Genomic DNA, 57,671 nt, shown 5'->3' on the forward strand with positions numbered 1-57,671 from the left:
AGGGAATGGCGAAGGCTACTTTAAATCCGGCTGCTGATGAAACTCCGGATGCTTTAGCACCAGAAGTAGATGCCGGTTTCTTTAAAAAAGTCTTTGCTGTGAAAAAAGCAGCCGTTAAAAATGTATTGCTGGATCAGCACATTATCCGCGGAATTGGCAATGCTTATGCGGACGAGATTTTATGGGAAGCTGGGATTTCACCTTTTTCTCCAGCGCATAAGATTCCTGATGAAAAGCTGAAAGATCTATCCAAAGCGGTGAGACATGTACTGGAAAATGCAGTGAAACAGATTTCAAAAACCCATCCAGACATTATCAGTGGTGAAGTGAGAGATTTCCTGAAAATCCATACCACAAAGAAGATGCATAGTCCATCGGGCATGCCTATTCTGATTGTAAAAGCAGGAGCAAGGAAGACCTATTATACCGAGGAGCAAGAGGTTTTTAATTAATTTGACCGGTCTGAGCAGTTCATTCACCGTTAAAATTTGATTAAAACGAGACTGCTGATAAATTATTCCTCCAAAAATTTATAACTTCATCAGCTCAATAAACCAATGGCTATTGATTGGGGTTGAAGGAATAAATTTTAAAAATGAAAGAACAAATCAGTACTGATCAAAAGAGTCCTCCGGGAATATTCAGCCTGTTAAAACCCTATAGGGCAATGGTCATCATGCTCATTCTATTTGCTTTGTTCAGCAATGGATTGAATTTATGGCTTCCCCGGATGATTGGTCATGGAATCGATGCTTATAATAGTGGAAATTTCTCCTATAAAGCCATTATCATAGAATTTACGGTAGTCGCGCTGATTATTTTTGTATTCAGCTACCTGCAGGGAATTGTACAGACTTTCGCTTCGGAGCGTGTAGCACGCGATCTGAGAACCAGGATTACCAGGAAAATCTCAGAGCAGAGTTTTGTATTTATTGAGAAAACCAATCCTTCGAAATTATTGACTAACCTGACTTCAGATGTGGATTCAGTGAAGTTGTTTATTTCTCAGGCTATTGTTTCTATAGTCTCTTCTATCTTTATTATTATCGGTGCTACTATTTTGCTGTTAAGTATTAACTGGAGACTGGGTTTAACCACAATCTGTATTATTCCTATTATTGGTGGTGCATATTATATTGTATTAGGTAAGGTAAAAGTACTATTTAAGAAGAGCAGAGAAGTTATTGACTGGTTAAACAAAGTCATTAATGAGAGTATTCTTGGCGCTGCACTGATCCGTGTCATCAATTCTCAGCAGCTGGAATATGAGAAGTTTTTTAATGCCAGTACACAGGCAAAGAATATTGGTATTTCTATTTTGCGGTTATTCGCGTGGCTGATTCCGATCATTGTTTTTACAGCAAACATGGCTGGATTAACTATTCTTGCGCTGGGTGGGCATTATGTGATTAAGGGAAGTATGACCATCGGGGATTTTGCTGCTTTCAACAGTTATCTTGCTTTATTGATCTTCCCGATCCTGGTAATTGGCTTTATGAGCAACGTTATTGCGCAGGCTACAGCATCTTTTGGAAGAATCAGTCAAGTGCTGAATGCAGAAGATCCTGCAGAAACAGGTACGTTAAAAACGAGTCTGACCGGAGCAATTGATGTACAAGCTGTAAGCATTATGTATGGGGAAAAATGTTCACTGAAGGACATTTCTTTTAAAGTGGAACCGGGTTCAAAGATTGCGATTATCGGGCCTACTGCTGCGGGGAAATCTCAATTGCTTTACCTGCTGACAGGGCTTATTCATGCGAGTTCAGGAAAAGTATTGTATGACGGTAAACCTATTGAAGGATATCAGTCTGAAGCTTTTCATGCCCAGGTGGGATTTGTATTTCAGGATAGTATTATGTTTAACATGAGTATCCGTGAAAATATTGCTTTTAGTGATCTGGTTACTGATGCGTCTCTGGAAAAATCTATAGCAACTGCAGAGTTGAAAGACTTTATAGATGCCATGCCCGAAGGTTTGAATACTAAAGTGTCGGAGCGGGGATTGAGTCTTTCAGGCGGGCAGAAACAGCGGATCATGTTAGCCCGGGCACTAGCTTTAAATCCGAAAATATTATTGCTTGATGATTTTACGGCAAGGGTTGATCCGCAGACGGAGCAAAAAATACTGGCCAATATTACTGCAAATTATCCAGGGCTTACTTTGATTTCGGTAACGCAGAAAATTGCAGCCGTGCAGCATTATGAGAAGATTATTCTGCTGATGCAGGGCGAACTGCTGGCTGAAGGAACGCATGAGGAGCTGATGCAAAAAAGCCCGGAATATATACAGATTCTTAATTCTCAACAAAGTACTTCCAACTATGAACTATAATTTGAACAGCCTGCCAGATGGGGCAGCAAAAAGTTCTACCTGGTCGGGGGTAAAAAGCTTGTTAAAGCTGGTAGAGCAAGAGAGAAAGACATTGATCATTGCATTAGGCGCGGTGCTGCTGAATGCTTCTTTGAACTTATTAGGCCCTTTTTTAATCGGGCATACCATTGATAAATATATCCTGACTAAACAGTATCATGGTGTACTGGTGTTCTCGGGCATCCTGCTAGCAATGTACATTACTGCTTTTGTGAGCAGTTATTTTCAGACGAAGTTAATGGGAGGATTAGGGCAACGTATTATCTTTGAACTTCGGAATGCTATCTTTAATAAAATCCAGCAGCTCCCGCTTGCTTTTTTTAATGAAAATAAAGCAGGTGATTTGATTTCCAGGGTCAATAATGATACGGATAAACTGAGCCAGTTCTTCTCACAAGCATTAATGCAGTTTATCAGTAATATTGTGATCATGATTGGAGCGGGAATTTTCCTGCTGATCATTAATATCGAATTGGGACTGGCGGCCTTGGTGCCGGCTGCTTTTATTTTGATTTTCACCAAATTAATCTCTCCATGGATTAAGAAAAAAAACGCATTAAACCTGAAAAGTACGGGTGCGATGAGTGCCGAAATTCAGGAGAGTCTGAATAATTTTAAGGTGATCATCGCCTTTAACAGACGGGATTATTTTAGAAAGCGGTTTGATCTGGCTAACCAGAAAAATTATAAAACTGCAATTGGTGCGGGGCTGGCTAATAATATTTTTCTCCCCGTATTTGGATTGTTTTCATCAATTGCACAATTGACGGTATTGTCTTTTGGTATTTACCTGATTACACAAGGGAATTTTACGATAGGTTTATTGGTGAGTTACCTGTCTTATGCAACTAACTTTTACAATCCGTTGCGTCAGCTGGCGGCTTTATGGACGAGTTTCCAGTTAGCTTTAGCGGGCTGGGACAGGATCAGTCAGATTTTATCGCTCAACAATAACCTGGTGACCATTTCATATGATGATACAGAGAACCCGACAAATGCAGTTCTTGAATTCAGAAACGTGCACTTTGGTTACCCTGGTGGTTATGAGATTTTACACAATATAAGCTTTGCAATGGAGCGCGGTAAAACCTATGCCTTAGTAGGGCCAACAGGTGGTGGTAAAACCACAACGGCGTCATTAATGGCCCGATTGTATGATCCATTGGAAGGTACAATCCTGTTAGGTGGAAAAGATATCCGTACTTACAGCGCAGAAGAGCGTGCGGAAAAAATTGGTTTTATCTTGCAGGAGCCTTTCTTGTTTACAGGAACGGTACGTGAAAATATTCTCTATAGCAATCCACGTTATCATAAATTCAGCAATGAACAGTTTTTGAATGTACTGAAAGAGGCGAAATTAGAAGGGTTACTGGCTACCTTTGATGAGGGGCTGGATACGGCAATCCTATCGGGTGGGAATAGTCTGAGTATCGGACAAAAGCAACTGATTGCTTTTATGCGGGCAGTTTTACGTAAACCTGAATTGTTGATTCTGGATGAGGCTACTGCTAATATTGATACGATAACTGAACAGTTGCTTGGGCAGATTTTAGCTAACTTGCCAAAAGAAACTACTTTAGTAGTGATTGCACACCGGTTAAATACAATTGAAAATGCAGATGAGATCTTTTTCATCAATTCGGGAGAAGTTACCAGGGCCGGTTCTTTTAAAGAAGCTGTAGACAGATTGATGCACGGGAAAAGATTGAGTTAATTCCCTTATTAAATAATTAGATATGGCAGTTACTAAATATGATCAGGAAGATATCTTACCTATCGTTATTCACATATTGAGTTTTTCTACGATGAAATTTGCGGAATATGGATATCGCTCTATTGTAGAAAATGAGGTTACGCCCTTAAAAGGGCTGGATGAAAGTGATGTGACACCGGTCATGTATTTTGAACTGCTGGAGGCTTCGGATGATGATATATCAATAGCTATCCGCGATTGTATAGCACATATTGATGCCGCAGTTGATACTTTCTGTTTGTTACATGGAATAGATCTGGATGAATTGTATTCAGATGAGCGCATCCATGAGCTGGCTTGTATGCTTTATTACGAACTGTGCGATTATGCGGAAGGGGTAATTGACAATGATTTGGAAGAAGCGATCACAGAATTACCTTTTGCAACTGCCAATGCTTTTTTCTTTTTATGCAAACTGATTATAGAGGAAGAAGTTGACCACGATTTTCTGATGGAAGATGGTTTATATGGAAAAGGGGCACAGGATCTTGAATTTATGGATACTTCTAATCCTGATGTGGCTATTCTGCACGACCTGGTTCTGGAAATTAAAAAAATGAACCTGGAAATCTCAGAAATTTATTCCGGCAGGGCTAATTAAACAAAAGCTTTGTTTTGATGTTCTATAAGAGCATAAATAAATTTTCATGAATAAACTAGTTTTAATCCGGCATGGGCAAAGTGAATGGAACCTTGAAAACAGGTTTACTGGCTGGGAAGATGTCGATTTAAGTGAGCAGGGCAGGGACGAGGCTTTGCAGGCCGGTAAATTACTGGCCAAGGCGGGTTTTACTTTTGATATTGCCTACACTTCTGTCCTGAAAAGAGCAATCAAAACTTTACATATCGTATTGGAAGCTATGGATTCACTCTGGATTCCGGAAATCAAAGCATGGCAGTTGAACGAACGGTACTATGGTGCGCTTCAAGGCCTTAATAAAGCTGATACTATAACTAAGTATAGCGCAGCACAAGTGTTGACCTGGAGAAGGAGCTTTACGGTTCCACCACCAGCGCTCACCGCCGAAGATATCCGCTCGCCTTTTAAAGATCTGCGTTACGCAGGTATAGACCCTTCACTTTTACCTTTAACTGAAAGTCTGGAAACAATGATGAAAAGGGTTATCCCTTATTATCAGAATGAAATCTCACCAGCACTTAAAAGTGGGAAACATATTTTGATTGCAGCACATGGTAATACTTTGAGGGGACTGGTCAAATATCTTGATCAGCTTTCGGATGAGGATATTATCAATTATGAAGTGCCTACGGGGATTCCGCTGGTTTACGAAATGGATGATAGTTTTGTTCCTTTACGGAAGTATTTTCTCAGGCCAGAAGAGGTGTCAGAAAATATTCAGGATTACTGAAGGAGCTATTTTAGCTCCTTTTTACAGTTTGCAGGTGCATAAGTAAATCTACCCTGTGAAAAGTCTATAGGGATATCCTTTCTGAAATAGATTCTACCCAGTACGCCTTCCATCTTTCCAATGCCCATCAATAATTTGTTGTCTTTTTTCAGAAAGGCAAGCGGGTTTTTATAACCTGTAGGTTTCTTTCCGATTTTAAAGGAATAAATAACGAATAAGGTATCACCTTTAAATGCGCCCTCAAACTCCCCGCGATTGTTATCTTTTTTATAATAGTTAACTACCAGATCTCCACTTACCCTTCCCTTGCTAAAAGATTTAATTTCCATTTTAGAGGTGTCTCTGCCATCTACAGCCATATAACAGTTTGTGTCAATTGGTTTCTCTGGGTTTATACCGTTATCCTGACGGCAACTGTATAGTATTGTTGAGGCCAGAGCTATACAAATTAGGATAGGATTTTTCATAAGCGCTATTATTAAATATATAGATAGGATGCGCTGATAGAGGTAATTCCATAATTGTGTTGCTACTTGTTTTGTTTTTTCAGCCATTCATCTACTTTACGCTGTAATAGTGTATCTGTTTTATTGTACATCATTGCTTTGGCATAAGCAGGGCTGAGCTGTTCCGGTAAGTTGATCCAGTAAAGTTCCGGATGTTTTTTCTGCTGATACTTCGCTTCCGTCTCATCCGTAAACATGATGTCTGCGTTCTGATTTAACAGGGCTTTAAAAACCTGCTGGTTGTCTGGAATAACCTTTATTATTGCATTTTGTATGGCCTTTCTGGCAAATATTTCATTTGTCCCTCCTATATTTTCAATGATCCTGACACCGGGTTGATCTATCGCATTAAAATTTATGAATTTTGAACGGTCTGCTAAACGGAAAACAGCCACCTTACGGTCCATGAGCAGCGGGACAGAGAAGTTAAATAGTTTTGCTCTTGTTGCATTCACGGATATTCCGCCTGCTGCAATATCAAATTTTTTGTCCAGCAGGTCAGCACTCAGATCTTTCCAGGTAGTTTTAACAAAAACTACCTTTTTCTTTAAATGTTTCCCTAAACGTAAAGCCAGCTCAATATCTTCTCCATGAAATTGATGGGTGAGGGTGTCATAACTGGTTAATGGAGGGTAATCACCTGTTGATCCAACCCGGAGTGTTGAACTGGTTGTTGTCGTGGCATCTGGATTGGCTGCCGTTCTGGGGCTGCAGGCAAAGGCCAGCATCAGGATTAAACCACAGGAAAGATAGTGACGGATCTCAAATTTCATCCTGTTAATATCAGTAATTTATCCTGAAAAAGAAATGGTTAAAAAAGAAGCCGGCCGGCTTCTTTTTTAACCATATTTATAAACTAGTTTACTCCACCTTTACGCGTAGGTTTTACAACTGGAGGCCAGGTGCCCGGTTCGCCAGTTCTGGGATTAACTGGTAATACAACTCTGTCTCTTGATGTTTTTTCCGGATCTTCACTAGCCATATAAGCCAGGATTGCAGTCAGCGTCGCATTATTACGTACATCATCAAATACAATTTTATCATAAGTATCTCTGTTAGTATGCCAGGTATAAGTTCCATACGACCAGCTGTTAGAACTTAAGGAGAATGCAGGCGCACCAGCAGCAACAAATGATGCAAAATCAGAGCCACCACCACCCGGCGCACCAGGGAAATTGGTTGTGATATGTTTTTTGATACTTTCCGGTACGTTTGTTAACCATCGGCCCAGGTAGTCATAAGAATTCAGGAAACCTTGTCCTGCAAGATTAACGACTCTTCCAGTACCATTGTCCTGGTTAAATACCACCTGGATATTTTTTACAATTTCCGGATGATCTTCTACAAAAGCTCTGGAACCATTTAAGCCTTGCTCTTCGCTGCCCCAATGTCCAATTAAAATGGTTCTTTTAGGATTAGGGTACATTTTTTTCAAAATCCTTGCGGCTTCCATCATGGTAATTGTTCCTGTACCGTTGTCAGTCGCACCAGTTCCGCCATCCCATGAATCGAAATGCGCAGATAAAATCACATATTCATCAGGTTTCTCTGTGCCTTTAATTTCGGCAATTGTATTGAAAGTTGGAACCACACCTTGTTCTTTGGATTCTACATGAACACTGATTTTAGGTTTGTTTCCAGACTCGGTTAATCTGTATAATAATCCGTAGTCTTCTAAAGAGATATCTACGGTAGGAATTAACTTTGTATTGGCTCCGAATATTTTATTTGAACCAAAGCCATTTGACCAGTTACAGGTTACTACACCAAGTGCCCCTGCCTTTTCAAATGCAGCCGGCAGAGTTTTCAGGGTTAAACCTGTTTTTTTTACGTTAGCCTGCCATGCGGTAGTTTGTGCAGCTCTGCTAGTCTTCATTTTCTCAAAAGACTCGGGAGTCGCAAACTCTGCCCAGTTATAATCAGGTCTGCCTGTAGGCTGGTTCACAGAAAACAGGACGAATTTTCCTTTAACTGTTGGCAACCAGTTTTTGAAAGCGATTGAATCTGCCAGCATTGGAAACACTACTGTTTCTGCAACTACAGATTTTCCTTTAGTACCCGGACTCCAGGCTAACTGCATCCCTTCTAATGATTTTACGCGGGGATAAACCATATCAATATGAGATATTCCTCTTTCCCATCCGCGCCATTCTCCCCATTTCTCATTTTTTGCTTTGATTCCCCAGCCTGCATATTTAGTTACTGCCCAGTCATTGGCTTGTTTCATTTGCGGAGAACCTACTAAACGCGGGCCCACTACATCCATCAATTCATGTGCAAGGTTTTCTAACTGTGAGTTTTCAGTAGCTTCTTTTACAATATTGTCAATAACCTGGTTTTTTGTTTGTGCATAGCCGATATTTCCCGTGAGCAGCAGGGAAATAACAAGAGCTTTTGTGCTATGCTTTAGATAAGAGTGTTTTTGGATAGCTTTCATTAATTTAGGGTTGATAAATAAATCTAAATTAAAGGTAGCCATAAAAGGTTTTATCCTCCGGATGGTAACAAGATTGTGTCTTGTATAAAGCTGATTGCTGATGAGATTATTTTTTGCTGATCAGGGCTATTTATTGCTGATCAGGCTCAAATTCAAGAGAAACGGAATTCATGCAAAATCTCTGATGTGTTGGCGCAGGACCGTCATTGAAAATATGTCCAAGGTGAGAATCGCAACGGCCACAGGTCACTTCAACTCTGCGCATGCCATAGCTGATATCCTCTTTATAAATTACGCTGCTGGGTTTAATGGTTTCAAAGAAACTCGGCCATCCACAGCTGCTGGCAAATTTAGCATCAGATTTAAATAACACATTTCCGCAAACTGCACAATAATAAGTACCGATTTCTTCGCTATCCCAATACTTTCCTGCAAATGCACGTTCAGTACCTTGCGCTCTTGCAACATGGTATAAATCGGCAGGCAGTATCTTTTTCCATTCCGTATTGGAAACCTCTAATTTGGTGTCGTTCGTTCTGGAATAGTATGGATTGTTTATTGGATTCGTGTTCATAGGATAAAGATAAGCAATACAATTAAAAAAAACAGGCTGCAAAAACTACCCGAAAGTAATCTTTGCAGCTGTCTGAACAACCTAATTCCAACCACCGCCTAATGCGCGGTATAAATTGACCACTGCATGTAATTTCTGACTCTGATCATTGATGCCTCTGAGTTCTGCAGTCAGCAGATTCTGTTCAGCAGTCAGTACATCTGTATAATTTGTATTTTTACTATAATTCAGCAGTTCCTTATTAAAGGATACAGCTTTTGTTAAAGCGGTTAATTGTTTTTGCCGCTTACCGGCTTTTTGTATAGCAGACTGGTACACAGCTAATGCATCAGACACCTCCTGGCTGGCTTTTAAAAGAGACAGCTGAAAATTGTAAAGCGCCTGATTTTGCTGAGATTGTGCTGTTGTTAACTTCGCCTTATTAATACCTCTGTTGAAAAGAGGTTGGGTAAGACCACCAGCAATATTCGCAAATAAACCTGCACTGTTAATCCACTCCTTAAGTGTAAGACTGGAAAAACCTCCCGCTGCGGTAATGGTTAAAGCGGGGTAGAAATTGGTTTTCGCAACATTGGTGCGCTCAAATGCAGCTCTGAAAACATACTCTGCCTGTTGCACATCAGGTCTGTTAGCTAATAACTGTGCAGGAATGCCAGGTTTTAAATCATAATCCAGTTTTTGTTGTTGCAATGATGTTCTTTCAATTTTCCCGGGTGTTCTGGCCAGCAAAACACTTAAAGCATGTTCAGTTTCTTTGATTTTTTGCTCAATATCAGGAATAGCCAGATCTGCCTCATAATAATTGGCTTCACTTTGCACAACTGCGACTCCATTTAATACAGAGCTTTCAAAAAGAAGTTGAATGGCTTCTGCATCAGCCTTTCTGTTTAAGGCCGTTTTTTGTGTCACAGCCAGCTGTTCATCCAGCGTTAGCAAATCATAATAGTAGTTGGCAATGTTGGCTATCAGTTGCGTCTGTACTGCTCTTTTAGCCGCATCGGAAGCCAGGAGTTCTGCTAATGATGCCTTTTTTACACTGCTTAATTTACCCCACACATCAATTTCCCAGGCAGTTGTAATACCGAAATCATACTGCGTAGAATTATCGAATATTCCAAAGCTTTGCGGATAGGCAAGCTTGGATTGCTTCACCGAAACATTGGTATTAATCTCAGGCAAAAAAGCAGCTTTACTCATTCTTAAGTTTGCCTTTGCTTCGTTGATCCGCTCAATCGCGATCTTCAAATCAAAATTCGCTTGTAAACCTTGTAAAATTAAATGGTTTAACACAGTATCAGTGAAAATGGCTGACCACTTTAAAGCGGCCATATTTGTCGTATCTGAAAGGCCTGCATCGCGGTAAGCCGGCGCAGTAGAAATTGCGGGTTTGCTATAAGGCCTGGTTACCTTACAAGAACTCCATAAGCCCGAAACGATTACTAAAGGAATCAGGAAAGAGTGATATATTTTTTTCATCTATTTATCTGTTTTTACTTTTGTCAGCTGAATCCGACAGGATTAAATGATTTCTGGAAGAGGTGAAGGCTCATGTTTAGGTGGATGTACACCTGATATTTTTTCGTGTAAAGCCTGGAAAAGAATAAATAATACAGGGATTACAAAGACGCCAAACAGGGTGCCGATCAGCATTCCGCCAACAGCAGCTGTTCCGATTGATTTATTACTCAATGCACCTGCACCGGTGGCCAGCATTAATGGAATCAGTCCGAAAATGAAAGCGAACGAGGTCATTAAGATGGGCCTCAACCTTGCTTTTGCACCATAGATTGCCGATTGAGTAATACTTCTGCCACTTAATCTGTGCATTAACGCAAATTCAACAATCAGAATCGCATTTTTAGCCAGTAATCCGATCAGCATGATTAAACTGATCTGCAAAAAGATATTGTTATCTATCCCGAAGATTTTAGCAAAGATAAATGCACCTGCTAATCCAATTGGTAAGGATAATAATACGGCCATTGGCAGGATATAACTCTTATACTGTGCACTCAACAGAAAATAGATAAAGATTAGACACAGGGCAAAGATTAAAGTCGTCTGGCTGCCGCTGGAAAGTTCTTCTTTAGTCAGCCCGGAAAATTCATGTGAATAACCCCGGCCTAAAGTCTGTTCAGCAACTTCATTGATTGCCCTGATCGCATCCCCAGAGCTATAGCCTATTTTGGGTGTCCCGGTTACCGTAGTAGAAGTAAACAGGTTAAAACGGTTGATAAATTCAGGGCCATAAGTCTTTTTAAGCGTTACGAACTCTGTAATAGGTGCCATAACGCCTTTATCTGTTCTAACAAACACCTTATTGATATCCGCTTCTTTACCTCTGGAGCCGGGGTGAGACTGCATCATTACCCGGTATTGCTTGCCAAATTTGTTGAAATCTGAAGCATATAATCCGCCGTAATATCCTTGAAGCGTATTCAATACGGTCTTTACATTAACGCCGGCATCTTTACATTTAGCTACATTTACATTCACTTCCAATTCAGGGAAGCCAATGTTAAATGGTGTTGCTGCGTACATGATTTCCGGACGCTGATTCAGCGCATTCATGAACTTCCCAATGTTTTCTGAGAAACTTGCATAACTACCACCAGTTTTGTCCTGAAGCTGAACTTCAAAACCATTGTTATTTCCGAAGCCCTGTAAAGTTGGTGCAGCAAAGAAAATGACCTTAGCCCCTTTAATATGGCCTGTTTTTGCAAATAGCTGATTGACAATACTGGTCACATCCTGGTTTTTGTCCTTCCTTTCTTTCCATGGTTTCAGGCGGATAAACAGGGCACCGTATGAGCCGCCAAATCCATTGATTAAGTCCATTCCGGCCAACCTGGAAGAAAGTTCTACTTCTGGTATGGACCGGGCTATACTATCTACCAGATTGGTGATTTCTTCTGTACGTTGTAAGGTAGAAGCAGGAGGCAGGATCACATCTCCATAAATCGCTCCACTGTCTTCATTCGGTACAAACCCGGTAGGGGTGGTTTTGATCAGGAAATAAAATATTCCCGCAAATACTGCAATTCCAGCTATAGATATCCATTTTCTACGGATCAAAAAGCGGACTCCTCCAATATATTTATTGGTTACCGTTTCAAATGCAGTATTAAAGCCAGCATAGAATTTAGGTAAGAATCCAGTTGGACGCGTATGCGCTTCAGGCCCATGTGGTTTTAGAAATATAGCACATAAAGCTGGACTCAGTGTTAAAGCATTTACCGCCGAGATGACAATAGCGACTGCAAGTGTTAATCCGAATTGCTTGTAAAAGACTCCCGCAGAACCTGTAATAAAAGTTACGGGCAAAAATACGGCCGACATAATCAGGGTGATCGAAATAATGGCACCACTGATTTCACTCATCGCATGCATCGTCGCCTTTTTGGCTGATTTTGCACCTTGATCTAGTTTCGCATGTACCGCCTCAACAACTACAATCGCATCATCGACCACAATTCCAATGGCCAGTACTAAAGCGAATAAAGTAAGCAAGTTGATTGTAAAACCAAAAAGCTTCAGGAAAAAGAATGTTCCGATAATCGCTACCGGTACTGCTATGGCAGGAATTAAAGTTGATCTTAAATCCTGAAGGAAAATAAAGACGACAATAAAAACCAGGATAAATGCTTCTGCTAAAGTGGAAACCACTTTTTCAATTGACGCATTCAGAAAATCATTGGCATTAGAGAAAGGATGATAAGTTACACCTGGAGGGAAGTCTTTCGAAGCCTCCTTTAAGATATTTTCACAAGCAATAATCAACTCCCTGGCATTTGCACCAGAAGTCTGGCTAATTGCACCACCCGAAGAAACTTTTCCTTGCGTCATCAGAGAAGTGGTATAATCCTGTGCACCGAATTCTATGTCTGCCACATCCTTAAGACGTAATAAACCGCCTTGTTTAGCACTGCGGAGAATAATATCTTCAAACTGTTTGACCTCTTCCAGACGGCCGGTATACTTTAAGGTATATTGAACAGACTGATTACTGTTTTCTCCCAATTTACCGGGGGCAGCTTCAATGTTCTGTTCTTTGAGCGCTGCTACAATATCATCAGGGATTAAACCCTGATTCGCCATCGCTTCGGGTTTCAACCAGATTCTCATAGAATATTCCTGCATACCGTAAATTTGTGTACTTCCCACGCCATTTACCCGTTTCATTTGAGGCATAATGTTTATTCTCAGGTAGTTGTCCAGGAATTTCTGATCATAAGCAGGGTTACTGCTGTAAAGTAAAAAACTATAGGCCTGACTGCTCAGCTCTTTACTGGTCGTGATCCCGGCTTTAATTACCTCCTCAGGTAATAAACTGGTCGCTTTAGTGACCCTGTTTTGTACGTTGATAGCTGCCTGATCAGGGTCTGTTCCCTGTTTAAAGAAGATGGTGATTGTAGCACTTCCGTTATTACTTGCCGTAGAGGTCATGTAAGTCATGTGCTCTACCCCGTTAATCTGCTCCTCCAGTGGAATAATGACGCTTTTCATCACCACATTGGCATTGGCGCCCTGATAAGCAGCCGTTACAGAAACTGTGGGCGGGGCGATATCAGGATATTGGGAGATCGGTAAGGAGGTTAGTCCCAATATTCCCAGGATGACTATAATAATCGATATGACCGTAGACAATACCGGGTTTTCAATAAATTTCTTTAACATGTTTATGCTTATTTCGAGGTTGAAGGATTGGGTTTAATTTTCATACCGTCTTTTAAATTACCCAGGCCCCCGGTAACAATTTGGTCGCCTGCTGCCAGTCCTTTGGTAACCACGTAGTCTTTATCCGTAACAGCTTCCATAATATCAATTGCCGTATGGTGGACGATGTTTTTCTGGTCAACTTTAAAGACAAAGTATTTTCCCTGTAATTCGAAAGTGGTAGACTTAGGTACCATAATTGCGTCGCTCAGCTGAGTTGGGATTCTGATGATCGCACTCGCACCACTCCATAATTTAGCTGCTGGGTTTGGGAATACTGCCTTGAAATTTGCAGCCCCTGTTGAGGCGTTCAGTACGCCACTTAGTGTTTCAATTTTACCTTTTGTAGTATACATTTCACCATCCTGCATCATGAGCGATACCTGGGGCATATGCTTGAATTTCTCATTGACTTTTTGACCGTCATATTGATTTAAGAATGCACCCAATTGCTGCTGACTTAGTGAAAAGTAAGCGTAGATTTGTTTGGTATTGGCAATGGTAGTTAGTGCAGTTTCAGAAGTACTGCTCACTAAACTGCCTATTTTATAAGGTAAACTTCCCACCACTCCATTAATCGGGCTTACAATATTTGTATAAGCAAGCTTGGACTTGGCAGCAGATAGATCGGCTCTTGCCTGATTGAGTTCCGCTTTTTTTACCTGTTCTACATTTTTGGCAGAAGTGAGCTCAAAGGAGTTTACAATTTTCTTCTCTACCAGTACATTTGTTCTTTCTGTTTGAATGCTGGCAGTTTCCAGGTTAGCTACAGCGGCAAGAACTGCTGCATTTTTATTATTCATTTCCTGTTGGAAGCTGTTGGCATCTATTTTAAATAAAGGTTGCCCTTTACTCACCATTGTACCTTCCGAAACATATACCTGTTCTATATATCCATCTACTTTGGAACGGATTTCTACGGTTTGTTCGCCTTGCAGTGTGGTCGGATACTCTGCAAAAAGATCTGTCTTTTGAGGCGTAATTGATAAAACGGGGAATTCTTGTATATTTTCCTGCTGCTGCGGGCTTTTAGAATTTCCGCAGGAAGATAAAATCAGGCAAGCTGAAAGGCAGGAGTAAATTAGTGTTGTTTTCATTATGGGTGGGTCTATAAGTTTTTTTTCTTTTTATAAATCATGATAGGAGAGCCAGCTTCTCCCCACATCAGGCTTTGTACTTGTTCCATCAGGTAACCTGTTGCGCAGACGTAGACTTCCGGAGGAACTATTGTACTGGCTTTGAGTACTACTTTCTGGTCATTAAATAAGCTATAGTCTATTTTTTTTACTCTTTCCATCCAGATCAGCTCTGTATGATCTTGTTGATTAGCAAAATAAACCAGGTCTGTAAAAGGCTTGAGCAACGAGGTGATATATACATAAGCCCAATAAGGAACAATCGCATCATTTGAACAATAAAGAATCACTTCTTTTCCAGTAAACTGACTCCAGTTTATCTGGATCATATCCACTCTGAATACTTTTTCCTTTAATAAATATCCCTGGAATAAATAAGGGACAAGGTCAAAAACTATGTATTCCTGTTTGAGCGGTTTGTAATTAATCAGATCGAGCGTGACAATACCGCTCATTTCTACTTTATTAATAATTTCTTCCATTTTTTTGTTGTTGAGTTGGCAGCTTCATTTTATTTTGGACATAAGAATCCCTGCCCGCTTAAAATCATTTTTTAAGGAGTGAAGGATAAACAGGCTGATCATAGCCTTTTATTACTTAATCGTGTTTTTAAGAAGGATCAGTTGCAGCGCGGCAACTGATCAGGAAGCCTTTCGCATGAGTACGTTCCAATACGGAACAAGAAAGACTGGCTGTTTTTCCGGAGAAGACATCGCTATAATTGTGCGTAATTTTAAAGACATAACTATGATTTAAAATATGAATAAGTTCAGCAAAGTTAGTACTTTTGTGAATAAAACAACCAAACACTTGTTTTATTAATTTATGATGACAAACAGATTCCTGATGCTGCTTAAAACCCGCGGTGCCTTAACAGCTTCCGTAATTGCGCAAGAACTTGGTATGACAAAGGAGGGCGCGAGGTTACAATTATTAAAGTATACGGAGGAAGGATTAATTGAAGCTAAGAACGAATCCAGTGGGGTAGGCAGGCCTAAACAATTTTTTAGTTTAACCGCCGCCGGGAATGCTAAATTTCCCGATACACATGCTGAACTTACCGTAAAGCTGATCAATACGATCAGGAATACTTTAGGGGATAATGCCTTGCAGAGTATAATGGATGCTAATGAGCAGACAGGCAGAGATAAGTATATGATGGAATTAGCTCCTTTTGATGAGCTGGAAGGAAGGATTGCGAAGCTAACAGAAATCAGAAGCCGGGAGGGATATATGGCTGAATACAGTAAGGATGAAGATGGTTATTTATTCATTGAAAATCATTGTCCTATCTGTGCTGCAGCAACTTCCTGCCAGGGATTTTGCTCTGGAGAGCTCAATGTATTCCGGTTCGTACTAGGAGAAAAAGTGGATATTAACCGGTTAGATCATATCGTTTCCGGAGATCGGAGATGTTCTTACCGGATTGCACTTAAGTAGCCTGAGATTTATCAGGCATCTATCGCATCATAGACAATGACCTTCTCCCATAAGTGGCTGCAATTTTTAATGAATTCCAGGTGTATCGGATGCGTCTGGTAAACCGCTTGTCCAGCCAGATCTTTAAAGAAAATCAGTTCAGATACAGCCCAGCTGTTATCTACTACCTCACGTTTCTCTGTACTGGCTACAATACCTACTTTAAGGTGATTTACTGTTTCGATGGCTGAAAGTGTTTTTACCCCAGCAACCAACTGGTCACGATCTGCTTTTGAATCTGGATTTTTCAACCAGAAGAAAACATGATGCACTACCGGAAATTCTTCTTTATTTTTCATTTCGTTATGATTTGAAGAGATCACAGGCATTGCCGTTGCTGCGGTTCCCGCAACAAGAACTGCGGCTGTCCCGATAAATTTTCTTCTGTTTGATTTGTTCATTACTTATTATTTAAGTTTACCTCCACTAAGATAGGAAAATGGTCTGAAGGATACTTGCCTTGGTAAGAATCAGTTAAAATCCCCCATCTATTTGCCTTAAAATCTTTCGTTACAAATACATGGTCTATAATTTCAGCACCATCCAGATGTTTGCCGAATTCATTGAAAGAAGGATTGTTTACATAAGGATATTTAACCTGACCATAAGTGTCATTCAGGTAACCAGATTTGGCTAAGGTTAAATACCATTCACTGTCTTGTCCGCCATTTAAATCACCTGTAAACACAGCAGGTTCATTCCCTGCGATTTCTTTCATTTTACGGACGATCAGCTTACTGCTTTCTACCCTTGCAATTTTTCCCTGATGGTCAAAATGTGCGTTGAAATAATAGAATTTGCTGCCAGTTTTTATATCCTGCAATTCAACCCACGTACAAATCCGGTTACAACAAGTAGCGTCCCAGCCTAAACCCGGTTGATCAGGATTTTCTGACAGCCAGAAGTCTCCCTTTTTTAAAAGCTTGAATTTATCTTTTTTGTAGAAAATCGAAGAATGCTCACCACCGTCTTTTCCATCATCTCTTCCACGGCCATAATGTGCATATTCTGGTAAAGCATTATTGATATCGTCCAGTTGGTTTTTAAATCCTTCTTGAATCCCGAAAACATCGAATTGATGGAAACGAAGAAGGTTTGCGACAATTGGAGCTCTTTGTACCCATAAATTGCCGATGTCTCCTTTATTGTCATTACGCAGGTTATAAGTTCCGATAATGAGTTTTTGTGCAAAAAGCTGTGTGCTTAAAAATAAAAGGAAAAGTGCTGTAATACTGGTTTTTCTAATCATAATCTAAATAAATCTGACTAATATAATGATAGTTTTACTAACTGAGGATTGTAAAGACATTTCGCAGCATTATATGTTTTTATCTTAATATAAACTTTATACAGGGCAGTTAATTTTACCGCACACCGATATAAACGTTTTTATGAAGACATGCTCTCTGTTGATCAAAACGCTGCTGTTATACCTGTTTTTTTTCTCCATTACTGGTTGCCGGAAATCGGAAGATAAACCAGACTATCCTGCCGGCAGTCAGGAAAGAATCAACTCCTGGGTACTGGATAGTATGAAAGTATATTATTACTGGAATAGCGGTTTACCCGGAAAACCTGATCTGAATAACGATCCTCAGGCTTTTTTCAAAGGTTTGCGAAATGGTGCTGACCGTTTCTCTGCGCTGGTAAATCCGGATCTTCCGGAAAGCTATCCACCATCTTTAGTACATACTTTAGGATTTGACTGGATTACCTTGCAGACCGGGGATGGACAGTTGCAAACGGTAATCAGCCTGGTCGTTCCCGGTTCCAGAGGTGCAGAGAAAGGATTAACTCGTGGAGATATTGTTAAAACGATTAATGGAACAATACCATCCGCAACTAATATCGCGGCACTAACCACCACGAGTATTCTACAGCAAAGCGCAGAACTCGAATTGGCTGGGAAAACCGGAACAATTAAAATCTCCAGGTTAATCAATTCCGAAGATCCGGTATATACTTATAAGACATTTGAATCTGGTGGTCAAACTTATGGCTACCTGTTTTTAAATTCTTTTGAAGAAAGTGCTTTAGCACAATTGAAAAAGGCTTTTACTTATTTTAAGCAGGAGCAAGTCCGGGAGTTAATTGTTGACCTTCGTTATAATCCCGGAGGTAGTGTACCTGTCGCGGCTACCTTAGCAGCGCTGATCTCTTCCAATGCTACTGAGGGAGCCACTTTCGTAGAATATCGGGGAAATTCAAATGCAGGTTCAAGAAAAAGTAGTTTTGGAGCAGAACTGAATAAGGTTCAAACCGTCCAGAAAGTCAGTTTTTCCGGGCTTTCCAATTATCGTCTGAACCTCAGCAGAGTTTATGTATTGACAGGTGGTCATACTGCGTCTGCGGCCGAACTGCTGATCAATTCGCTAAGGCCTTATCTGACTGTTATTCAATCCGGGCAGCAAACCTTGGGTAAGGATATGGCCAGTTTTGTAATTAGAGACTATAGAAATCCGCAGCTAGTTCCGAAATGGGAAATCTATCCTATGATTTTTAAATTATACAACGCAACCGGAAAAGGGGATTACAGCAACGGGTTAATACCAGATCAAACCGCTGATGAATTGTCAGTACTTCCTTTGAAACCTTTTGGTGATATTTCGGATCCGCTGATCCAGAGTTGTCTTCAAAAAAGTTTTGTCAGTACAGGTCAGGTTAAAACTGAAGCTATCAGTGAAAAACCTAAAATTCTTTTTGATTCCAGGATTTCAGTGGATTTGAAATCAAATTTGACTATCCTCAGGCCAAATTAATAATTGTTTCATTTAAGTTAACATTTAATTAATCCGTAGTTTATATACTACATCATTCTGAAACTTAAATTTGTAAGGTATGACAGTATTAACAAAAGGTATTATTCAGGATTTCATTAATGGTGATGAATATGCTTTTACCCACGTTTATAAGCTGTATTATAAAGATATCAGGGCTTACTGTTTTCAACATACACGTGCTGCTGAACTCGCAGACGAGCTAACCAGCGATGTTTTTCTGCGTCTTTGGGAAGCAAGGGCAAATCTTGACCCTGATCGGGAGCTGAAGCCCTATCTATTTACGATTACTAAAAATGTAACTTTTACCTGGTTAAAGCGTACACTATCCGATCAGAAGATGAAGCTGGCGTTTCGTGGAAGGCACCTGTCTGCCCAGGAAGAGGCAAGTCAGCATGTTGCAATTACTGCGGCTATGGATCTGGCTTTGCTCCGCAAAATTATGGGACGTATTCCTGCTAAGCGCAGACAGACCTTCGAATTATGTAAAATTGACGGATTTACTTATGCTGAGGCGGCTAATATGTTGTCTGTGAGCAAAGAAACTATTAAAGAGCACATGAGTTTAGCGAAGAGAGATCTGAATAAACTTGCGGATGCAGCTGATTACCTTTACCTGTTTTTACCCCTTCTTTTTTCTCTGGATAATTTATTTTAATTCCATCCCCCCTAAAGGGATCGCCCGATAGTATATAGTAGTATGAAGTCGAGCGAGAAAAAGAATCTATACCGTAGGTTTCTTGAAAAGGAATTGAATGCAGCAGAGCTGGATGAGTTTTTCCTGTTAGTAGAAAATGGAGAATTTGATTCGGACTACCTGGATGTGATGCCGATGGTTGAAGGCCATGGTATAGAAATTCCGGTAGCTGCTGAAGAAGATCAGATAATTGCTTCACCAGTTAAAATAAAACCTGTATTCAAGCTTTTTATCAAATTAGCTGTTGCAGCATCCTTAGTACTTGTTTCTGCCTTAGCCTATCTGTCTCATCGTCAGGCAGAAAACCTGAAGCAGCAAGCTTTGTTTACAACCGTCATTGTTCCTGTAGGATCGGTTAAAATTATTACCCTGACAGATCATTCTGTGGTTACCCTGAACTCAGGTTCTGTATTTAAATATCCGGCGGCATTTGCTTCAAATAACCGTAAAGTATTCTTGATTAAAGGAAAAGGTTTTTTTGAGATTGCTAAAGATAAGCACAGACCTTTTACTGTGTATTCGGCAAAATTATCAACTACAGCTTTAGGGACTTCTTTCACTGTAGAAAACTATAAAAAATATCAGCTGGAAAAAATACGCTTATATACAGGTAAGGTTGAAATTGGCAGTCATGAAAAAGGCTTTACAGCTTTAAGGCTGACCCCGGGGCAGCAGTACAGCCAGGTTGGCGATGCAGGCGAAAAATCAGTATTTGATGCTGATGGTCAAATCAAATCTTACACAGAAGATGGTACATTGGAATTCGACAATACAAGCTTAACAGAGGCTTTAGCACAAGTAGCCTCTTACTATAATACTACGCTGCAATTCGAAAAGCAAGATTTTAAAGGCTTTGCCATTAGCGGAAAGTTTAGAAATGAGCCTGTTAAAGATGTGCTTAAAACACTCTTATTTACTCACCATTTAAAGTTTAAAAAAATCCCTGAGGGGTATGTTATTATGAATTGAGCGCTCGATAAACCAGGTACGTTGTACCAACACAAAAAAGAGCAGTACCGCTGGCGGCAGTACTGCTCTTAATTACCGGTCAGACCGGAAAAAAACAATGATAAATTACGATTCACAGGCGCAATAAACCATTCCAAAAGTATGATTATATATTTACTGTCCAAAAAAAAATATACAGTATATCCATTCCAACCCTTACTACTCTTCAGTTTTTTGATTATTTTCTTATCATTTTATAGTATTTCCAAAGCTCAGGGGCAGAGCGGAACCATTACCCTGATGTATAAAAATTGTACCGCTCAGACCTTATTAAAGGATTTAGATAAGCAATCTTCCTTCACTTTCGTATTCGATCCGGCTCAGATGAGCGAGGTTAAGCTTCAAAATATCAGTTATAATCATTTGCCCTTAAAACTTGTACTGGAAGATCTGGAAAAGAAGACCAATCTTAATTTTTCCATGTTAAACTCGAACATTTCTGTCCGCTTAACTGTAAAACCACCTGTAAAAAAGCCAGAGCCGGGAAAAATAACCGGCACAATCAGCGATGAAAAAGGAGAAACTTTTCCAAGCGCGAGTATCAGAGTTATCGAATTGGGGTCTGGTATGCAGAGTGCAGTTGATGGTACTTATGTGATGTCTCTTCCTCCGGGAACTTATACACTGGAAATCAGCTATATTTCTTATCAGACGCAAAAAATTACTGGGGTACAAATTAAGGCAGGAGCAATAACCAAACTGGATATTTCTATGAAACCTGCTGCAAATGCATTAAAAGAAGTGGTCGTAACTTCAGGTTATCAAAAAGCTTCCACAGCAGGATTATATGCAAGGCAGAAAACTGCTGCGGGGATTACTGATGGGATTTCTGCGGCACAGATTTCTCGTACCCCAGATAATAACGTAGGGGCAATTTTAAAGCGTGTGAGTGGTTTAAATGTAGTTGATAACCGTTACGTAGTGGTGCGTGGATTGAGTGACAGGTATAATCAGGCTCAGATAGATGGGGTGACTCAACCAAGTACGGATATGAGTCAGAAGAACTTTGCTTTTGATGCGATACCGGCAGAAATGGTAAGTAGTATAGTGGTCAATAAAACAGCTACACCAGATCTTTCTTCAGAGTTTGCTGGTGGCCAGGTTACCGTGAATACCCTTGATATTCCGGTTCAGAATTTTACACAGTTCCAGGTAGGGACTGGTTATAACAGCAATACCATTGGTAAGGATTTTATACAGGCAGGAAAACGGGGCGGTGCAGAGTTTCTGGGTTTTATGGGAGATGGACACAAGCTCCCGAATGGATTACGTAGTTGGGTGAATAGTAATCAGGGAGGTGTTCCGGATTATGTGGCAGCACAGAGTAAAGCCTTTGATCCTGAGGGTTTCAGGTTTTATCGCTACGGATTTATACCCAATCAGAATTATCGGTTCTCTTTAGGCCGGACTTATCCTTTGAAAAATGGAGTGACCTTTGGTTTTGTAGGTGGGGCCACTTTACGCAATAGCCAGGAAATTACTGATTATATCAGTACCAGAGCTGGTTTTACAGTGCAGGCAATTGACAGTGCAAAAATTCGTCAAAACGGGAATATTTATCAATATAACTCCACTATAAGCGGACTTCTAAACTTTGGTATCCAGGGAAAAGGTTTTAAGATCAGCCTGAGAAACATGTATTCTCATGTCTATAAAAATGATTATTACACTTATACCAGCAGACAGCCTAATGATGAACGGGATACTTTAGAGAGTCGTAGAATTAAGTTTAATCTTCAGGCTCCTGAAAGTACAACAGTGCTGCAACATAAATTGGAAGGGGAGCATACCCTGGACGATTCAGGTATTAAATTAACCTGGAATGGTTCCTATACCAGTGTAGGGCAGCAACTTAATGATCAGCGTAAATTCACAGCTTTTAATTCGGGAACCATAAACGGCCAGTCTTATTATCAGCGTTACCTGGTGGCCAATCCTTACCAGAATGATGGTAATCCTGATTATCGTTTGTATACCGATACCAAAGAAAAAGATTATAACTGGGGACTGAATCTTTCCAGATCTTTTGATTTTCTGAAAGACAAGACTCTGGTGAAAATCGGGTATAGTGGTTTTTATAAAAAAAGAGATTTATCGAGTGTGATCGCTGAAATTTATAATGATTCGCATGATATTCTGGAGGTTGCTCCTTATGAGTATAGTTTACGTCCGGAAATTCTGGGCACTGGGCCGGGGCAGGTATTTTATAATATCCCTGCGGAATTTGGATCACAATTTAGTGGTACATCAAATTCTCATAGTGCTTATGCGATGTTGGATCAGCGGTTGTTCCAGAAGTTGAGAATAGTTTATGGGGTAAGGTATGAAACTTACAAACTGACCAATTTGCAGCTTAAAAGGAAGAGTGGAGATGAACAGGCCAATAAAGATGACAACACAAATTTTCTTCCTTCAGCAAATATTACCTATAGTTTGACTGAAAATCTGAATTTCAGAGCTTCTTATGCAACTACGATCATCAGACCAGATTTTAGAGAAACTTCTGATTTTAACTCTTATGATCCCCGCAGGGACATCAGAATAAGGGGTGGTGATTTAAAAAGTACAAAAGTGAACAACGCGGATGTCAGGTTTGAATGGTATCCTGCCGCTGGTGAAATTATCTCCTTATCAGGATTCTATAAAAAATTTGATAAGCCAATTGAATTGGTTTTTATTCAGGAAATGGCTGTGGATCAATATGCTTTTCAGAATCAGAAATCGGCCATTAACTATGGGCTGGAACTGGAAGTCAGAAAATCATTGAGCTTTATTGCTGACCGTTCCTGGTTACGTAATCTTTCAGTTTTTGGAAATGGAACCATCATCAGATCAAAAGTAAAAGCTATTCAGTATGGCGGAACTGATAATAAAGAACCCAAAGAGGTTCAGTCAACAAGGCCACTTTTTGGTCAGTCTCCATGGATAGCCAATGTTGGGCTTTCTTATACAAAAGATCAGTATGGTGTTAATGTGGTTTACAACAAATCCGGATATCGTACCAATACCATTAATGACAATCCTCAGTCTGTTGAATTTGAAATGGGACGTGACTTAGTGGATTTGCAGTTGTTTACCCGCCTTTTTAAACAAAAAGGAGAGCTCAAACTGAATATAGCCAACCTGCTGAATTCAAAAACTACTTTTTATAAAAACTGGGAAGGATATACGGGTGGTGGTGAGGGTGGATTTACAGCAATACCAGGAAAATCAGAACGATATAATAAAGATGAGGGAGATTTTATCACCTACCAGGCTAAAAATGGTACGAATGTAAGCATGGCATTTACTTATAGATTTTAAACATCAGATTAACGCTCAGAATAATGAAAAATCTCACAAAACAAGTAGTAATTATTGCGATTGCAATGTCTGCAATTGTTGGCTGTAAAAAAGGGGCAGAAGGAAATTTTGAGCGTCAAACCGGAGCGGGTGGCCCTTTTACCGGAGCGGATTCAGTAATTAGTGGAAATATTTCTGTAAGCAGAACATTGAGTCCTGGGAAAGTTTACAGGTTAAATGGGATAGTTTTTGTGACTAATGGGGCTAAGCTTACTATTAAGTCTGGTTCAATATTAACTGCCGGACAAAAAGTAAATTATAAAATTGATCCGGGCCGGGCAATTGTACATCCTGTTGCCGGACTATTGGTCATTACCAGGGACGCATCGATTGATGCACTGGGAAGGGCAGATCAGCCTATTATATTTACCTCGCCAAAAGAATCTTCCTCACGGCTTCCGGGAGATTTTGGAGGCATAGTTATATTAGGTAATTCAAACATCAACAAAAGTTCTGCTCAGGTAATGGATGGTTTACCACGATATGACGCAGATGGAAATTATCTGGGTGTTGATCTATCTTACGGAGGAACTAACGCTACTGATAATTCAGGTAAGTTAAATTATATCCGTATTGAATATGCTGGCAGTAAATTAGCTTCTGATATAGATGGAGGTGGACTTACACTTGCAGGAGTAGGGGCTGGAACAGAAATCAGTCATGTACAAGTATCTTACAGTGCTAGTGACGCATTTGCTTTTTTGGGAGGAACTTTTAATGCAAATTACCTGCTGGCAATTGGTGCTGAAGATGATGATTTTAGCTTTACAAATGGTTATACTGGAAGTATACAATATGCAATTGGTCTAAAAGATCCTGCTACAGCCCATAGTATCGCCGGAGGAGTTTCTGACTCTAATGGTATTGAATCGGAAAATGATCATTCTGGAACGAATTATAATCCGAAAACAAAACCTCATTTATCAAATTTCACGCTGTTAGGTTATGTAAGCACCAACGCTGGAATTCGTGCGGGAAATCGATGGAGGAGAAATTCTGATCTCTCGGTCACTAATTCAATTATTGCGGGTTATAATAAAGGGATAGAGTTTCATACTGGAACAGAGGTTAGCGCAACAGCGGGTGGATTTACAAATAATAATGTTCACGCTTTTAGCAGTGTATTTAGCCTGACAACGGCTATTTCACTAGCTGGAAGTACAAATTTTACCTCAACTGATGTTAATCCTGATGCATTTGTTGGATTAGGAATCAGAGGAGCCAAAAACTTAAATCCCTTCTATTCAACTGCCATTGCAAGTACCTATAATATTAATAATCTGACTCCACGTATTTTATCAAGTACTATTGGAGCAGTTCTCTCTTCGAACAGAAATGAATGGCTATCTGGATGGATACAATTTGCACCACAGACTTCCATAGATTAAGACCTGTTTAAGCTGTTATATCGTCTTTTTATATATTAACTATTTATTTATATATTTTTCGTAAATATCTTTTAATCAATGAATTATTAATGTAAACTTAACATGAAATATCTTTTATCAAAACACAAGACTATTAACTTTATGATTATAAATAAAAACCCAAAAACCAATTAAAAAAAACGATGAAAAAATTCACAAAACAGGCGTTTGCAATTGTTACAATTGCAGCATTCGCAGTCGCTGGCTGTAAAAAAGGATCTGATGGAAATTTTGACCGTCCAAATGGGGCTGGCGGCCCGTTTACAGGAGCTGATTCTGTAATTGTTGGAAACATTTCTGCAAGCAGAACCTTGAGTCCGGGTAAAGTGTACAAATTAAAAGGTGTAGTTTATGTGACTGGCGGAGCTAAACTAACCATTAAACCAGGTACTGTATTAACTACAGGTGATGCTGTAAATTACAAAGTTGATCCTTCATCTGCGGTAGTAAATGCTATTGCTGGTGTATTGGTAATCACAAAAGGAGCTTCAATTGATGCAGTTGGAACACCTTCACAACCAATCGTTTTCACTTCGCCAAAAGCAAGTGGTTCACGTGTAGCGGGTGATTTCGGAGGTGTAATTGTATTGGGACAATCAACTACAAACAGAACTACTGCTCCTCAAATTGAAGGTTTACCAAAGTATGATGAAAATGGAGTTGCATTAGGTGTTGACATCACTTATGGTGGTTCTATCCCAGCTGATAACTCTGGTAAAATTCAATATGTACGTATTGAATATGCAGGTTACAAATTAGCGATTGACAATGAAATTAATGGTTTGACACTTGGTGGTGTTGGATCAGGTACAACTCTTGACCATATCCAGGTTTCTTATGGTGCTGATGATGCTTTCGAATTTTTCGGAGGTACTGTAAACGCAAAATATCTATTAGCAGTTGGTAATGATGATGATGATTTTGATACTGATTTCGGATTCAAAGGAAATATCCAGTATGCAATTGGTTTAAAAGATCCTAGCTCAACACACAGTACAAGTGGTGGTGTTTCGGATTCTAACGGAATTGAGTCAGATAATGACGGTACAGGTACAACTGCATCTCCAAGAACCAAACCCACTTATTCAAACTTTACTTTATTAGGTTATTCAACTACCAGCAACGGATTACGTGCTGGAAACCGTTGGAGAAGAAATAGTGATTTATTTATCACTAATTCAATCATTGCTGGTTATAATACTGCTGCTGAATTCCAAAGCGGTACTGAAACCAGTGCAACTCCAGGTGGATTCAACAACAATAATGTGCATGCATTTACAACTGTATTCAGTCCTGCAACCGCTACTTCTTTAACTGGAAGTACAAATGCAACTTCTACTGATGCTAATCCGGATGCATTTGTTGCATTAGGTATCAGAGGTACAAGAACTTTAAGTCCTTTCTACACAACTGCTGTAGCAGGATCTTATAACTTCAGTAACCTTACTCCAAGAGTTGCGGGTAGCACAAAAGGTGCTGTACTTACTGCTAACCTTAGCGAGTGGAATTCAGGATGGGTACAATTCTCTCCTCAGACTTCTATAGATTAATCTATTCATTTAAATTCTAAGAAAAAGCAGCGTCCCTTTTATAGGGGGCTGCTTTTTCCTTATTCCGACTCTATGAGAATAATTTTTTACTTTATTTTTTCTGTACTGACCCTCTTTTCTTTTTTATCCTGCTCAAAAGGGGAGCCAGTTAAAGACCTTTTATTTGGTAAGCTGGCACTTGTAGATTTCACGCCGGGCGGGATTACAATTATAGCAGGAGCAAATACTAAATTCTCCGGCCAGGTATATAATGAAAGTTTTGTTTCGGGTGGAAACAGGTTCAGGTTCTATGATAAAGACATTTTATTATTAGATACCTCGTTAATGGTTGAAGCTTATAAAAAACATATTTATTTCATGTTTAAGCCGGGTGCGGATAAGACATTGCGCATTTTTGACGAGACTCTGAATGGTTTTGATAAAGAAACGTTACCGGATACCGGATCTGTTAAAATAAGCATAGCTAATTTTTTTACCGCCTTACCCAATAAGGTGAATGTATATTTAACGACAAATACCTATCAGCCACCTATTTTACAGCCGATACAAGTTGCTGAATTTCCTGGTGTTACTCAGTCGTTTTCGGGTTTTAAAGTAATCATTCCCGGAAAAGATCAGTTGCTGCAACAAGTAGAAGCCTTTACACTGGTCATCAAAGATGTTGCGAGTCAAAATGTGCTTAAAACTATCCCATTTACGCTGCCCCGAAAAGTCAACTCAAAAGAATTAGCCAGTGATGTCTATTTGCTCTATGTAAATGACCAGGGTGGCGTGACTACGCTTATGAGTAAGTAAGCGCCTTAAAAAAGAATCATTTTTTAACACTACTATAAATGAAAAAGTTATTACTGTTTTTATTCGTCTTGTTTTCTATACCAGTATTAGGACAGGGACAACCTGCCCTTGAAATGCTGATTTTTCCGAAATATATTGAAGGGGGAGTAGATAACTATATTCGTACGGGTATCCCCTATGTTTACCGCGCCAAAATAACCGGTTTGAAGCCTGGTAAAACTTACAGGTATGAAAATAATCTTGTAAGTTCACCCCAGGCTACAGATAATGGAGTATCTTATCTTTATTTGCTTACGCCAGATAATGTAATCCCAGATCTTCCCGGATATAACAAAGGTGATTTTCACAGACCAATAATCAGATCAAGCGGATCGAATGGTGGAGGTCCTTTTGTCTCTGACTATGGATCGCTTACTACTGATGCATCAGGATCCTATACAGGATGGTTTATACAAGAAACTGTTAAAACAAATCTTCCACCGGGAAAACAACTGTATTTGAGAATTACTCTTAATGATCCTGATGCGGCAGATCCGACAGCTATAGCTTATAAATTACATTCCTCTGAAACAGAAAAACTAACGATCGTTAGTTTAGACCCTTATGAAACACAACTCAAAGGTACAGCGATCCGAAGTACAAGTGCGACTTCAGCAATTGCGAAAAATATGGTCTTCCTTTATGATAATGTAGAAGGGACTGGCCGCCCTGTTGGTGGAACCTACATTGAAGATGATGGCGTTCAGGCTACAGAAGGAAAAGAAGGTGTACAAAATGGACTTGCACCATTTTATTATAGAAATGTGAACGGAGTATCGGGAAGCTGGGGAGCAATGATATTAAGTAGTGATTTAACAGGTATCCGTCGTATTGAACAGCGCAGCCTGGCAGATGGATCATTAGTAGGTTATAACACTTCTGCGGATGGTTCATGGCCCGATGGCGCTAATCCAGGTGCTTTAGTTTCTACGATTTCGACAGAACTAGGCGCTGGTGAAGATGGAGATCTGTCATTAGTTCTTGATGGAACCAAAGTTACCCTTGCATTGCCAAAAACACCACAAACAGTAGCTTTTACCAATACTTTTCCTGCTACATTCAAAGTAGGAGATGCAGATTTTACCTTATCAGCAAGCAGTACTGCTGGCTTAACTGCTTTCCAATATACGGTTGCTCCGGCAGGAATCCTTCAGCTTACCGGGAGTACTGTTAAAATAATAGGAGGGGGAACAGCTGTAATTACGGTTACTGAACCTGGAAATACAACCTTTGATCCGGGGATAGCGACCAAAACTATTATAGTCACTGCAACTCCACAAACTATCACCGGTTTACCAGCTACATTAGCTGCAGTTTATGGCGATGGAAACATCACCTTATCAGCTACAGGTGGTGCAAGTGGAAACGCAGTCACCTATACCTCAGAAAATACTGCGATTGCTGAGCTTACTTCTACTAATCAGATAATAATCAAAAAATCCGGTACTGTCCTGATTAAAGCCAATCAGGCAGGAGGTGCAAATTACTCCCCAGCTGCCGAGGTTACCAGTACATTAACTATTACAAAAGCAAGCTTAAATGTAACTGCCGAAGATAAAACGAAAACACGGGGAAGTGCAAATCCAGTAGCAACATTTACTTATGGGCCTTTTAAAGGTGCAGATGATGCAACCATGATAACAGGAACTCCAGTATTAACTATCCAGGCAGACGCTACATCGCCAGCAGGAATTTATGATATTCTGGTAGATGCTTCCGGCTTAACCTCCGATAAATACACCTTTAATCCAGTCAAAGGAAAACTAACCATTGAAACTAAGAAAGATCAGTTAATAACGCTGAGTAATCTTCCCGCTACTGCCGCTTACGGAGATCAACCACTTAATTTTCAGGCAACCAGTAATACTGTGAATCCAATAACTTTTACCAGCTCTAATCCGGATATTGCAATAGTTGAAAAAGATGTGGCAGGAGAATGGACTGTGAAAATTATTGGAGCAGGCCAGGTAAACATCACAGCCTTACAAGCCGAAGATGCAGCTTATGGACCTGGGATTGCCAGTCAGGAGCTGAACATCGCAAAAATACCTCTAAAGATAATTGCTGATGATAAATCTAAGCTAACGGGAGAAAAGGACCCTGTATTTACGGCCCGTTACGAAGGATTTGTGAATGCCGATGATGCAAGCAAACTCACAAGTATGCTTACGTTTACCAAACAAGCAGATGGAGCTGGGTTTTTAATTGTTCCGGCAGGCCTGACCTCAGCTAATTATATCATCACTTTTGTAAATGGAAAACTAACAGAAGGAAACGTAGCATTTTCACCGTTAAATAAAATTTATGGTGATGCCCCTTTTGATCCCGGTGCAATCAGTGCTGGGGGTAAACCGGCCTACACCATTGCCAATCCAGCCATTGCAATCGTAAATACAGCGGGCCTGTTAGAAATAAAAGGGACTGGCTCTACAACTATAACCGCAACATTCACCTCTGGTGCCTCTGGAACAACTACACTAAAAGTGGACCAGAAGGCCGTTGTAATTACTCCTGATCCAAAAAGCAAAATATATGCAAAAGAGAATCCGGTGTTATCCGTTAGTTATACCGGCCTAGCTTATGGGGAAAATGAAAGCGTTTTAACAACAATACCACAAATCTCAACCCTGGCCACAATAAATTCTGCTGTGGGTACTTACGCAATTAATGCAAGCGCAGCCGCCGCACCGAATTATAAATTCAGCTATCAGCAAGGAGTCCTGACTATTACCAGGGCCGCTCTTGCAGTGAAAGCCGAAGATAAGTCCAGGTTATATGGACAGGAAAATCCTGTATTTAGCTTAGCTTATACAGGTTTGGCCGCTCAGGATAATATCGGTGACTTAAACTTGAATACAGTTGTGGCCACAACGGCAACAACCTCATCGGCTGTTGCAACCTATCCACTAACACCTTCAGGTCTGACAGCAACTACAAATTATACGGTTAGTTATCAACCAGGTTTATTAACTATCATTCCAGCCCCGCTAAATATTAAGGCCGATGATGCGGAACGGGGAGCGGGACAAGCAAACCCCGTATTTACGTTTACTTATACCGGTTTCGTCAATGGAGATAAAGCGGCTGATTTGACTACAGCTCCTTTAGCAGTAACTACAGCTACAGCAGCATCAGGAAAAGGAATTTATCCAATTACAGTTAGTAATGCTGCTGCTGCCAACTATACTATTACTTATACAGCAGGCCAATTGTTTATCAGAAGTTTACCAACAGTTACTTATGCTGATTTACCTGCTGTAAGTTATGGAGATGCGAACTTTGATCCTGCTGCATTTTCAAATTCAGGCGTCCAACCAGTTTATTCTTCTGATAACCTGAATGTTGCTGTGATTGAAAATGGAAAAGTTAAGATTACAGGTACAGGAGCTTCAAATATTACAGCATCTTTCGCTGCATCGGCTGATTTTGTAGCCACGACAGTCAGTAAACCACTCACTGTTTCGAAAAGAGCACTGATTGTCAGAGTTGACAATAAAACAAGGCTTTATGGACAAGCAAATCCGGTTTTAACAGCTACCTATGATGGTTTCGTAAACGGGGAAACTATAGCAACCGCTATTTCTGCACCAGCTTTACTCACTACAATTGCTAAACCATTATCCCCTTCAGGTACTTATATCATTTCTGGTGCTGGCGCATCTGCCTTAAATTATAATATTAGTTATGAACCAGGTATTTTATCAATTGATAAAGCCGTTCTCAAAGTAACTGCAGATAATAAAACCAGGATCTTTGGAATTGACAACCCAGAATTCACTTTTAAATACAGTGGTTTTTTAAATGCTGAAAATGAAGCTGTTATTCAGAACCCGCCATTAGTATCAACTGAAGCTATAAAAAGTTCGGCTGCAGGTACTTATCCTATTGTCCCTTCTGGCGGTTCAGCAGACAACTATACTTTTAGTTATGTGAATGGAACATTGACTATAAATGCGACCACCAGAACTATTACCATGGATGCGCTCCAGGCAAAAGCAGTAGGAGATGCTGATTTTACACCCGATGTTATCTTAACTAGCGGGGAAACGCCAGTTTTTAGTAGCGCTGATCCAGCAATTGCAACTATCGTTGACAATAAAGTTCATTTGGTCAGTGCTGGAAATGTGATGATCACAGCAACAGCTCCGGTTAATTCAAATTACGGAACTACTCCGGCTGTGAGCCGTTTGTTAGTCGTTAATAAATTGCCGCAGACGATTACTTTCGAAAGTATCCCTGCGTTGCAAATTAATGGTACTTATACCTTAAAGGCTGTGTCAAGCTCTGGCTTACCAGTAACCTATAAAGTAACCAATCCGGATTATGTTTCGTTAACTGGTGGCCAGCTTAAAGGACTGAGGATTGGTAAAACTCAAATAACCGCTATGCAGACAGGAGATAACCGCTATGCAGCTGCTCAAATGATTGTACAAGAGTTGCAAATTACAGATGCGGTTGGGGAGGCAATCAGGGTACATCCTGCACTATCAATTAATGGAGATGGAGTGAATGAATTCCTTTCAATTGATGGAATCAGGGACTTTCCATTGAATAAAGTGACAATTATTAACAGGAACGGCCTTAAAGTATTTGATATAGAGGGATATGACAATGAGCAGCATGTGTTTCTTGGGAAATCAAAATCCGGAGAGAACTTGCCTCAGGGTACCTACTTCTGTCTGATTGAATACCAGTCTGATAGCCATGTGAAGCGTAAAACGGGCTACTTTATCCTTAAATACTAATTCTTAACGGGCCGGGACCACGTTCCGGCCTTATCAAAATATAAAACAGAAATATGAAACTCTTTAAACAGGCACTATTAACCAGTGCGCTCGTCATGGTACTTAGCATAAGCCAGGCTCAGCAATCGACTTCTTTTACTCAATATCATGATAACCAGGTTCCATTCAATTCTGCCTATTCACTATTAGATAAAGCAGCTTCGGTTAATTTGAATAGCAGAAAGCAATGGGCGGGCATAGAAGGGGCTCCTTATACCTTCCAGCTTAATGGAAGCTTACCAATTGACAAGATCAATGGCGCAGCTGGCCTGTCCCTGACTTATGATAAATTTAATATAGAGAAACTGACTGAAGTATCTGCTTTTTTTGCCAAAGCGGTACAGCTCTCAGACCAGAATTTCTTTGCAGCTTCTTTTAATGCAGGATTCAGGAATTATGTTGCAAGTTATACAGAAGTTGATCCGAACGATGTGAGTTTTCGTGACGATATCAGAGAAACCGTTGGAACAGTAGGCTTAGGGATTATGTTGTATAGTCCGGAAAAGTATTACATAGGAGCTTCCTTGCCAAGATTGAGCTTCCGGAGTCTAGGTAACGCATCTGCTGATGAAAAAAGAAATTATAGTAATACTTATTATTTCAGCGGAGCATACCTGTTCAATTTGAATGAAGATGTGAAATTTAAACCCGCTACAATGGTCTCTTACAGCAGGACTTATAATACAGAAGCTGATTTTTCAGCAACTATTTATTTAAAAGATAAATTCGGCTTAGGAGTTAACTATAAGACGACAAGCGAGGTTGCTGGAATTATATCAGTGCTCTTTAATACTAATGTGAAATTGGGATACAGTTATCAAACTGGCTTTGGTGATTCAAACATTGGCAAGATCAGTAAAGGATCTCACGAAATTTCTCTGGGCATCCGCTTTGGTGGTAAAGGGCCATTGCAACCAAAATTGTTATAAATGTGTGTTTTGTGAAATCAATTGTGCAGCCTGCCAAAAGCAGGTTGTACAAGATTTCTATTCTCTGGCTTATTTTTTTATCCAGCCCATCTGGAGCGAAATTAATTCTCTGTTAATTTTGCTAAAACGGTTTTTCAATATTAAAAACATAATATCTGATTATTGCTTCAAACGGAATCTTATCTATTTTAAATAATAAAGATGAAGTTATTTTAAATTTATTTTAATTACTTACAAAACTTATTAAAACATTTTAGTAAGTTTATTGAAGTAATCAAATATATAATGGAAGTAACGGAAAAGCTAGTAAAAAGCACTGAGCTAAAAAGTGAGATTTTAAAACAATTGTATCTTGAAAAGTCGCTTTCTTGTGCTGAAATGAGCGTTTTATTTAATAAAAGCATCCCAATTATAACTAAAACAATAAATGAGTTAATTAATGAGGGCTTTATTATCGAGGTGGGTTATGCACCATCCAGTGGAGGCCGCCGGCCATTAATGTATGCTATAAAACCAGATGCGATGCATATTATGGCTATTGCAATGGACCAGCTCTCTACCAGGATCGCAATTGTTGATTTAAACAATAAGCCAATAGCTGAAATTGAAACAGTAGAACTGATTTTGAATAATAACGCCGTAGCGCTCTCTCAGTTAATTACTTATATAGAGAATCATATCCTGAAGTCCGGAATCAATAAAGAAAGTATGCTGGGAATAGGTATAGGAATGCCGGGTTTTGTCAGTGTAAAAGACGGTAAAAACTACTCTTATCTGGACACAGAAGGCGAAAAATTAACCGCTTATATTACAAATGCTACTGGTTTAACTACTTATATAGATAACGATTCCAGTGTGATTGCCCTTGCTGAGCAAAGGTTCGGAGTTGCCAAATCTCTTAAAGAAGTCATGGTGATTAACCTGGGCTGGGGAATTGGTCTTGGCATGATCGTTAATGGCGATATTTTTAGAGGTTACAGCGGCTTTGCAGGTGAATTCAGTCATATCCCCTTATTTGAAGACGGAGAATTGTGTATCTGTGGTAAACAGGGTTGTCTTGAAGCAGAAGCCTCTATGCTTGTTGTGGTAAAAAAAGCTATTGAAGGTATCAAACAAGGTCGTTTATCTACTTTGAATTCCTTCGTGGATGGCTCATTGAAAGTAATGAGTGATGCGATTTTCGAAGCTGCCAATAATGGGGACCAGTTTGTTATTGAATTGCTTTCGGATGCTGGCTATAAGATTGGTAAAGCACTTTCTATTCTGATTCATATTATGAATCCACAAACTATTGTATTGAGTGGAAGGGGAGCAAAGGCTAGTAAAATAATGATGGCTCCGATGCAGCAGGCTTTAAATAAATACTGCATCCCAAGACTGGCTGCCAATACAGAACTGTTAATCTCCAAACTAGGCTTTGACGGTGAGATCATTGGTGCAGCTGCACTGGTCATGGAGAACTTTGACAATGAACAATTAGTTACGAACACTAAACGACTGACTATGGAGAAAAACACGAAAATTAAGTACTAAGAGTCTGTTGGAATTTAGCTACCAGGATTTTAACAGTCTCCAAACCAAAACGATTAAATCTAAACTTTTAAAAAAACCAAACATGAAAAAATTACTACTCTTCACTTTATTGATGCCAGGCCTGGCAATGGGAGCAAATCTCAGCAACGCAGGCAACTCGGTATTGATTAGCTGGCCTGCGCATAAGGCCAGTTCTATAAATGCGTTAAAAGTAGCAGCGACCATTAAAGGAACAGTAAAAGATGCAAGCGGACTGCCTTTAGTTGGTGTAAGCGTACAGGTTAAAGGCACAAAATTAAGTACTCAAACAGACTCAAATGGTAATTTTGCAATACAAGCCAGTCCTGGCGATGTATTGATTTTCTCTTATATCGGTTTTGCACGTCAGGAAGCTACAGTAGGTTCAGGAATTGTGCAAATCACGCTATTAGAAGATTCAAAACAACTGGGAGAGGTTGTAGTAACCGCCCTGGGTATTAAAAAATCAGAAAAAACGATTACTTATGCTACACAGCAGGTATCCGGATCAGAACTGACCAGGGTAAAAAGTGATAACTTAATGAACTCCCTGAATGGTAAAGTTTCAGGTGTAACCATCTCACCTAGTGCTTCTGGAGTAGGTGGTTCTGCTAAAGTTATTTTAAGGGGTAACAAATCTGCTGGTGGAAACAATCAGCCCTTGTATGTAATTGATGGGGTTCCGATTTCTAACGGTTCAAACGCGAACGGACAACCTAACAATACTTTTGGAAGTAACGTAGGACAAGGTGGTGGCGGAACTACAGCAGTAAGTGCAAGTCAGGATGGTGGTGACGGTATATCTAACCTTAACCCGGAAGATATCGAGACGCTGACTATTTTGAAAGGTGCATCAGCTTCTGCCTTATATGGTAGCCAGGCGCAAAATGGTGTTATCTTAATTACCACTAAAAAAGGAAAAGCCGGGAAAACCCAAATCAGCTTTACTTCTTCTATTACCCTTGACCGTGTAGCTTACAAACCTAAATTTCAGGATAGCTATGGACAGACAACTGGTGGAGCAGATAGTTGGGGCGATAAAATACCATCAGCACAAGATAATGTAAGCTCATTCTTCCAAACAGGTACAAACCTGACCAACTCGATCAGTCTTTCTGGTGGAAACGATGTAGCGCAATCCTATTTCTCTTATGCAAATACTGCAGCAAGAGGGGTAGAACCAACTAATAAATTGGCCCGTCATAACCTTAATTTCCGTGAAACAGCCCGTTTCCTGGATAATAAACTGACAGTTGACGCAAACGTTAACTATATCTCTCAAAAAGTTAACAATAGTCCTGGTTTGGGTTTTTACCTAAATCCTTTAACCGGATTGTATTTATTCCCAAGAGGGAAGGATATCTCTCCCTACAAAAATCAGTTTGAATTACCGGGATCAGTTGAAGGTGTTTCAGTGCCACAACAAAACTGGCCTTTCAACGAAGACGTACAACAAAATCCATGGTGGGTACTTAACCGTAACCTGAATGAAGCTAAACGTAACCGTATCTTATTAAATGCAAGCGCAAAATATGACTTTACCAGTTGGTTAAGCATTCAGGCACGTGGAAATATTGACCGTTATACAGATATTTACGAGCAGGATTTATATGCGACAACCAATGCCGTACTTGCAAAAGAGAACGGACAATTGTTATTAAGCAATCAGACTACAGAACAGAAATACGCAGATTTATTACTGACTTTTTCTATACCATCTAAATCTGATTTTAAAGTGGACGGTGTATTGGGTACAAGTATTACAGATGCTAACGCTTTTGGTACTTTAATTGGCCCTGATGCAAGTAATGGCTATACCAAACCAGGTTTAACCATTCCAAATATCTTTCTTCCTGAAAATATTACAACAGTTGCCGGCGGGCCTCCAATTACAACTTTACCAAATAATCATAACCAGATACAATCGATATTTGCCAATGCGAACATAGGTTATAAAAACTGGGCATTTTTAACCGTTACGGCAAGAAATGACTGGTCATCAAATCTGGCATTTACTCCAAATAACTCTTATTTTTATCCATCAGCAGGTTTGTCTTTCATCCTGAACCAGATGTTCAAATTGCCTGAAGTAATTTCTTATGCGAAATTAAGGGGTACTTTCGCGCAAGTAGGTAATACAGTTCCTAACTATGTAACCCAGCCTTTAACACACTTTAGTACTGGTGGTGGTGTATTGTTAAATTCTGTTGCTCCTTTTCCAGAATTGAAGCCAGAAAAAACAACCTCTTTTGAATTAGGAACAGACTTACGTTTCTTGGGTGACAGACTTAACTTGAGTTTCACTTACTATAAATCTAATACCAAGAACCAATTTATCCGCGTTATTCCTTCTTTTGTCACTACCTTCTCCCAAGGTTATGTGAATGCTGGAAATATTCAGAACTCAGGTATTGAATTTAACTTAGGTTATGATGTTATTAAAAATACAAACCTGACCTGGAATTCATCTTTCAACGGATCGGCCAATAAAAATAAAGTAATTGATGTGGATTCAAAAGATGGCATTAATCAATTTATATTAACACCGAACCGTAATAATACTTATCAGTCAGAATTAAGAACAGGTGGTTCATTTGGCGATATTTATGGTGTTACTTTTAAACGTGATGACCAGAACCGTATTATGATTGGCGCTGATGGTAAACCATTAGTAAACGATGGTTACAACTACATAGGAAATGCAAATCCTAAATTCCAATTGGGATGGAGCAATAGCTTTGATTACAAAAGATTCAGAGTAAGCTTTCTTGTGGACGGTAAATTTGGAGGACAGGTATTATCTCTTACCGAGGCTGTATTTGATAAATATGGTGTTTCACAAGCATCTGGAGATGCAAGAAATCAAGGTGGTGTAAATATCAATGGAGTAGATGCTGTTACAGGCAAACCAATTAATAGTGTTGATCCTAAAACATGGTATACTTCTGTAGGTGGCCGTGATGGTATTACAGAAAATTACATGTACAGCGCAACAGTGGTTCGCCTACGTGAAGCATCTGTAGGTTATACCGTTCCATTTACTAAAGGCGCTGTTAAAAGCTTAAGACTCTCTTTGATTGGAAGAAATCTGTTATACTTCTATAAAAAAGCACCTTTCGATCCTGAAGTTACCATGTCAACAGGTAATGGCTTATCTGGTGTAGACGTATTTAGCCAGCCGGCCACACGTAATTTCGGTTTCAACCTGAATGTTACTTTCTAAAATGTTCACTATTAAAATTAAAAAGATGAAAACTCAATATATGATACGCAATGGTTATAAGTATGCACTGTCTGCTTTTCTTGCACTAACAGTACTCACATTTGCCGGTTGTAAAAAGGATTTTGAAAAATATAACACTGATAATACAGGTATTGGTAGCGGGAAGTTTCAGATTGGACTGGTATATCCAGGAATCCAGGCTTCTGTTTTTGGAGGAGAAGGTGATTACCAGCTGAACCAAAACTTAAACGCCGACTGTTACTCAGGTTACATGATGTCTCCAAATCCTTTCAGGGGAAATATCAGTAACTTAAATTACAGCCTGGTAGACGGATGGAATCAGAATGTTTTTGTAACTTCTTTTACTAATTCTTTATTTGCCATCAATTCGATAGGAAAGGCAGGTACAAGAACTACACTTCCTGATTTCTGGGCAATCGCTTTAATTCTTAAAGTGGAGATCATGAACAGAGTGACTGATAAATTTGGCCCTATTGCTTATACTGCAGCAGGAAAAACTTTAATGGGCACACCTTATGATTCTCAGCAAGCTGTTTACAAGCAATTTTTCCTGGAATTGGATACTGCAGTAACCAACCTGAATACTTATATCAAAGCTAATCCCGCGCAAACTCCATTCAAACAATATGATTTGGTTTATGGTGGTGATTATACAAAATGGTTGAAATTTGCGAATTCATTACGTTTGCGCTTAGCCATGCACATTGTGAAAGTTGATGCTGCAACAGCACAAGCGCAAGCACAAAAAGCTTTAGATCCAGCTAGCGGGGGTGTATTGACCGTGAATGCAGACAATGCTGGTATTTCTGGTGGTGGAACTCATAATCCATTGGAAGTAATTACCACCAGCTGGACTGATATTGCTTTGGGCGCTCCAATAGAGACCTATCTCGTTGGCTACAAAGACCCTCGTTTACCAGTATATGCTACCCCAGCTAAAGATACTCGTTTTGCAGGCCAGTATAAAGGTATCCGTATCGGTTCAATTGTAACGGCTAAACCTGGTTATAATGGTTATTCTTTATTGAATAGCAATACGATAGTGACCAGTAACTCTCCAATGATGATGATGACTGCTGCAGAAGTATGGTTCCTTAAAGCAGAAGCAGCTTTACGTGGATGGACTGGCGCGGGAGATGCACAAACAAATTATACAACCGGTATCCAGACTTCTTTAGCACAATGGAATGTAACTAACAGCACCTATATCAATGATGAGACAAGTTTGCCAACTGCTTATGTTGATCCTGGAAATGCCGCTAACAATTCACCAGCTGTTTCAACAATTACTGTAAAATGGGATGGTGCAGCTGCAAATGAGCAGAAACTGGAACGTATTATCACACAGAAATGGATTGCGATGTTCCCTGAAGGTCAGGAAGCCTGGACAGAATATCGCCGTACAGGTTATCCAAAGCTGTTTCCTGTAGTTACTAATAACAGTAATGGAACGATCGATAGTAAAATCCAGATCCGCAGACTGGCGTTCCCTCAAAATGAATACTCCAGCAATGGTACGGAAATAGCCAAAGCCGTTCAACTGTTGAATGGTCCTGATAATGGTGGAACAAGATTATGGTGGGATGTAAATAAAGCGAATTTCTAAACCTCTGAATTAATAATGCCTCTCCATTTAACGTCTTAAGCATTTGCTTAAGGCGTTTTTTTTTAAAAATTAATTTAAGCAATTTAGCTTATTCAAGTTGGTGGTTTTTTTGTGCGTTTTACACCAGAACCAAATAATATTGCTCAATTTACTGTTGTTTCTGAAAATCGATCTGTAAGTGGTTGAGGGTAAGATAAGTACAACCAGGCAATATTTTGTTATATTTGTTTATCAATTAATAATTTCGGATTAATTTAATGATATATTCAATAATCATGGAGAACAAAGCAGCAGAAAAAGCGGTGAGTAAATTAGTAAAAGAACCTCAGGTAGTTAAAACTATAGTAGATATTCTTTCTAAAGATCTGGAAGCTATAAAGGAACTTTTAAACCGTAAAGATTTGATCCGTAAAGGTTAGTTACTCTGACCTTTTCAAGTTCAACTCTTGTTTTTCTGATTCGCCAGTTTATACCTGTTTCTTTTACCACAGGCAGATCTGATGATATCAATTTTATCTTTCCTGGTTCCACGGCTTAATATATCAGTAATGCGGGAAGGGGTGATCTCCAGTTCGTATTCATTTTTATATTTCTCCGCAATCTCCTTAGTGGTCTTGGGTTCATTTAAAAATCCCGATTGCAGCAATTCGTCCATATACTTTACATAATTAGGAAACTTGTCTTTTAAATAAGCCGGATCTATGTTTCTTGCTGTAATATAGCTTCTGATATTTTCTCTTAGCACATTTTTTGGCGGAATTGGAAAATCAGGGTCTGACAATTGATAATGCTTCACCCCAAAAGTATTACTTAGCGTTTGTTGTGCTAAAATGCCAATATTTACATCCCCTTTTTCAATGGAAGCAATATAAGATTGATACAATTGTGCGAAAGTAGCTAGTGCTTCTTGCGAAATATTAGCCTCTTTCCGGAATGTCCTCACCCGGTTTCCGTATTCTTTTAATGCGCTTTTATCGTTTTCTGCCACGAATGCAAGGTGATAATTATTAATTGTCTTAAATCATATGTAATGTTATTTTTATGTAAAATATATGTTTATATGAATTATAAATTATTGAAATTAAATATTTAAAATATCTAATTGTAAAAATTAGATCGGTAGTGAATAGTCTAACAGACAGAGCTTTAACGTGATTATCATTACACTTATAGACGTAAATATTATAGTTGCATAGGAGATTAAACGGTTTTTTATTACTGTATTTAAATAAAGGGTCTGAAATGTTTAAAATCACACACCAATTATTATGCAGGAGTTAATTGTTCATTCTAACAAATCTATTAAAGAGCCTCCTGATTAACAGGAGCAAAAAGGAAGCGGCAGACCCAAATCAGACAGGTTAATACTCATGTGGCCTGCTGCTTCCACAATAGGAATACTAATCTAAGACATAAGCAGTCTGGTGCTTGATCTCTGTCATCACAAATGAACTTTGAACATGTGCAATGTTTTCGATGGTGGCAAGTTTATTGGATAGGAAATTCTGATAACTATTCATGTCTTTGACCACAACTTTCAGCAGGTAATCAAAATTACCAGCCACATGAAAACACTCCATCACTTCAGGAACTTTAACAATGGCCCGTTCAAACACATTAATCAATGGCTTGGAATGCAGTTGCAAAGAAACATTAATGAATGCGACTATGGTCTTGCCAATCTTTTCTCTGTCCAATAGGGCTACATATTCCTTTACTACACCACTTTGCTCAATTTTTTTGAGTCTTTCGTAAGTAGGCGTAACAGTCAGACCGATCTTACCGGCAATCTGTTTCGTATTGAGACGGGCATCAGCCTGTAAAACCTTTAAAATCTTCTTGTCAATCGCGTCAAATGTTTCCACGGTAGTTTTTTTATACTGAATTAATTAATTTCGAACCTCTCAAAAGGTTTATAAATACTGCAAATATCAATATAATAGTGTTTGTTTTCTAATTTATGCCAAATAATAGTTTTAAAGGATCAGGTTTCCTTAATTTACATATCATTTAAACCAATTGTATTTGTAAAATGGAACAGCATAATTTATCCCCGGAAAATGCAGGGAGACTGAAGGATTTAATGGAAAGATTAACTGCTGATTCGGAGTTAATGCTTGGGTACCCGGTATCGAAAGATTTTAATTATTCTGAACTGGCTAAATTTCTGAATTTTCCAATTAATAACCTTGGAGATCCATTTGTGGCTTCCACCTATAATGTCGGTACACGTGAAATGGAAAGAGAAGTACTGGAATTTTTTGCATTATTATTCAGGGCACCAGTCAACAACTGGTGGGGATATGTGACCAATGGAGGTTCAGAAGGAAATCTTTATGGTTTATATCTGGCCAGAGAAATTCATCCTAAAGGCATGGTTTATTTTTCACAGGCTACACACTATAGTGTGCAGAAAAACCTGCACTTATTAAATATGCCTAATATTGTAATCCGTACTCAGGCAAGCGGCGAGATTGATTACGATGATCTTAGAGATACAATCAAAATGAACAGGCATATGCCTGTGATTATCTTTGCTAATATCGGAACCACGATGACTGAAGCACGGGACGATGTGCGTAAGATCAGAAGTATTTTACAGGATCTCGCTATACAGCATTTTTATATTCATGCAGATGGGGCGCTTTCAGGTAGTTACAGTGCATTTATAGAACCACGTCCAGCATTTGATTTTGTTGATGGTGCGGATAGCATTGCGATTAGCGGACATAAGTTTATTGGCTCTCCGATTCCATGTGGCGTAGTGGTGGTGAAGAAGAACAACCGCGACCGTATTGCCCGTTCAGTATCTTATACAGGAAGTATGGATACCACAATAACCGGTTCCAGAAACGGGCATACCCCTTTGTTTTTATGGTATATGATTAAAAGCCTGGGACTGGAAGGATTTAAGAAAAGGGCCTTACATAGTCTGGAAGTAGCTGCTTACGCAGAAATGAAGTTAAAAGAAATAGGGATCAATGCCTGGAGAAATCCAGATTCTATTACTGTTAATTTACCTGAGCCGGCAGCACAGATAAGGATCAGATGGCAATTGGCTTTAGAAAACGGCTGGTGCCACATCATTTGTATGCCAAATGTAACTCAATATCAGATTGATCAGTTGGTAGAAGAAATAGCAGCAACTAATGTAATGTTATCTGTTTCTTAATCCTGAACAGGATATCATTCAAATCAAAAGGCTTACTGATAAAATCGTTGGCGCTGCATTGCTGAAAAACGGTATCCGCCGAAGCATGTGCGGACATCACGATAATCGGTATGTCTTTCGTTTGCTGCATAGTTCTGATTTCTTTACATAATTCCAGACCATTTCCATCAGGAAGCATTACGTCAAGCAAATATAAATCCGGGATACTATCTTTCATCGCTGCATGAAAGGAAGAAATATCCGGAAAAAGCCGGACTTTATAACCTTCATCTTCTAATATGAACTCTATGATCTGTCTGATATCCTGATCATCTTCTACAACATGTATTTGCTTCATCATTCCTCAATAGGTTTCTAATAGAAATAAGCCCGTTTTCATCCTATAGATTAAAACAAGCTGGCTGATTATACTATTGATAGAACAGATGGCAAACCTTGTACCAAATAATTGTTTTTCTTGAATTAAAAATTAAGGGGGTTGAACTTCCCGGTAAAACCCCCTCAATGAGAGCCGGCATCCACCGGTATGAAATAAATTATCTGCCCAAATATAAAACTGTCTCTGATTCTAAAAAATGACAAGGATCACTATTGAATTAATCGCATCTATGTGGCTTTTTCTTAACTTTGCACTAAGGCGATAGGGGAGACTCTAGTCTTCAGACAAAATCAAGACCATGAAGATAATAACCATTTTAAGCTCCTGTTTGCTGATTACGGCATTCAGCCTGATGAACGTGAACGCTCAACCTGCACGCGAATTGTCAGAATTTCCACTACACGCGCATTTTGTGCGCTCCAATAAACCGATGCTTATTTTTTTGACTGGTGATGGCGGATGGAATAATTTTTCGGAGTCGACCGTAAAGGAGCTGGTTAAAAACGGGTACGCTACACTGGTACTTGATACCCGTAAATATTTCTGGACGCAGAAAACACCCGATCAGTTTGCAAAAGATATGCAGGTGATCCTGTCTGCTTATTTAAAAACATGGAATAAGGAGTCGTTTTCTATGATTGGTTATTCTTTTGGGGCAGATGTTGCCGCTTTTGTCCCTTCCCGTTTACCCGGTAATCTGGCAGAAAAACAAAACTCTTTAGTTTTGCTTTCACCAGGTTTTTCGACCGGGTACGTGGTTAAACTAAAAAACTTACTGAATTTTGGCTCTACCGACAAAGAGAAATATAAAGTAAACCCGGAGTTATTGAAATCAGTGATTCCCGTATGGTGTATTTTCGGTAAGGAGGAAGATAGTGAGTTTTATAAGGCTTTAAAGCAAACAGATAAAATACATAAGGTGACGATTCCTGGCTCTCATCGTTTTGACGATGATATTCCCCAGGTGACCAGGGCGATTATAAAAGGGTTGTAAAAAGAAACGGGGATAAGTCTCCGACTCATCCCCGCTATCTAAATTAACGCTCTCATATATACAGACGCTCATAATGGAGCTTTATTGTATAAAGCCAAAAATAAATCTGTTATTATTTATAAGTCAAATCACAGATGAAACCTTAAATTTAGCTCTTAAATCATATCATTATGAAGTTATATCGCCGTATCTTATTTTTATTTGGTATTTTTTTGCTGAGTCAGTCTATGGTGTTTGCACAGCAAATCACTCCAAAAGCATCAGATAGTGGTCTGAATACATTGCAAATCAACAGAAAGAAGATTGATTCGCTGGACAAAGAATTGATGCGGTTGATCGGAGAAAGGGAAAGTGCGGTCAGAGAGATTGGAATTTATAAAGCCCAGAACAATATTCCGCCCTTACAAGCAGATCGCTTTAAACAGGTATTGGAAAAAAGTATCATTGCTGGGGAAAAAGCAGGTTTATCCGCTACCTTTGTTACTGAAATGATGAATGCCATTCACAAAGAAAGTCTGAGAATTGAAGATGAAATTAAATTAAACTTCCATGGCAAATAATGTAAATATCACTTCCAGCGGCATACAAAAGGTTTTGCGCAATTACAATGAAAAACAAGCGCTGGCTGAGTATATCTGGAATGGTTTTGATGCCAATGCCGACACTGTAGAAATTAACTATACAGCCAACGAACTGGGTTTCATGGATCATCTGGAAATTTATGACAACGGTTATGGGATAAATTTTAAAAACCTGAAAGTTAAGTTTGATCCTTTTTATGAATCAGAGAAGGCGTTGCAGCTGGCTGTGAATCGTAACCGCTCCGTAATGCATGGTAAAAATGGAGTAGGAAGGTTAACTTTCTTTAAATTTGCCAACGATGCCGAGTGGCAAACTACCTTCTTGCATAACGATGCCCTGAAAAGTGGCAGAATTATGATTGGGGTATCTGCTTTGAATAATTATCAGGCTAATTTACTCGATATGCCGTTAAGTGAAAAAACAGGCACCAGAGTATTGTTCTCCAATATCAAGATTTTACAGGAAAATATGGAACAGGAGATTATTCCTTTTCTAAAAGCAGAGTTTTGCTGGTTTCTGGAGCTGAATAAAAAGAGGAACTATGCTATTGTCATCAATGGTGTCCCGCTTGACTATACAGATAATATCCAATACTATGAAGAGGATATCCTGTTGAAGGATGAAAGTACACAGACACTATTTAAGCTGAAGTTTGTACAATGGAAGGAGTCTTTACATAAAGAGCTGTCCAAAGTCTATTATATCAACGAAAGGGGTGAAGAGAAGTTTAAGGAGTATACGACCCTCAACAAAAAAGCCGACGAATATTTTCATAGTGTTTATATCGAAAGCGAATTCTTTACAGATTTCGATTTCAGCGGAACGGAGTTTGATACGCAGGTGAAATTATATAACCGGTCAAAATCGTCACCAGAATATAAATTACTGAGTAAAAGAGTGAATGAGCTGTTGCGTGCGAAAAGGAAGTTTTTCCTGAAAGAATATTCTGGTAAACTGCTTCAGCGTTTTGAAAACGAAGGAGTACTTTCCCTGAATGATAAAGAACCGCTCAATCCGAAAAGGAAAGAAGATTTGCTGAATACGCTGAAAACCATTTACGAAATTCAGCCTAAAATATTCAGTAATCTGAGCATAGATCAGAAAAAGACATTTATAGCATTAATTGATGCCTTATTGGTTTCTGACCAAAGAGGGAGTTTGCTGCATCTGCTGGAGAATATTGTTGACCTGGAAGAAGAAGAAAGAACAGAGCTTACTGCCTTATTAGTGCAATAAGGAGCCCTGTTTTTTTATGGCTTTGCAATTTTGCTGATTTCCTTTTTGCTCAGGATGTGAATGGTAAAGCTTTCTTTTTTGATAGGACGATCATTTTTATCTGTAGCCACCTCATTAATTGCTTTGGCTGCTTCTATTCCTGATACGATTTCTCCAAAAACTGTATAATCCTGATCAAGACGCGGAAGACCACCTATAGTTTTATAAGTTTCGCGCTGGGCGGGAGTGAATTTTATTCCTCTTTTTACTTCCAGTGCATCCAGTTCTGCATCAGTCTGTATTTTTCCTTCTACCAGGTAAATCTGATCGAGATAAGAACTCTTTTCTGGATTGTCATTTCTTCCCGCACCCAAAGCTCCTTTTTTATGGAATAATTCTGGTCTTATTTCGGCTGCCAGCCTTTGAACAGGAGCTTGCGGATTAAGTTTTTCTCTGTCTAATATAGTTTCATCCAGTTTACCACCCTGACTTACAAAATTTTTAATGACCCTGTTGAACTCCTGATCTTTGAAAAGGCCTTTTTTAACCTGGTGGAGAAAATTGTCCCGGTGATCAGGAGTTTTATCATATAGCATAATCAGGATATTACCTTTTGAGGTACTAAGGCGTACATAATTGGTTTGTGCCTGAACTGTGCAGCTCAGAAAGAATAAAATGATAGTGAGAATAGATCGGTTTATCATATTAAAGATAATTCTAAGTAAATTGAAGCGTGCGCTTAACATATAAATGTATAACCAGCATAATCATTCCGATCATAATGGAAACATCAGCAAAGTTGAAAATCCCGGTTTTCAGGATATAGAAGTCTATATGCAGAAAATCGGTTACTGATCCATAAAGAAGCCTGTCATAGAGATTTCCCAAGCCTCCGCCAATTACAAAACAGATGCCCAGGACCAGTAAATTATTGAGTTGACTATTTCTCAGCAAATAATAGATGCCGTAACAAAGTGCAAGCAGCGGAATTAAAGACAAGAAAATAAACTTTACGGAGTCTGCCATTGAATCGCCAGTACTTAAAAATGCCCCCGAGTTCTCAACTTTGGTTAATATTAAATGATTACCAATCACATTGATCGTTTCATGGTAAGCTATATTTTGACGGGCTACATTTTTAGAAAGCTGGTCACAGCCAGCATTAGCCAGTACAATTAGTAAAATAGATAGATTTCTTAAGATAAGTTTCATCCAGACAGTAATTTTCGGTATAAACTTAATCCGTTTAGTTTATAATCTCAAATTTAAAAGATTTCTTCTCAGCGATGATGAAATAAATCTGGCTATTATAAAATAACATTTAAAACAGAAGTCCACTCGTATTGTTATACCCCGCATAAATCAAATTATAACGTTCATGGAAAAGAAGAAAGAATCCTTTTTTGAGCAATTAGCTACAAAAATTACTTGCTGGACAGGGAGTTCTGCAGCATTCGGCATAGCCTTATCAGTTGTCATTGTCTGGGGGATCAGCGGGCCGGTTTTTAAATATTCTGATACCTGGCAGCTGGTGATCAATACCGGAACCACTATCATTACTTTTATGATGGTCTTTTTAATCCAGAAATCTCAAAACAAAGATTCCAAAGCTATCCAGTTAAAATTAAACGAACTGATTGCCGCCAGCAGGCATGCAAGTAACAGGATGGTTGATATTGAGGACCTGACTGAGCAGGAGCTGGATGTACTGCACAAATATTACCAAAAACTCTCTGATATCTCCGAAGAGGATGACGATATTCATAACTCTCATTCTATAGACGCTGCAAATAATCTGGAAAAAGAGAAAATTGAACACCGCAGGAAATACCATAAGGATGAAACATCGGCACCTGAATCCTGATATATCCGGCACCTGAAATCCGGATATATAATTATAATGCGACAAAAAAGCCTGAATAGTAATTTACTATTCAGGCTTTTTTAGATTTAATGTTTAACATTTTACGCTGCTGCATCTTCCTTATTTACTCAGCTGCAGCTTCTTCATTTACATAAGCTGTCGCGATTTCAGTTAAAGCTACATCAGTTGCTTTCTCATTGTCAAGTGTCTGCTGTAATAAGCTGGCCACTTCTGTATGTCCCATGTTCTGAGCGAATACAGCTAATGTACCATAGGTCGCTATTTCGTAATGTTCCACTTTCTGAGCTGCCAGGATTAAGCCTGCATCTCTGGTCAATGTGCCTTTATCAGTGTCAGCAATGATAGAATCAGCTTCTTCCAATAAACCAGCCATTGCATCGCATTTCTTAGCTGCAGGTTTTGTTTCCAATAGTGCAAACACTTCTTCTAAAGTGTCAATGTGCGTTTGAGTCTCCTGTGTATGTTTCTCAAATGCAGCTGCAAGCTCTGGACTGGTTGCTGCTTTTTTCATTTTTGGAAGTGCTTTAACCAGGTGTTTCTCTGCCCAGTAAATATCCTTCAGTTCGTCTACAAAGAATTCATGGAATTCAGAATCCTTCATTTTTCCAGTCAGACCAGTTGTCTTTTTTGAACTTGCTTTTGTAGTTGTGGTAGTTTTTTTTGTTGTAGTTGCCATGTTCTATTGATTTTGAGTAGCCATAACCGCTCATCTATAGAAAGGTTTACATTATTTTATTATTTTGCAGGAAATAGCTGTTCAGCCATCTTTTGATCATGGCCATAAATATCTTCTCTGAAATTGATCAGTCCATTTTTATCTACCCAGCTGGTAAAATAAGCGATGATCACCGGAACAGGAGTTTTCATCGTTACCCATACCTCCTTTTTAGAGTTCATAGCTTTGTCAATTTTTTCAGACGTCCATTCAGGTCTGTCCGCTAATAAATATTCAGCTAACGTTTTAGGTTTCGCCAGACGGATACAGCCATGGCTAAATGCCCGCTTGTCTTCTGAAAACAAAGATTTTGCCGGTGTGTCATGCAAATAGATGTTGTAGCTATTTGGAAATAAGAATTTAACACGTCCCAGAGAATTGGTGTTTCCTGGTTTCTGGCGGATCAGCGGGAGCCCGTCACTAAAACCATACTGCTCCATATTTTTCTGTGCCAGATAATTGCGATTCTTACGCATTGCAGGCAGCACTTCTGCACGAACAATACTTGGAGGAATGTTCCAATAAGGACTAAAAACGATGTTTTTTAAAGTATTGCTGAAAATTACAGTCTTGTTCGCTGCTTTTCCAACCACAATACCCATGTTCAATACCTCTTTCTTAGCTTCGAATACATGCAGCTTATATTCAGGAATATTCACTAAAATCAACTTACCTTCAGGCATCAGCGGAGACCAGCGGATTCTTTCCAGATTGATCAGCATCTGCTGGATACGGGACTCAACAGGCGCATTTAAAGCTGCCAGTAACAGACGATCTGGTTTTCCGGTTTGTCCATATCCAAATTGCAACTGTGCTTTTTTAACTGCTGCGGTTACTGCTGCCGTATAAATTGATGTAGAATCTTTAGCATCCAGATCTCCAAAATCAATGAGCCGCTGTTTGAACTGTAGAATTACTGATCCGGAATCTGCCTCTTTTATAGCTTTCAGCGCAGCAGCATCCAGTTGTGGCCAGCTACCTCTTTTTTGAATGCTATACCAGCGGATGAGTTCTTTGTTCAGTGTTTTATAATACCCGTTTACAGGCTCCCATTCTGCTACGCCAGCTCCTTTTTTGGCGACCAGCGAATCCAGTAAAGCAACTGCGTTAATTTTTTTCCTGGGGATATACCATTGCAGCGCTGCGGGATCTACTTTTCCAGCATAAGCATTGGTTACAAAATTAAAGAAGTGCTGGGTCAGTTCCAGTTCCAGCTGAACCATAGCCGGGCTTACGGCAAGAATAGTAGTGTCTTTACTGATTAATCCATCGAGTTGTTTCCTGAATAACAATTCATTTTTAGAACTGTCTCTGGAAGTTGAATCGTAACTCTTATCGAGTGCGTAAAATACCCTGGTTTGTTCTGCAAGCCCTTTTTCTGTTAACCAGGCAAACTGAAAGTTCCGGCTATTGTAAAAGTTCCTCAGCCTTAACGCAGAACTATCTTCTAATTTAGCCCCGATGATATATTTTTCCAGTTCCATACTATCAATTAATAGTTTGGTCACTGCATTTTTAGGCGTAATTGTAACGTCCCTGGCTATTTTTTTTACTTCTTTTCGCTGACACTGTATAAAAAACATAGAAATCGGGATGATCAGTAGTAAGGAAGGAAGTCTTGAAATTGAAAAATTGAAGCGTAACTTTAGTTTCATAGGTATGAATATAAGTAAAACGTTGGAAATTAAATTATTGCAAATCAGGCGTCAGGAAAAACTCATCAACTTTATGGTTGAATTCATCTTTATGCTCGATTAATGTAGCATGGCCGGATTTAGGAACAATCCATAACTGGCCTTCGGGGATATTTTTTGCGATCAAAACCGTATGTTCCGTATTGATCAGGTCATGATCGCCACCGATAATCAAAGCTGGGCATTTGACCTGTTTTAATGCTGTTAAAGGAATATTGGGTTGATTCCAGTCGAGTAAGAATACCTTCCAGTCATTCTTTTCCTTAGCAGTAGCAAAAGCCTTGTCTTTACCGGACAGAAACGTTTCCTGCTCAGATTTCCAGAATTCTGGCTTTAAAGCTGTAGAATCCGGCCAAAGGTTTGCCCCTGTAGCAGCGAGTTTAATCACTTTATCCGGATGGCGCATGGCCAGCAGCAAAGCATTGATGCCACCATCACTCCAACCTATTACATAAGCCGATTTTACATTTATAGAATCCAGCAGGGCAGCATAATCGTCAGCCATCATTTCAAAGCTGAGCGAGTCCCGCAGGTCTTCAGATTTGCCATGTGCTCGACTATCTGCTACAATAACCTGGTATTTTTTAGAGAAATAGGGGATGTTACCCGCAAAAGAACTGATGTCACCGCCATTCCCATGAATCATCAATAAAGGTTTACCCGTACCATATATTTCATAGTACATTTTAAACCCTCTGATATTGAAGTATTTCCCCGTCTTTTGATTATTACCGTAATTGATTACCTGGCTTTGGCAGGCATTGATCAACAAAGTCAATACACAGGCCGCACAGATAATGATGTCTTTTATACGCATGATATTTTAGCATTTATAATGTTTCTTCGCTGAAACACAATACTCAAATATTGCGATTAATTAGTTAAAAACAGGATTTTGACCTGTTTTTGTTCGTATTTTGATCAATATTTACTCCAAAAATATAAAGGCGGGAAAAGTAATATTATATTTGCCGCGACAAAATCTAACCTGATTCATATTAATGCAGACTAAACAGTTGACCTGGCAGTTCGCCTGGGAATATCCGGCCTTTAGGGTAAAATTTATATCAGGCATCTTAATGATGTTCCTGATACTTTTTTACTTGCAGGATTTTTTCTTGTTTATACAGGCCAGAAACGGAGTTTTGATGCACGACTGGGTACTGCACCGGTTACCGGCTCATGATGTTTCTGATTATATCTTTCTGATTCTTTATCCGGCAACAGGATTTTTTATCTGGCGGTTAATCAAGAATTCTTCGATCTGCATGATCGCCTTATGGGGATATATTTTTCTCTGTCTGGCCAGGATGATCACGATATCGCTGATCCCACTCGATGCGCCTGCAAACCTGGTACACCTGAGTGATCCTTTTTCTATCATTTTTTACGGATCAAATCTGATTACTAAAGATTTGTTTTTTTCCGGCCATACGGCTACTTTATGCCTGGTTGGCCTTTGCCTGGAAAATAAAACTGAAAAGGTTATTATTTTCATTGCTACAGGGATTTTAGGCATTTTATTATTAGTTCAGCACGTTCATTATACCGCAGATGTACTGGCCGCGCCGGTTTTTAGTTACATATTCTGGTATCTTGGCCGGGCAGTAGCAAGGATATAATTTTGATAATCCTTAAATTGGCCGCGCTTTAAAGCCGTTTAGTTTTAAACGGTTTATATCTTTACATATAATTTTAACCAGGGAATTTGCCATAAAGGCTTATTTCATATACCCTTTTGAATGGAAGTCAAAAATTTAGAACCTCAGGAACTTTGGAGTAGCTTCGTAAAGCTGAACGCCGTGCCCCGCGCTTCAAAAAAAGAAGAACGCGTCATTGCATTTATGGTCAGCTTTGGAAATGACCTTGGTCTTGAAACTGTGACAGACCGAACCGGGAATGTAGTGATCAAAAAACCTGCAACTCCGGGAATGGAAGATCGTAAAACAGTGATTTTACAGTCTCATCTTGATATGGTACATCAAAAAAACAGCGATACCGTGTTTAATTTTGATGAACAAGGCATTGAAATGTTTGTGGATGAAGACTGGGTAAAAGCAAAAGGCACCACATTGGGTGCCGACAATGGAATAGGAGTGGCAGCAATTATGGCTTTATTAGCCTCAGCAACGATTCAGCACCCTGCATTGGAAGCTATGTTTACCATTGATGAAGAAACTGGCATGACGGGCGCTAAAGAGCTTGATCCGGCTAATTTCTCCGGTACTATCTTATTGAACCTGGATACTGAAGAAGATGATGAACTGACCATCGGCTGTGCCGGAGGAATAGATACCAATACAAACTATACTTATCAGCAAGAAGCAGTAAAAGCTTTGAGCACTGCATTTGAAATCACCATCAAGGGATTGAAAGGCGGGCATTCAGGAATGGATATCCATAAAGGCAGAGCAAATGCAAATAAACTGATGAACCGTTTGTTTTTTACGGCGGCTCATACTATCGGTCTGCAAATAAGTACTATCAATGGTGGCAGTTTAAGAAATGCTATACCAAGAGAATCTGCTGCTGTAGTCGTAGTTCCGACTGCAGAAAAAGCAGCATTTGAAGAATTTATAAAAGAATTTACTGCTGTAATTCAGGAAGAATACCAAACCGTAGAACCGGCATTGGCGATCGTACTTAGTGAAATAGCTTTGCCTGCACAAGTTATGGTCAATGCTGACTTTAAAAAGATCGTCAACACAATTTATGCGATACCAAATGGTGTTTTCAGAATGAGTCCTGATATTGAGGATTTAGTAGAAGCATCCAGTAACCTGGCGAGAGTAATTGTTAAAGATGGCAAATTTATCACCCAGTCTTTACAACGTAGTAGTGTAGAAAGTACTAAAACAGACGTATCCAACGCGATCCGTGCTGCTTTTGAAAATATGGGCAGTGAAGTTTCACAAGATGGAGACTATCCCGGATGGAAACCTAACCCTGACTCAGATATTTTAAGATTAATGGTGCGCATGTATGAGACTGCTTTTGGTAAAGCACCAAAAGTTGATGCTTGTCATGCAGGCCTGGAATGTGGTATTCTGGGTGGTCATTTACCTGGAATGGATATGATCTCGTTTGGACCGACTATCAGAGGAGCACATTCTCCGGATGAAAGGGTACAGATTTCTTCCGTTCAGAAATTCTGGGGATTCCTGCTTAGCGTATTGAAAGAGATTCCCAAAAACATTAAATAGAAAAGAATTAATTATTTTAGACCTTCTTTAAAGAACAATTTATGATTATTGCACCAAGAATACGTGGTTTTATCTGCCTGACTGCTCATCCTCAGGGATGTGAGCAGAATGTTGTCAATCAAATCAACTACGTGAAATCAAAAGGCGCTATAGCTGGCCCTAAACGTGTGCTGGTTATCGGCGCATCTACAGGATTTGGACTGGCGTCAAGAATTACCAGTGCTTTTGGATCGGATGCATCTACGATAGGTGTGTATTTCGAAAAACCACCTGCACCAGGTAAAACGGCTTCACCAGGCTGGTATAATACAGCTGCTTTTGAGACTAAAGCTCAGGAAGCTGGTTTATACGCTAAAAGTATCAATGGTGATGCTTTCTCTGATGAGATCAAACAAAAAACGTTAGACCTGATTAAAGCTGATTTAGGTCAGATTGACTTAGTTATCTACAGCCTGGCTTCACCACGCAGAACACATCCTAAAACCGGAGTTGTGTATAATTCTGTATTGAAACCAATCGGTCAGAGTTTCACTAACAAAACAGTAGATTTTCATACCGGCGTAGTTACTGATATCTCTATTCAGCCGGCAAACGAAGAAGAAATAGAAAATACCGTTGCCGTAATGGGAGGGGAGGACTGGGGTTTCTGGATCGAAGATCTTAAAGCTGCAGGTTTACTGGCAGAAGGCGCAACGACAGTTGCTTATTCTTATATAGGTCCGTCTGTAACTGAAGCGGTTTACCGTAAAGGAACAATTGGTCGTGCTAAAGATGATTTAGAGGCTACTGCTTTCCATATCACCGGGAAATTAAAAGACCTGAATGGAAAAGCATATGTTTCTGTAAATAAAGCTTTGGTAACTCAGGCAAGTTCTGCTATTCCAGTAATTCCATTGTACATTTCATTGCTTTATAAAGTGATGAAAGCTAAAGGAACTCACGAAGGATGTATTGAGCAGATTCAACGTTTATTCCAGGACAGATTATATACTGGTGCTGCTATTCCAACTGATGAAAAAGGAAGAATCCGTGTGGATGATTTGGAGATGGATGCAGCAACACAAGCAGAAGTTGCTGAATTGTGGGCGGGCATTTCTACAGAAAGTTTACCAGAACTTGGTGACCTTGCTGGTTACAAACATGACTTTCTGAATCTGTTTGGCTTTGATGTAGCCGGAGTTGATTATGAAGCTGAAACAAATGAAATGGTAGAAGTTCCGGGATTAGTTTAATTTCGGTTTCAACCTGTTTAAAAGAGGGTTTCCATTCAGTTGGAAGCCCTCTTTTTGTATGTATTATGTTTTTATTTATCTGATTTTAAGGTTGTTGTGTTTTGTATTGTGTAAAATTGTATTGTACACAATATAGTTAGGTGATATCCGTTTAATGAGTATGGAAATGCTTAAACTGGAGCAGCAGCTCTGCTTCCCGATCTACGCCTTATCAAGACAGATTACCGCTTTGTATCGTCCTTTGCTGGAAAAACTGGATCTCACTTATCCGCAATACCTGGTGATGCTTTTGCTTTGGGAAACCAATAAAATCAGCATCAAAGAAATTGGTGAAAAGCTTTTACTGGATACTGGAACTTTAACCCCGCTATTGAAAAGGCTGGAGCAGAAAAAGTATCTGACCCGGAAAAGAAGTGAGGAAGATGAAAGGATCGTATTGATCGAGCTGACCAGTGGCGGGTTGAAATTGAAATATGCTGCTGCCGGAATCCCGGGTGCCCTGTTTTGCGCTTTGGATATTACAGAGGGTGAGATGATGGGGCTTCAGCAAAAACTTACAGGAATCTTAAATACAATAAATAAAAATCATGGATAAAATAGAAAAATTATACACTGCTGAAGCGAGTGCGACTGGCGGCAGAAATGGAAATGTAAAATCATCAGACGGCGTTTTAGACCTGGAAGTAAGAATGCCAAAGGAGCTTGGGGGTGGGGCAGGAGCCTATACTAACCCTGAGCAGCTTTTTGCAGCAGGCTATGCGGCTTGTTTTGACAGTGCTTTGAACTTAGTGATTAAAACGGATAAGGTACAGACAGGTGAAACTAAAGTAACAGCCAGCGTAAGTATCGGAAAAAATACAACAGGAGGCTTTCAGTTAGCTGTGAAACTTTCGGTATCTATTCCGGGAGTAGATGCTGATGTTGCAAAGAAACTGACTGAGAAGGCTCACCAGGTATGTCCTTACTCCAATGCAACACGTGGTAATATCGAGGTTGAACTTGAAAATGTTTAGAAAATAAGTAACTGCGCTCCTGGAACTCTAAAGAAACAGGGGCGTAGTTAACCTTTAAGACGATATTGCAACGTCATTCCAACCTCATCCCAATGCACCTTCAGAACACTTTTTGACCCGCTTTCTGACAAGCGATTCCTGGTGAAGGCCATATTTGATAAAAAAGGGTTAATTCTTTATCGCATCTCTCCCTAATTACTCTTGCTGTTTGCCTTCGCTTTATATGGCTTTAATCTCCATTCTGCGGAACGATCTGCCTGGTAATAGCCTTTGCCCTTCCGATACTGAAAAAGTCTTTTGCAGGGCTGTTATTTTGCTCAGACTGCGATCACTGAAATTTACTTTTAACCTGAATGTGTAAAACATTATAGATTTTTTTGTGCATCATATTTATTCCTTCTGGCTTCTCTGGCCACGATTGCAAGGTCATCCTATTTAACTGTTCACTTTGTTCAATAATCAAGAGTTAATTTAGCTGTTAGGCTAACTTATCGAATCAATTGATTATTATATTATATTTTAAATGAGATGTATATAACTTTTATATAAACAATTAGTAAATGACAAAATGTCGCTCTTCTCTTTTTTGGCTCTCCCGCTGACTTATAAACAGATCTGAATTTGTCGGCTTTTTTTGGTAATATTGTCCTGTATTAAGGAATGAAAACCTTTTGTTTGAGCAATAGTTATAAACACTGAATTTTCAATGTGGATAAGTTATCCACAAAAAAGACGCTTTTTTCTAGGCTATCGTTTTGCCTGTTAGCGACTTATGAATTAGGTGAGATTTTATGATTTTTTGTTGGTAATTTTTATGATCTTCGCCCTCCCAAAACGGCAGAGTGTTTGGTCGTTGTTTAAGTCGAATACCATTAATTTATAGAATAACTATGCAAAAAACTTGTACCGAAGTATGGAATAACTGTCTCCAGATTATTAAGGATAACATCCCGGTCCAAAGTTTTAAAACTTGGTTCGAACCGATTTCGGCATTAAAATTGGAAGGCAACATATTAACTGTACAGGTGCCGAGTTTATTCTTTTATGAATGGCTTGAAGAGCATTATGTTGGTTTATTGCGCAAGACAGTTAAACAGCAAATGGGAGAAGAAGGACGTTTAGAGTATAATATTGTGGTTGATAAGTCGTCAAACAGTGGTTCACCCTACACAACCAGTATGCCTTCAAATGGAAATGGGGCTGCTTCAAAAACACAGTCAATGCCTGTTCCGGTATCAATTAATAAGGATATCAAAAATCCTTTTATTATACCCGGATTGAAAAAACTTAATGTTGATCCTCAATTAAATTCTCAATATACTTTTGAAAGTTATGTAGAGGGTGATTGTAACCGTCTGGCACGTTCTGCAGGCTTTGCAGTAGCGGCAAAACCAGGTGCAACATCTTTTAACCCATTAATGATTTATGGAGCTGTTGGACTGGGCAAAACCCACCTTGTACAGGCTATTGGTAATGAAATCAGACGTACTTTG

General features: G+C 39.4%; 48 protein-coding genes (2 of these 48 cut by a window edge). 30 read left to right on the plus strand and 18 right to left on the minus strand.

Annotated elements, in window-relative coordinates; translation table 11 throughout:
• The 5 genes from ABIB30_RS11370 to gpmA form a co-directional block, all read left to right on the plus strand.
• Positions 1–452, plus strand: partial view of a DNA-formamidopyrimidine glycosylase family protein gene (locus ABIB30_RS11370; RefSeq protein ID WP_354302080.1) — the 3' portion only. The gene continues 328 nt to the left of window position 1, outside the view; the window shows 452 of its 780 coding nt (coding positions 329–780); the start codon falls outside the window, past its left edge; it ends in the stop codon at positions 450–452.
• A 143-nt stretch (positions 453–595) separates the two neighbouring features.
• A complete protein-coding gene (locus ABIB30_RS11375; RefSeq protein ID WP_354302082.1) occupies positions 596–2,335 on the plus strand; it encodes an ABC transporter ATP-binding protein in 1,740 nt (579 codons plus the stop codon).
• Positions 2,325–4,088: an ABC transporter ATP-binding protein gene (locus tag ABIB30_RS11380; protein ID WP_354302084.1), complete on the plus strand. Its 1,764-nt coding sequence runs from the start codon at positions 2,325–2,327 to the stop codon at positions 4,086–4,088. Before ABIB30_RS11375 ends, ABIB30_RS11380 begins: the two co-directional genes overlap by 11 nt.
• Before the next feature lie 22 nt (positions 4,089–4,110).
• Positions 4,111–4,728 carry a hypothetical protein gene (locus ABIB30_RS11385; protein WP_354302086.1) on the plus strand — a complete coding sequence of 206 codons (618 nt, stop codon included), beginning with the start codon at positions 4,111–4,113 and terminating at the stop codon, positions 4,726–4,728.
• A 46-nt stretch (positions 4,729–4,774) separates the two neighbouring features.
• Positions 4,775–5,497 (plus strand): 2,3-diphosphoglycerate-dependent phosphoglycerate mutase, encoded by a 723-nt coding sequence (gpmA, locus tag ABIB30_RS11390; protein WP_354302088.1) that lies wholly within the window; start codon positions 4,775–4,777, stop codon positions 5,495–5,497.
• A 5-nt stretch (positions 5,498–5,502) separates the two neighbouring features.
• On the opposite strand, the gene ABIB30_RS11395 is transcribed toward gpmA, so the two are convergent.
• From ABIB30_RS11395 to ABIB30_RS11430, 8 genes are all read right to left on the minus strand, one after another.
• On the minus strand, positions 5,503–5,964 hold the full coding sequence (locus tag ABIB30_RS11395) for a hypothetical protein (protein WP_354302090.1): 462 nt from the start codon (positions 5,962–5,964) through the stop codon (positions 5,503–5,505).
• A 62-nt stretch (positions 5,965–6,026) separates the two neighbouring features.
• Positions 6,027–6,776 carry a transporter substrate-binding domain-containing protein gene (locus tag ABIB30_RS11400; protein WP_354302092.1) on the minus strand — a complete coding sequence of 250 codons (750 nt, stop codon included), beginning with the start codon at positions 6,774–6,776 and terminating at the stop codon, positions 6,027–6,029.
• An 83-nt stretch (positions 6,777–6,859) separates the two neighbouring features.
• Positions 6,860–8,440 carry a M20/M25/M40 family metallo-hydrolase gene (locus ABIB30_RS11405; RefSeq protein WP_354302094.1) on the minus strand — a complete coding sequence of 527 codons (1,581 nt, stop codon included), beginning with the start codon at positions 8,438–8,440 and terminating at the stop codon, positions 6,860–6,862.
• 130 nt (positions 8,441–8,570) lie between these two features.
• Entirely contained in the window at positions 8,571–9,014 is a 444-nt protein-coding gene (msrB, locus tag ABIB30_RS11410) for a peptide-methionine (R)-S-oxide reductase MsrB (RefSeq protein WP_354302096.1), read from the minus strand.
• An 81-nt stretch (positions 9,015–9,095) separates the two neighbouring features.
• Entirely contained in the window at positions 9,096–10,490 is a 1,395-nt protein-coding gene (locus ABIB30_RS11415; RefSeq protein WP_354302098.1) for an efflux transporter outer membrane subunit, read from the minus strand.
• 42 nt (positions 10,491–10,532) lie between these two features.
• Complete coding sequence (locus ABIB30_RS11420; RefSeq protein ID WP_354302100.1) at positions 10,533–13,691, minus strand: efflux RND transporter permease subunit; 3,159 nt, start codon at positions 13,689–13,691, stop codon at positions 10,533–10,535.
• A gap of 8 nt (positions 13,692–13,699) precedes the next feature.
• Positions 13,700–14,827: an efflux RND transporter periplasmic adaptor subunit gene (locus tag ABIB30_RS11425; RefSeq protein WP_354302102.1), complete on the minus strand. Its 1,128-nt coding sequence runs from the start codon at positions 14,825–14,827 to the stop codon at positions 13,700–13,702.
• Positions 14,828–14,838: 11 nt separating this feature from the next.
• Positions 14,839–15,348 (minus strand): DUF2480 family protein, encoded by a 510-nt coding sequence (locus ABIB30_RS11430; RefSeq protein ID WP_354302104.1) that lies wholly within the window; start codon positions 15,346–15,348, stop codon positions 14,839–14,841.
• A 343-nt stretch (positions 15,349–15,691) separates the two neighbouring features.
• On the opposite strand from ABIB30_RS11430, the gene ABIB30_RS11435 reads away from it, so the two are divergent.
• Positions 15,692–16,306 (plus strand): helix-turn-helix transcriptional regulator, encoded by a 615-nt coding sequence (locus ABIB30_RS11435; RefSeq protein ID WP_354302105.1) that lies wholly within the window; start codon positions 15,692–15,694, stop codon positions 16,304–16,306.
• Positions 16,307–16,317: 11 nt separating this feature from the next.
• Here ABIB30_RS11435 and ABIB30_RS11440 read toward each other — a convergent pair whose 3' ends face one another.
• Together ABIB30_RS11440 and ABIB30_RS11445 are read right to left on the minus strand one after the other, a co-directional pair.
• Positions 16,318–16,746, minus strand: a complete 429-nt coding sequence (locus ABIB30_RS11440; protein ID WP_354302107.1) for a Dabb family protein — start codon at positions 16,744–16,746, stop codon at positions 16,318–16,320.
• Complete coding sequence (locus ABIB30_RS11445; protein WP_354302109.1) at positions 16,746–17,594, minus strand: endonuclease/exonuclease/phosphatase family protein; 849 nt, start codon at positions 17,592–17,594, stop codon at positions 16,746–16,748. The genes ABIB30_RS11440 and ABIB30_RS11445 overlap by 1 nt, the downstream gene beginning before the upstream one ends.
• 142 nt (positions 17,595–17,736) lie before the next feature.
• Between ABIB30_RS11445 and ABIB30_RS11450 the strand changes: the two genes are divergently transcribed.
• The 13 genes from ABIB30_RS11450 to ABIB30_RS11510 all read left to right on the plus strand — a co-directional run bounded on the left by ABIB30_RS11450 (position 17,737) and on the right by ABIB30_RS11510 (position 40,513).
• Complete coding sequence (locus ABIB30_RS11450; RefSeq protein WP_354302111.1) at positions 17,737–19,104, plus strand: S41 family peptidase; 1,368 nt, start codon at positions 17,737–17,739, stop codon at positions 19,102–19,104.
• 79 nt (positions 19,105–19,183) lie between these two features.
• Positions 19,184–19,780, plus strand: a complete 597-nt coding sequence (locus ABIB30_RS11455; RefSeq protein ID WP_354302113.1) for an RNA polymerase sigma factor — start codon at positions 19,184–19,186, stop codon at positions 19,778–19,780.
• A gap of 42 nt (positions 19,781–19,822) precedes the next feature.
• Positions 19,823–20,788 (plus strand): FecR family protein, encoded by a 966-nt coding sequence (locus tag ABIB30_RS11460; RefSeq protein WP_354302115.1) that lies wholly within the window; start codon positions 19,823–19,825, stop codon positions 20,786–20,788.
• A gap of 141 nt (positions 20,789–20,929) precedes the next feature.
• Positions 20,930–24,130 carry a TonB-dependent receptor gene (locus tag ABIB30_RS11465; protein ID WP_354302117.1) on the plus strand — a complete coding sequence of 1,067 codons (3,201 nt, stop codon included), beginning with the start codon at positions 20,930–20,932 and terminating at the stop codon, positions 24,128–24,130.
• A gap of 23 nt (positions 24,131–24,153) precedes the next feature.
• Positions 24,154–25,557 carry a beta-helix domain-containing protein gene (locus ABIB30_RS11470; RefSeq protein ID WP_354302118.1) on the plus strand — a complete coding sequence of 468 codons (1,404 nt, stop codon included), beginning with the start codon at positions 24,154–24,156 and terminating at the stop codon, positions 25,555–25,557.
• 182 nt (positions 25,558–25,739) lie between these two features.
• Positions 25,740–27,146 (plus strand): beta-helix domain-containing protein, encoded by a 1,407-nt coding sequence (locus ABIB30_RS11475; RefSeq protein WP_354302119.1) that lies wholly within the window; start codon positions 25,740–25,742, stop codon positions 27,144–27,146.
• 72 nt (positions 27,147–27,218) lie between these two features.
• Positions 27,219–27,941: a hypothetical protein gene (locus ABIB30_RS11480; RefSeq protein WP_354302120.1), complete on the plus strand. Its 723-nt coding sequence runs from the start codon at positions 27,219–27,221 to the stop codon at positions 27,939–27,941.
• Between the two features lie 38 nt (positions 27,942–27,979).
• Positions 27,980–32,725 (plus strand): MBG domain-containing protein, encoded by a 4,746-nt coding sequence (locus ABIB30_RS11485; protein WP_354302122.1) that lies wholly within the window; start codon positions 27,980–27,982, stop codon positions 32,723–32,725.
• A 53-nt stretch (positions 32,726–32,778) separates the two neighbouring features.
• Positions 32,779–33,693 carry a PorP/SprF family type IX secretion system membrane protein gene (locus ABIB30_RS11490; protein ID WP_354302124.1) on the plus strand — a complete coding sequence of 305 codons (915 nt, stop codon included), beginning with the start codon at positions 32,779–32,781 and terminating at the stop codon, positions 33,691–33,693.
• Between the two features lie 285 nt (positions 33,694–33,978).
• On the plus strand, positions 33,979–35,226 hold the full coding sequence (locus ABIB30_RS11495) for an ROK family protein (protein ID WP_354302126.1): 1,248 nt from the start codon (positions 33,979–33,981) through the stop codon (positions 35,224–35,226).
• An 82-nt stretch (positions 35,227–35,308) separates the two neighbouring features.
• Positions 35,309–38,467: a SusC/RagA family TonB-linked outer membrane protein gene (locus tag ABIB30_RS11500; protein WP_354302128.1), complete on the plus strand. Its 3,159-nt coding sequence runs from the start codon at positions 35,309–35,311 to the stop codon at positions 38,465–38,467.
• A 25-nt stretch (positions 38,468–38,492) separates the two neighbouring features.
• The gene (locus ABIB30_RS11505; protein ID WP_354302130.1) at positions 38,493–40,094 is read left to right on the plus strand and encodes a SusD/RagB family nutrient-binding outer membrane lipoprotein; all 1,602 of its coding nucleotides are present in this window, start codon (positions 38,493–38,495) and stop codon (positions 40,092–40,094) included.
• 275 nt (positions 40,095–40,369) lie between these two features.
• Positions 40,370–40,513, plus strand: a complete 144-nt coding sequence (locus ABIB30_RS11510; RefSeq protein WP_354302132.1) for a hypothetical protein — start codon at positions 40,370–40,372, stop codon at positions 40,511–40,513.
• A 20-nt stretch (positions 40,514–40,533) separates the two neighbouring features.
• Here the strand turns inward: ABIB30_RS11510 and ABIB30_RS11515 are convergent, their stop codons facing one another.
• Positions 40,534–41,082: a helix-turn-helix domain-containing protein gene (locus ABIB30_RS11515; protein ID WP_354302133.1), complete on the minus strand. Its 549-nt coding sequence runs from the start codon at positions 41,080–41,082 to the stop codon at positions 40,534–40,536.
• Between the two features lie 412 nt (positions 41,083–41,494).
• On the minus strand, positions 41,495–41,959 hold the full coding sequence (locus ABIB30_RS11520) for an Lrp/AsnC family transcriptional regulator (RefSeq protein ID WP_354302135.1): 465 nt from the start codon (positions 41,957–41,959) through the stop codon (positions 41,495–41,497).
• A gap of 167 nt (positions 41,960–42,126) precedes the next feature.
• Between ABIB30_RS11520 and ABIB30_RS11525 the strand changes: the two genes are divergently transcribed.
• Entirely contained in the window at positions 42,127–43,266 is a 1,140-nt protein-coding gene (locus tag ABIB30_RS11525) for a histidine decarboxylase (protein ID WP_354302137.1), read from the plus strand.
• On the opposite strand, the gene ABIB30_RS11530 is transcribed toward ABIB30_RS11525, so the two are convergent.
• A complete protein-coding gene (locus tag ABIB30_RS11530) occupies positions 43,241–43,606 on the minus strand; it encodes a response regulator transcription factor (RefSeq protein WP_111631724.1) in 366 nt (121 codons plus the stop codon). The two genes, ABIB30_RS11525 and ABIB30_RS11530, sit on opposite strands and share 26 nt — an antisense overlap.
• A 337-nt stretch (positions 43,607–43,943) precedes the next feature.
• On the opposite strand from ABIB30_RS11530, the gene ABIB30_RS11535 reads away from it, so the two are divergent.
• The 3 genes from ABIB30_RS11535 (at position 43,944) to ABIB30_RS11545 (ending at position 46,457) form a co-directional block, all read left to right on the plus strand.
• Positions 43,944–44,639 (plus strand): AcvB/VirJ family lysyl-phosphatidylglycerol hydrolase, encoded by a 696-nt coding sequence (locus ABIB30_RS11535; protein ID WP_354302140.1) that lies wholly within the window; start codon positions 43,944–43,946, stop codon positions 44,637–44,639.
• Positions 44,640–44,809: 170 nt separating this feature from the next.
• Entirely contained in the window at positions 44,810–45,199 is a 390-nt protein-coding gene (locus ABIB30_RS11540) for a chorismate mutase (protein WP_354302142.1), read from the plus strand.
• Positions 45,189–46,457: an ATP-binding protein gene (locus tag ABIB30_RS11545; protein WP_354302143.1), complete on the plus strand. Its 1,269-nt coding sequence runs from the start codon at positions 45,189–45,191 to the stop codon at positions 46,455–46,457. Before ABIB30_RS11540 ends, ABIB30_RS11545 begins: the two co-directional genes overlap by 11 nt.
• A 14-nt stretch (positions 46,458–46,471) precedes the next feature.
• Here the strand turns inward: ABIB30_RS11545 and ABIB30_RS11550 are convergent, their stop codons facing one another.
• Positions 46,472–47,140 (minus strand): peptidylprolyl isomerase, encoded by a 669-nt coding sequence (locus ABIB30_RS11550; protein ID WP_354302145.1) that lies wholly within the window; start codon positions 47,138–47,140, stop codon positions 46,472–46,474.
• A 13-nt stretch (positions 47,141–47,153) separates the two neighbouring features.
• Positions 47,154–47,648, minus strand: a complete 495-nt coding sequence (gene lspA / locus ABIB30_RS11555; RefSeq protein ID WP_354302147.1) for a signal peptidase II — start codon at positions 47,646–47,648, stop codon at positions 47,154–47,156.
• Between the two features lie 166 nt (positions 47,649–47,814).
• Here lspA and ABIB30_RS11560 point away from each other — a divergent pair, with 166 nt between their 5' ends.
• Entirely contained in the window at positions 47,815–48,300 is a 486-nt protein-coding gene (locus tag ABIB30_RS11560) for a low affinity iron permease family protein (protein ID WP_354302149.1), read from the plus strand.
• A gap of 124 nt (positions 48,301–48,424) precedes the next feature.
• On the opposite strand, the gene ABIB30_RS11565 is transcribed toward ABIB30_RS11560, so the two are convergent.
• The 3 genes from ABIB30_RS11565 to ABIB30_RS11575 are packed head-to-tail and all read right to left on the minus strand — an operon-like array spanning position 48,425 to position 51,547.
• A complete protein-coding gene (locus tag ABIB30_RS11565; RefSeq protein ID WP_354302151.1) occupies positions 48,425–48,997 on the minus strand; it encodes a YciE/YciF ferroxidase family protein in 573 nt (190 codons plus the stop codon).
• Between the two features lie 59 nt (positions 48,998–49,056).
• Entirely contained in the window at positions 49,057–50,691 is a 1,635-nt protein-coding gene (locus ABIB30_RS11570) for a L,D-transpeptidase family protein (RefSeq protein ID WP_354302153.1), read from the minus strand.
• Between the two features lie 34 nt (positions 50,692–50,725).
• A complete protein-coding gene (locus ABIB30_RS11575; protein ID WP_354302155.1) occupies positions 50,726–51,547 on the minus strand; it encodes an alpha/beta fold hydrolase in 822 nt (273 codons plus the stop codon).
• A gap of 184 nt (positions 51,548–51,731) precedes the next feature.
• On the opposite strand from ABIB30_RS11575, the gene ABIB30_RS11580 reads away from it, so the two are divergent.
• The 6 genes from ABIB30_RS11580 to dnaA all read left to right on the plus strand — a co-directional run.
• Complete coding sequence (locus ABIB30_RS11580; protein WP_354302157.1) at positions 51,732–52,352, plus strand: phosphatase PAP2-related protein; 621 nt, start codon at positions 51,732–51,734, stop codon at positions 52,350–52,352.
• 120 nt (positions 52,353–52,472) lie between these two features.
• Positions 52,473–53,933: an aminoacyl-histidine dipeptidase gene (locus ABIB30_RS11585; RefSeq protein WP_354302159.1), complete on the plus strand. Its 1,461-nt coding sequence runs from the start codon at positions 52,473–52,475 to the stop codon at positions 53,931–53,933.
• A gap of 41 nt (positions 53,934–53,974) precedes the next feature.
• Positions 53,975–55,165: an enoyl-ACP reductase FabV gene (gene fabV, locus ABIB30_RS11590; protein WP_354302161.1), complete on the plus strand. Its 1,191-nt coding sequence runs from the start codon at positions 53,975–53,977 to the stop codon at positions 55,163–55,165.
• 160 nt (positions 55,166–55,325) lie between these two features.
• Positions 55,326–55,760 (plus strand): MarR family winged helix-turn-helix transcriptional regulator, encoded by a 435-nt coding sequence (locus ABIB30_RS11595; RefSeq protein ID WP_354302163.1) that lies wholly within the window; start codon positions 55,326–55,328, stop codon positions 55,758–55,760.
• A complete protein-coding gene (locus tag ABIB30_RS11600; RefSeq protein WP_502931086.1) occupies positions 55,753–56,178 on the plus strand; it encodes an organic hydroperoxide resistance protein in 426 nt (141 codons plus the stop codon). Before ABIB30_RS11595 ends, ABIB30_RS11600 begins: the two co-directional genes overlap by 8 nt.
• Before the next feature lie 890 nt (positions 56,179–57,068).
• Positions 57,069–57,671: the start of a chromosomal replication initiator protein DnaA gene (gene dnaA, locus ABIB30_RS11605; protein ID WP_068401097.1), read on the plus strand. It continues 828 nt past the right edge of the window; only the first 603 of its 1,431 coding nucleotides appear in the window; it begins with the start codon at positions 57,069–57,071; its stop codon lies beyond the right edge, outside the window.

Source organism: Pedobacter sp. UYP1 (assembly GCF_040547305.1).
In the GTDB taxonomy this organism is placed as follows: domain Bacteria; phylum Bacteroidota; class Bacteroidia; order Sphingobacteriales; family Sphingobacteriaceae; genus Pedobacter.

Bases quoted from the DNA above. Each gene is read 5' to 3' on its own strand.
- lspA (WP_354302147.1), bottom strand. From the start codon at position 47,648: ATGAAACTTATCTTAAGAAATCTATCTATTTTACTAATTGTACTGGCT.
- ABIB30_RS11375 (WP_354302082.1), top strand. From the start codon at position 596: ATGAAAGAACAAATCAGTACTGATCAAAAGAGTCCTCCGGGAATATTC.
- ABIB30_RS11470 (WP_354302118.1), top strand. From the start codon at position 24,154: ATGAAAAATCTCACAAAACAAGTAGTAATTATTGCGATTGCAATGTCT.
- ABIB30_RS11385 (WP_354302086.1), top strand. From the start codon at position 4,111: ATGGCAGTTACTAAATATGATCAGGAAGATATCTTACCTATCGTTATT.
- ABIB30_RS11540 (WP_354302142.1), top strand. From the start codon at position 44,810: ATGAAGTTATATCGCCGTATCTTATTTTTATTTGGTATTTTTTTGCTG.
- ABIB30_RS11400 (WP_354302092.1), bottom strand. From the start codon at position 6,776: ATGAAATTTGAGATCCGTCACTATCTTTCCTGTGGTTTAATCCTGATG.
- ABIB30_RS11550 (WP_354302145.1), bottom strand. From the start codon at position 47,140: ATGATAAACCGATCTATTCTCACTATCATTTTATTCTTTCTGAGCTGC.
- ABIB30_RS11415 (WP_354302098.1), bottom strand. From the start codon at position 10,490: ATGAAAAAAATATATCACTCTTTCCTGATTCCTTTAGTAATCGTTTCG.
- ABIB30_RS11425 (WP_354302102.1), bottom strand. From the start codon at position 14,827: ATGAAAACAACACTAATTTACTCCTGCCTTTCAGCTTGCCTGATTTTA.
- ABIB30_RS11485 (WP_354302122.1), top strand. From the start codon at position 27,980: ATGAAAAAGTTATTACTGTTTTTATTCGTCTTGTTTTCTATACCAGTA.
- fabV (WP_354302161.1), top strand. From the start codon at position 53,975: ATGATTATTGCACCAAGAATACGTGGTTTTATCTGCCTGACTGCTCAT.
- ABIB30_RS11480 (WP_354302120.1), top strand. From the start codon at position 27,219: ATGAGAATAATTTTTTACTTTATTTTTTCTGTACTGACCCTCTTTTCT.
- ABIB30_RS11440 (WP_354302107.1), bottom strand. From the start codon at position 16,746: ATGAACAAATCAAACAGAAGAAAATTTATCGGGACAGCCGCAGTTCTT.
- ABIB30_RS11545 (WP_354302143.1), top strand. From the start codon at position 45,189: ATGGCAAATAATGTAAATATCACTTCCAGCGGCATACAAAAGGTTTTG.
- ABIB30_RS11580 (WP_354302157.1), top strand. From the start codon at position 51,732: ATGCAGACTAAACAGTTGACCTGGCAGTTCGCCTGGGAATATCCGGCC.
- ABIB30_RS11560 (WP_354302149.1), top strand. From the start codon at position 47,815: ATGGAAAAGAAGAAAGAATCCTTTTTTGAGCAATTAGCTACAAAAATT.
- ABIB30_RS11500 (WP_354302128.1), top strand. From the start codon at position 35,309: ATGAAAAAATTACTACTCTTCACTTTATTGATGCCAGGCCTGGCAATG.
- ABIB30_RS11420 (WP_354302100.1), bottom strand. From the start codon at position 13,691: ATGTTAAAGAAATTTATTGAAAACCCGGTATTGTCTACGGTCATATCG.
- ABIB30_RS11475 (WP_354302119.1), top strand. From the start codon at position 25,740: ATGAAAAAATTCACAAAACAGGCGTTTGCAATTGTTACAATTGCAGCA.
- ABIB30_RS11395 (WP_354302090.1), bottom strand. From the start codon at position 5,964: ATGAAAAATCCTATCCTAATTTGTATAGCTCTGGCCTCAACAATACTA.
- ABIB30_RS11435 (WP_354302105.1), top strand. From the start codon at position 15,692: ATGATGACAAACAGATTCCTGATGCTGCTTAAAACCCGCGGTGCCTTA.
- ABIB30_RS11460 (WP_354302115.1), top strand. From the start codon at position 19,823: ATGAAGTCGAGCGAGAAAAAGAATCTATACCGTAGGTTTCTTGAAAAG.
- ABIB30_RS11450 (WP_354302111.1), top strand. From the start codon at position 17,737: ATGAAGACATGCTCTCTGTTGATCAAAACGCTGCTGTTATACCTGTTT.
- ABIB30_RS11575 (WP_354302155.1), bottom strand. From the start codon at position 51,547: ATGCGTATAAAAGACATCATTATCTGTGCGGCCTGTGTATTGACTTTG.
- ABIB30_RS11600 (WP_502931086.1), top strand. From the start codon at position 55,753: ATGGATAAAATAGAAAAATTATACACTGCTGAAGCGAGTGCGACTGGC.
- ABIB30_RS11510 (WP_354302132.1), top strand. From the start codon at position 40,370: ATGGAGAACAAAGCAGCAGAAAAAGCGGTGAGTAAATTAGTAAAAGAA.
- ABIB30_RS11530 (WP_111631724.1), bottom strand. From the start codon at position 43,606: ATGATGAAGCAAATACATGTTGTAGAAGATGATCAGGATATCAGACAG.
- ABIB30_RS11465 (WP_354302117.1), top strand. From the start codon at position 20,930: ATGATTATATATTTACTGTCCAAAAAAAAATATACAGTATATCCATTC.
- msrB (WP_354302096.1), bottom strand. From the start codon at position 9,014: ATGAACACGAATCCAATAAACAATCCATACTATTCCAGAACGAACGAC.
- ABIB30_RS11445 (WP_354302109.1), bottom strand. From the start codon at position 17,594: ATGATTAGAAAAACCAGTATTACAGCACTTTTCCTTTTATTTTTAAGC.
- ABIB30_RS11570 (WP_354302153.1), bottom strand. From the start codon at position 50,691: ATGAAACTAAAGTTACGCTTCAATTTTTCAATTTCAAGACTTCCTTCC.
- ABIB30_RS11525 (WP_354302137.1), top strand. From the start codon at position 42,127: ATGGAACAGCATAATTTATCCCCGGAAAATGCAGGGAGACTGAAGGAT.
- ABIB30_RS11505 (WP_354302130.1), top strand. From the start codon at position 38,493: ATGAAAACTCAATATATGATACGCAATGGTTATAAGTATGCACTGTCT.
- ABIB30_RS11490 (WP_354302124.1), top strand. From the start codon at position 32,779: ATGAAACTCTTTAAACAGGCACTATTAACCAGTGCGCTCGTCATGGTA.
- ABIB30_RS11565 (WP_354302151.1), bottom strand. From the start codon at position 48,997: ATGGCAACTACAACAAAAAAAACTACCACAACTACAAAAGCAAGTTCA.
- ABIB30_RS11495 (WP_354302126.1), top strand. From the start codon at position 33,979: ATGGAAGTAACGGAAAAGCTAGTAAAAAGCACTGAGCTAAAAAGTGAG.
- ABIB30_RS11535 (WP_354302140.1), top strand. From the start codon at position 43,944: ATGAAGATAATAACCATTTTAAGCTCCTGTTTGCTGATTACGGCATTC.
- ABIB30_RS11430 (WP_354302104.1), bottom strand. From the start codon at position 15,348: ATGGAAGAAATTATTAATAAAGTAGAAATGAGCGGTATTGTCACGCTC.
- ABIB30_RS11405 (WP_354302094.1), bottom strand. From the start codon at position 8,440: ATGAAAGCTATCCAAAAACACTCTTATCTAAAGCATAGCACAAAAGCT.
- ABIB30_RS11585 (WP_354302159.1), top strand. From the start codon at position 52,473: ATGGAAGTCAAAAATTTAGAACCTCAGGAACTTTGGAGTAGCTTCGTA.
- ABIB30_RS11595 (WP_354302163.1), top strand. From the start codon at position 55,326: ATGGAAATGCTTAAACTGGAGCAGCAGCTCTGCTTCCCGATCTACGCC.
- gpmA (WP_354302088.1), top strand. From the start codon at position 4,775: ATGAATAAACTAGTTTTAATCCGGCATGGGCAAAGTGAATGGAACCTT.
- ABIB30_RS11380 (WP_354302084.1), top strand. From the start codon at position 2,325: ATGAACTATAATTTGAACAGCCTGCCAGATGGGGCAGCAAAAAGTTCT.
- ABIB30_RS11455 (WP_354302113.1), top strand. From the start codon at position 19,184: ATGACAGTATTAACAAAAGGTATTATTCAGGATTTCATTAATGGTGAT.